Origin of the sequence: Phyllobacterium sp. 22229 (assembly GCF_052056495.1) — a bacterium.
Taxonomy (GTDB): Bacteria; Pseudomonadota; Alphaproteobacteria; order Rhizobiales; family Rhizobiaceae; genus Phyllobacterium; species Phyllobacterium myrsinacearum.
Map to the genome: position 1 here is coordinate 1 of NZ_JBQEPA010000028.1, position 54,341 is coordinate 54,341.

At 60.4% G+C, this 54,341-nt stretch carries 62 protein-coding genes and 1 pseudogene (1 of these 63 running past the window's edge); 30 read left to right on the top strand and 33 right to left on the bottom strand.

All coding sequences use genetic code 11. The annotated features are described in order from the left end of the window. From ACTJJ7_RS24905 to topA, 6 genes are all read right to left on the bottom strand, one after another. Window positions 1–2,142: hypothetical protein (locus tag ACTJJ7_RS24905; protein ID WP_440969167.1), on the bottom strand; the 2,142-nt coding region annotated here is incomplete at its 3' end. A gap of 729 nt (window positions 2,143–2,871) precedes the next feature. Next, window positions 2,872–4,050: an MFS transporter gene (locus ACTJJ7_RS24910; RefSeq protein ID WP_105733029.1), complete on the bottom strand. Its 1,179-nt coding sequence runs from the start codon at window positions 4,048–4,050 to the stop codon at window positions 2,872–2,874. 3 nt (window positions 4,051–4,053) lie between these two features. Further along, window positions 4,054–4,788: an NUDIX hydrolase gene (locus ACTJJ7_RS24915; RefSeq protein ID WP_440969168.1), complete on the bottom strand. Its 735-nt coding sequence runs from the start codon at window positions 4,786–4,788 to the stop codon at window positions 4,054–4,056. Between the two features lie 4 nt (window positions 4,789–4,792). Further along, complete coding sequence (locus tag ACTJJ7_RS24920; protein WP_105733028.1) at window positions 4,793–5,224, bottom strand: DUF983 domain-containing protein; 432 nt, start codon at window positions 5,222–5,224, stop codon at window positions 4,793–4,795. After that, the gene (rnr, locus tag ACTJJ7_RS24925) at window positions 5,221–7,545 is read right to left on the bottom strand and encodes a ribonuclease R (RefSeq protein WP_440969169.1); all 2,325 of its coding nucleotides are present in this window, start codon (window positions 7,543–7,545) and stop codon (window positions 5,221–5,223) included. The genes ACTJJ7_RS24920 and rnr overlap by 4 nt, the downstream gene beginning before the upstream one ends. Before the next feature lie 11 nt (window positions 7,546–7,556). Further along, window positions 7,557–10,163: a type I DNA topoisomerase gene (gene topA / locus ACTJJ7_RS24930; protein WP_130269194.1), complete on the bottom strand. Its 2,607-nt coding sequence runs from the start codon at window positions 10,161–10,163 to the stop codon at window positions 7,557–7,559. Between the two features lie 350 nt (window positions 10,164–10,513). Here topA and ACTJJ7_RS24935 point away from each other — a divergent pair, with 350 nt between their 5' ends. Further along, complete coding sequence (locus ACTJJ7_RS24935) at window positions 10,514–10,714, top strand: hypothetical protein (RefSeq protein ID WP_105733026.1); 201 nt, start codon at window positions 10,514–10,516, stop codon at window positions 10,712–10,714. On the opposite strand, the gene dprA is transcribed toward ACTJJ7_RS24935, so the two are convergent. From dprA to ACTJJ7_RS24970, 7 genes are all read right to left on the bottom strand, one after another. Then, complete coding sequence (gene dprA, locus ACTJJ7_RS24940) at window positions 10,688–11,815, bottom strand: DNA-processing protein DprA (protein WP_105733025.1); 1,128 nt, start codon at window positions 11,813–11,815, stop codon at window positions 10,688–10,690. The two genes, ACTJJ7_RS24935 and dprA, sit on opposite strands and share 27 nt — an antisense overlap. Next, entirely contained in the window at window positions 11,812–12,420 is a 609-nt protein-coding gene (gene plsY, locus ACTJJ7_RS24945) for a glycerol-3-phosphate 1-O-acyltransferase PlsY (RefSeq protein WP_440969170.1), read from the bottom strand. The genes dprA and plsY overlap by 4 nt, the downstream gene beginning before the upstream one ends. A gap of 22 nt (window positions 12,421–12,442) precedes the next feature. Beyond that, entirely contained in the window at window positions 12,443–13,729 is a 1,287-nt protein-coding gene (locus ACTJJ7_RS24950; RefSeq protein ID WP_440969171.1) for a dihydroorotase, read from the bottom strand. Beyond that, on the bottom strand, window positions 13,726–14,691 hold the full coding sequence (locus ACTJJ7_RS24955; RefSeq protein WP_105733022.1) for an aspartate carbamoyltransferase catalytic subunit: 966 nt from the start codon (window positions 14,689–14,691) through the stop codon (window positions 13,726–13,728). Before ACTJJ7_RS24955 ends, ACTJJ7_RS24950 begins: the two co-directional genes overlap by 4 nt. An 85-nt stretch (window positions 14,692–14,776) precedes the next feature. Beyond that, window positions 14,777–15,562 carry an ABC transporter ATP-binding protein gene (locus ACTJJ7_RS24960; protein WP_105733021.1) on the bottom strand — a complete coding sequence of 262 codons (786 nt, stop codon included), beginning with the start codon at window positions 15,560–15,562 and terminating at the stop codon, window positions 14,777–14,779. Next, the gene (locus ACTJJ7_RS24965) at window positions 15,559–16,335 is read right to left on the bottom strand and encodes an ABC transporter permease (protein WP_105733020.1); all 777 of its coding nucleotides are present in this window, start codon (window positions 16,333–16,335) and stop codon (window positions 15,559–15,561) included. The genes ACTJJ7_RS24960 and ACTJJ7_RS24965 overlap by 4 nt, the downstream gene beginning before the upstream one ends. 65 nt (window positions 16,336–16,400) lie before the next feature. Then, window positions 16,401–17,348: an ABC transporter substrate-binding protein gene (locus ACTJJ7_RS24970; protein ID WP_165401812.1), complete on the bottom strand. Its 948-nt coding sequence runs from the start codon at window positions 17,346–17,348 to the stop codon at window positions 16,401–16,403. Window positions 17,349–17,628: 280 nt separating this feature from the next. Between ACTJJ7_RS24970 and ACTJJ7_RS24975 the strand changes: the two genes are divergently transcribed. Together ACTJJ7_RS24975 and ACTJJ7_RS24980 are read left to right on the top strand one after the other, a co-directional pair. Beyond that, complete coding sequence (locus tag ACTJJ7_RS24975; RefSeq protein ID WP_440969172.1) at window positions 17,629–19,260, top strand: acyl-CoA dehydrogenase family protein; 1,632 nt, start codon at window positions 17,629–17,631, stop codon at window positions 19,258–19,260. Window positions 19,261–19,551: 291 nt separating this feature from the next. Beyond that, window positions 19,552–19,899, top strand: coding sequence for a DUF6105 family protein (locus ACTJJ7_RS24980; protein WP_130269200.1), 348 nt, complete (start codon window positions 19,552–19,554; stop codon window positions 19,897–19,899). Here ACTJJ7_RS24980 and ruvX read toward each other — a convergent pair. After that, window positions 19,869–20,363 carry a Holliday junction resolvase RuvX gene (gene ruvX / locus ACTJJ7_RS24985; protein WP_440969173.1) on the bottom strand — a complete coding sequence of 165 codons (495 nt, stop codon included), beginning with the start codon at window positions 20,361–20,363 and terminating at the stop codon, window positions 19,869–19,871. The two genes, ACTJJ7_RS24980 and ruvX, sit on opposite strands and share 31 nt — an antisense overlap. A gap of 129 nt (window positions 20,364–20,492) precedes the next feature. Here ruvX and ACTJJ7_RS24990 point away from each other — a divergent pair, with 129 nt between their 5' ends. From ACTJJ7_RS24990 to ACTJJ7_RS25035, 10 genes are all read left to right on the top strand, one after another. Further along, complete coding sequence (locus ACTJJ7_RS24990) at window positions 20,493–21,197, top strand: metal-dependent hydrolase (protein WP_105733016.1); 705 nt, start codon at window positions 20,493–20,495, stop codon at window positions 21,195–21,197. Between the two features lie 69 nt (window positions 21,198–21,266). Continuing rightward, a complete protein-coding gene (locus ACTJJ7_RS24995; protein WP_440969174.1) occupies window positions 21,267–22,874 on the top strand; it encodes a hypothetical protein in 1,608 nt (535 codons plus the stop codon). 89 nt (window positions 22,875–22,963) lie between these two features. After that, a complete protein-coding gene (gatC, locus tag ACTJJ7_RS25000; RefSeq protein WP_105733014.1) occupies window positions 22,964–23,251 on the top strand; it encodes an Asp-tRNA(Asn)/Glu-tRNA(Gln) amidotransferase subunit GatC in 288 nt (95 codons plus the stop codon). Between the two features lie 8 nt (window positions 23,252–23,259). Further along, the gene (locus ACTJJ7_RS25005) at window positions 23,260–23,742 is read left to right on the top strand and encodes a GNAT family N-acetyltransferase (RefSeq protein ID WP_105733013.1); all 483 of its coding nucleotides are present in this window, start codon (window positions 23,260–23,262) and stop codon (window positions 23,740–23,742) included. Between the two features lie 12 nt (window positions 23,743–23,754). Further along, window positions 23,755–25,236: an Asp-tRNA(Asn)/Glu-tRNA(Gln) amidotransferase subunit GatA gene (gene gatA, locus ACTJJ7_RS25010; RefSeq protein WP_440969175.1), complete on the top strand. Its 1,482-nt coding sequence runs from the start codon at window positions 23,755–23,757 to the stop codon at window positions 25,234–25,236. After that, the gene (locus ACTJJ7_RS25015; protein WP_440969176.1) at window positions 25,227–25,706 is read left to right on the top strand and encodes a GNAT family N-acetyltransferase; all 480 of its coding nucleotides are present in this window, start codon (window positions 25,227–25,229) and stop codon (window positions 25,704–25,706) included. Before gatA ends, ACTJJ7_RS25015 begins: the two co-directional genes overlap by 10 nt. 9 nt (window positions 25,707–25,715) lie before the next feature. Continuing rightward, on the top strand, window positions 25,716–26,510 hold the full coding sequence (locus ACTJJ7_RS25020; RefSeq protein WP_440969177.1) for a YdcF family protein: 795 nt from the start codon (window positions 25,716–25,718) through the stop codon (window positions 26,508–26,510). Next, window positions 26,510–27,688, top strand: a complete 1,179-nt coding sequence (locus ACTJJ7_RS25025; RefSeq protein WP_440969202.1) for an NAD(P)/FAD-dependent oxidoreductase — start codon at window positions 26,510–26,512, stop codon at window positions 27,686–27,688. Before ACTJJ7_RS25020 ends, ACTJJ7_RS25025 begins: the two co-directional genes overlap by 1 nt. A gap of 9 nt (window positions 27,689–27,697) precedes the next feature. After that, entirely contained in the window at window positions 27,698–28,441 is a 744-nt protein-coding gene (locus ACTJJ7_RS25030) for a GNAT family N-acetyltransferase (RefSeq protein WP_245420995.1), read from the top strand. 123 nt (window positions 28,442–28,564) lie between these two features. Beyond that, window positions 28,565–28,744, top strand: coding sequence for a hypothetical protein (locus ACTJJ7_RS25035; protein ID WP_105733009.1), 180 nt, complete (start codon window positions 28,565–28,567; stop codon window positions 28,742–28,744). A 324-nt stretch (window positions 28,745–29,068) separates the two neighbouring features. Here ACTJJ7_RS25035 and ACTJJ7_RS25040 read toward each other — a convergent pair whose 3' ends face one another. Further along, the gene (locus tag ACTJJ7_RS25040) at window positions 29,069–29,224 is read right to left on the bottom strand and encodes a hypothetical protein (protein WP_440969178.1); all 156 of its coding nucleotides are present in this window, start codon (window positions 29,222–29,224) and stop codon (window positions 29,069–29,071) included. A gap of 101 nt (window positions 29,225–29,325) precedes the next feature. Then, window positions 29,326–30,858 carry an acyl-CoA carboxylase subunit beta gene (locus ACTJJ7_RS25045; protein ID WP_105733008.1) on the bottom strand — a complete coding sequence of 511 codons (1,533 nt, stop codon included), beginning with the start codon at window positions 30,856–30,858 and terminating at the stop codon, window positions 29,326–29,328. A gap of 177 nt (window positions 30,859–31,035) precedes the next feature. Between ACTJJ7_RS25045 and ACTJJ7_RS25050 the strand changes: the two genes are divergently transcribed. Together ACTJJ7_RS25050 and ACTJJ7_RS25055 are read left to right on the top strand one after the other, a co-directional pair. Next, window positions 31,036–32,130 carry a YjgN family protein gene (locus ACTJJ7_RS25050; protein WP_440969179.1) on the top strand — a complete coding sequence of 365 codons (1,095 nt, stop codon included), beginning with the start codon at window positions 31,036–31,038 and terminating at the stop codon, window positions 32,128–32,130. 1 nt (window position 32,131) lies between these two features. Next, on the top strand, window positions 32,132–33,190 hold the full coding sequence (locus tag ACTJJ7_RS25055) for a M48 family metallopeptidase (RefSeq protein WP_440969180.1): 1,059 nt from the start codon (window positions 32,132–32,134) through the stop codon (window positions 33,188–33,190). A gap of 1 nt (window position 33,191) precedes the next feature. Here ACTJJ7_RS25055 and ACTJJ7_RS25060 read toward each other — a convergent pair whose 3' ends face one another. The 8 genes and pseudogenes from ACTJJ7_RS25060 to ACTJJ7_RS25095 form a co-directional block, all read right to left on the bottom strand. Beyond that, entirely contained in the window at window positions 33,192–33,662 is a 471-nt protein-coding gene (locus tag ACTJJ7_RS25060; protein ID WP_440969181.1) for an SRPBCC family protein, read from the bottom strand. Further along, window positions 33,652–34,002, bottom strand: coding sequence for an ArsR/SmtB family transcription factor (locus ACTJJ7_RS25065; protein ID WP_105733004.1), 351 nt, complete (start codon window positions 34,000–34,002; stop codon window positions 33,652–33,654). The genes ACTJJ7_RS25060 and ACTJJ7_RS25065 overlap by 11 nt, the downstream gene beginning before the upstream one ends. Before the next feature lie 70 nt (window positions 34,003–34,072). Then, a pseudogene (locus ACTJJ7_RS25070) lies at window positions 34,073–34,306 on the bottom strand (helix-turn-helix domain-containing protein); the annotation flags it as partial. A 1-nt stretch (window position 34,307) separates the two neighbouring features. After that, window positions 34,308–34,550, bottom strand: coding sequence for a helix-turn-helix domain-containing protein (locus ACTJJ7_RS25075; protein ID WP_440969182.1), 243 nt, complete (start codon window positions 34,548–34,550; stop codon window positions 34,308–34,310). Window positions 34,551–34,563: 13 nt separating this feature from the next. Beyond that, entirely contained in the window at window positions 34,564–34,752 is a 189-nt protein-coding gene (locus ACTJJ7_RS25080; protein ID WP_440969183.1) for a hypothetical protein, read from the bottom strand. Window positions 34,753–34,880: 128 nt separating this feature from the next. Continuing rightward, window positions 34,881–35,120, bottom strand: a complete 240-nt coding sequence (locus tag ACTJJ7_RS25085; protein WP_440969184.1) for a helix-turn-helix domain-containing protein — start codon at window positions 35,118–35,120, stop codon at window positions 34,881–34,883. Continuing rightward, window positions 35,117–35,323 (bottom strand): hypothetical protein, encoded by a 207-nt coding sequence (locus tag ACTJJ7_RS25090; protein ID WP_440969185.1) that lies wholly within the window; start codon window positions 35,321–35,323, stop codon window positions 35,117–35,119. Before ACTJJ7_RS25090 ends, ACTJJ7_RS25085 begins: the two co-directional genes overlap by 4 nt. 239 nt (window positions 35,324–35,562) lie before the next feature. After that, a complete protein-coding gene (locus ACTJJ7_RS25095) occupies window positions 35,563–36,003 on the bottom strand; it encodes a VOC family protein (RefSeq protein WP_105732999.1) in 441 nt (146 codons plus the stop codon). A 312-nt stretch (window positions 36,004–36,315) separates the two neighbouring features. Here ACTJJ7_RS25095 and ACTJJ7_RS25100 point away from each other — a divergent pair, with 312 nt between their 5' ends. From ACTJJ7_RS25100 to ACTJJ7_RS25120, 5 genes are all read left to right on the top strand, one after another. Then, window positions 36,316–36,897 (top strand): cold-shock protein, encoded by a 582-nt coding sequence (locus ACTJJ7_RS25100; protein WP_105732998.1) that lies wholly within the window; start codon window positions 36,316–36,318, stop codon window positions 36,895–36,897. Between the two features lie 8 nt (window positions 36,898–36,905). Next, window positions 36,906–37,418, top strand: coding sequence for a DUF192 domain-containing protein (locus tag ACTJJ7_RS25105; RefSeq protein ID WP_440969186.1), 513 nt, complete (start codon window positions 36,906–36,908; stop codon window positions 37,416–37,418). Window positions 37,419–37,425: 7 nt separating this feature from the next. Continuing rightward, a complete protein-coding gene (locus ACTJJ7_RS25110) occupies window positions 37,426–38,181 on the top strand; it encodes an alpha/beta fold hydrolase (protein WP_105732996.1) in 756 nt (251 codons plus the stop codon). 118 nt (window positions 38,182–38,299) lie between these two features. Further along, entirely contained in the window at window positions 38,300–39,124 is an 825-nt protein-coding gene (gene cysE / locus ACTJJ7_RS25115) for a serine O-acetyltransferase (protein WP_105732995.1), read from the top strand. 106 nt (window positions 39,125–39,230) lie between these two features. Continuing rightward, window positions 39,231–39,437, top strand: a complete 207-nt coding sequence (locus ACTJJ7_RS25120; protein ID WP_105733161.1) for a DUF3126 family protein — start codon at window positions 39,231–39,233, stop codon at window positions 39,435–39,437. Between the two features lie 28 nt (window positions 39,438–39,465). Here the strand turns inward: ACTJJ7_RS25120 and ACTJJ7_RS25125 are convergent, their stop codons facing one another. Beyond that, a complete protein-coding gene (locus tag ACTJJ7_RS25125; RefSeq protein WP_105732994.1) occupies window positions 39,466–40,191 on the bottom strand; it encodes a hypothetical protein in 726 nt (241 codons plus the stop codon). Window positions 40,192–40,342: 151 nt separating this feature from the next. Here ACTJJ7_RS25125 and ACTJJ7_RS25130 point away from each other — a divergent pair, with 151 nt between their 5' ends. Then, window positions 40,343–40,870, top strand: coding sequence for a gamma carbonic anhydrase family protein (locus tag ACTJJ7_RS25130; protein WP_105732993.1), 528 nt, complete (start codon window positions 40,343–40,345; stop codon window positions 40,868–40,870). 12 nt (window positions 40,871–40,882) lie between these two features. Here the strand turns inward: ACTJJ7_RS25130 and ACTJJ7_RS25135 are convergent, their stop codons facing one another. From ACTJJ7_RS25135 to ACTJJ7_RS25145, 3 genes are all read right to left on the bottom strand, one after another. Beyond that, on the bottom strand, window positions 40,883–41,491 hold the full coding sequence (locus ACTJJ7_RS25135; protein ID WP_440969187.1) for a transglutaminase-like cysteine peptidase: 609 nt from the start codon (window positions 41,489–41,491) through the stop codon (window positions 40,883–40,885). A 285-nt stretch (window positions 41,492–41,776) separates the two neighbouring features. Further along, the gene (locus tag ACTJJ7_RS25140; protein ID WP_130269217.1) at window positions 41,777–42,385 is read right to left on the bottom strand and encodes a PilZ domain-containing protein; all 609 of its coding nucleotides are present in this window, start codon (window positions 42,383–42,385) and stop codon (window positions 41,777–41,779) included. Window positions 42,386–42,487: 102 nt separating this feature from the next. Then, the gene (locus ACTJJ7_RS25145) at window positions 42,488–43,117 is read right to left on the bottom strand and encodes a PAS domain-containing protein (RefSeq protein WP_440969188.1); all 630 of its coding nucleotides are present in this window, start codon (window positions 43,115–43,117) and stop codon (window positions 42,488–42,490) included. A gap of 337 nt (window positions 43,118–43,454) precedes the next feature. On the opposite strand from ACTJJ7_RS25145, the gene ACTJJ7_RS25150 reads away from it, so the two are divergent. Both ACTJJ7_RS25150 and ACTJJ7_RS25155 read left to right on the top strand, forming a co-directional pair. Beyond that, on the top strand, window positions 43,455–44,153 hold the full coding sequence (locus tag ACTJJ7_RS25150) for a rhomboid family intramembrane serine protease (RefSeq protein WP_440969189.1): 699 nt from the start codon (window positions 43,455–43,457) through the stop codon (window positions 44,151–44,153). A gap of 125 nt (window positions 44,154–44,278) precedes the next feature. Further along, the gene (locus ACTJJ7_RS25155) at window positions 44,279–44,710 is read left to right on the top strand and encodes a CBS domain-containing protein (protein WP_130269220.1); all 432 of its coding nucleotides are present in this window, start codon (window positions 44,279–44,281) and stop codon (window positions 44,708–44,710) included. Between the two features lie 23 nt (window positions 44,711–44,733). Here the strand turns inward: ACTJJ7_RS25155 and ACTJJ7_RS25160 are convergent, their stop codons facing one another. From ACTJJ7_RS25160 to folE, 3 genes are all read right to left on the bottom strand, one after another. After that, window positions 44,734–45,708, bottom strand: coding sequence for a patatin family protein (locus ACTJJ7_RS25160; RefSeq protein WP_165401815.1), 975 nt, complete (start codon window positions 45,706–45,708; stop codon window positions 44,734–44,736). 141 nt (window positions 45,709–45,849) lie between these two features. Further along, a complete protein-coding gene (hisI, locus tag ACTJJ7_RS25165) occupies window positions 45,850–46,269 on the bottom strand; it encodes a phosphoribosyl-AMP cyclohydrolase (protein WP_105733160.1) in 420 nt (139 codons plus the stop codon). A gap of 98 nt (window positions 46,270–46,367) precedes the next feature. Continuing rightward, complete coding sequence (gene folE / locus ACTJJ7_RS25170) at window positions 46,368–46,994, bottom strand: GTP cyclohydrolase I FolE (protein ID WP_440969190.1); 627 nt, start codon at window positions 46,992–46,994, stop codon at window positions 46,368–46,370. A gap of 279 nt (window positions 46,995–47,273) precedes the next feature. Here folE and ACTJJ7_RS25175 point away from each other — a divergent pair, with 279 nt between their 5' ends. Together ACTJJ7_RS25175 and yidD are read left to right on the top strand one after the other, a co-directional pair. After that, window positions 47,274–47,720 carry an iron-sulfur cluster assembly scaffold protein gene (locus ACTJJ7_RS25175; RefSeq protein WP_105732985.1) on the top strand — a complete coding sequence of 149 codons (447 nt, stop codon included), beginning with the start codon at window positions 47,274–47,276 and terminating at the stop codon, window positions 47,718–47,720. A gap of 7 nt (window positions 47,721–47,727) precedes the next feature. After that, window positions 47,728–48,090, top strand: coding sequence for a membrane protein insertion efficiency factor YidD (gene yidD, locus ACTJJ7_RS25180; RefSeq protein WP_440969191.1), 363 nt, complete (start codon window positions 47,728–47,730; stop codon window positions 48,088–48,090). A gap of 41 nt (window positions 48,091–48,131) precedes the next feature. On the opposite strand, the gene ACTJJ7_RS25185 is transcribed toward yidD, so the two are convergent. Both ACTJJ7_RS25185 and ACTJJ7_RS25190 read right to left on the bottom strand, forming a co-directional pair. Beyond that, a complete protein-coding gene (locus ACTJJ7_RS25185; RefSeq protein ID WP_440969192.1) occupies window positions 48,132–48,551 on the bottom strand; it encodes a hypothetical protein in 420 nt (139 codons plus the stop codon). Then, window positions 48,548–49,213, bottom strand: a complete 666-nt coding sequence (locus tag ACTJJ7_RS25190) for a nucleotidyltransferase domain-containing protein (protein ID WP_440969193.1) — start codon at window positions 49,211–49,213, stop codon at window positions 48,548–48,550. Before ACTJJ7_RS25190 ends, ACTJJ7_RS25185 begins: the two co-directional genes overlap by 4 nt. Before the next feature lie 175 nt (window positions 49,214–49,388). On the opposite strand from ACTJJ7_RS25190, the gene ACTJJ7_RS25195 reads away from it, so the two are divergent. The 5 genes from ACTJJ7_RS25195 to ACTJJ7_RS25215 all read left to right on the top strand — a co-directional run. Then, the gene (locus ACTJJ7_RS25195) at window positions 49,389–49,640 is read left to right on the top strand and encodes a hypothetical protein (protein ID WP_440969194.1); all 252 of its coding nucleotides are present in this window, start codon (window positions 49,389–49,391) and stop codon (window positions 49,638–49,640) included. 147 nt (window positions 49,641–49,787) lie between these two features. Further along, the gene (gene thrS / locus ACTJJ7_RS25200) at window positions 49,788–51,770 is read left to right on the top strand and encodes a threonine--tRNA ligase (protein WP_440969195.1); all 1,983 of its coding nucleotides are present in this window, start codon (window positions 49,788–49,790) and stop codon (window positions 51,768–51,770) included. 399 nt (window positions 51,771–52,169) lie between these two features. Then, the gene (locus ACTJJ7_RS25205; RefSeq protein WP_440969196.1) at window positions 52,170–52,583 is read left to right on the top strand and encodes an MbcA/ParS/Xre antitoxin family protein; all 414 of its coding nucleotides are present in this window, start codon (window positions 52,170–52,172) and stop codon (window positions 52,581–52,583) included. Continuing rightward, window positions 52,577–53,275: an RES family NAD+ phosphorylase gene (locus ACTJJ7_RS25210; protein WP_440969197.1), complete on the top strand. Its 699-nt coding sequence runs from the start codon at window positions 52,577–52,579 to the stop codon at window positions 53,273–53,275. Before ACTJJ7_RS25205 ends, ACTJJ7_RS25210 begins: the two co-directional genes overlap by 7 nt. A 336-nt stretch (window positions 53,276–53,611) precedes the next feature. Further along, window positions 53,612–54,341, top strand: partial view of a lysophospholipid acyltransferase family protein gene (locus ACTJJ7_RS25215; RefSeq protein WP_105732978.1) — the 5' portion only. It continues 119 nt past the right edge of the window; the window shows 730 of its 849 coding nt (coding positions 1–730); it begins with the start codon at window positions 53,612–53,614; its stop codon lies off the right edge, out of view.

The following is a 54,341-nucleotide window of genomic DNA, read 5'->3' on the forward strand; positions in this document are numbered from 1 at the left end:
GACCGCATCGACAAGAACGATGTTCTTGATCTGCTCCTCATGCAGCTGCCTGTTCAGGCGGTCGGCCTCGGCCTGCGCCTTGGCCTCATCGGCGGCGAGCTGCTGCGCTTTCGCCTCTGCGGCAGTCGTATCAGCGGCCACCTTTGCCTGCTCGGCCTTCAGGCGATCAACCTCTGCCTGCATCTGCTGCAGTCCGGCGGCAAGCTGCTGAGCCTTTTCGCCGGAGGCCCTGGCACCGGCTGTCACCTTTGCATACTCGACCTTCAGGCTGTCAAATGCTGCCTGCGTCTGCTTCAACGTGTCGGCAAGCTGCTGAGCCTTTTCGTCGGAGGCCCTGGCACTGGCTGTCACCTTTGCCTGCTCGGCCTTCAGGCGGTCAACCTCTGCCTGCTTCTGCTGCTGCAGTTCAGTGGCAAGTTTCTGTTTCTTTTCTTTCTGTTCGGTCTTGGCCGTTTCAGTCAAATCAAAACCGAGGCTGACGGTCTTGTCGGTATAGGCAAGCGTCGGCGTGATGTAGTTGTAATCGGGCTTAATCTCATCGAACCGCCCGATGACGCCTTTTTCGGCCGTCAGGATGATAAAGTGCTTCGAGAGCAAGCCTTCGCTCTGCTCTTTGCTCAGGGGCTGTGGGGTAGCCGCGCCCTGGCTGTCCTTTCCGGCAAAGTCTTCCGCCTGCACCTTGACGGTACCGCCGTGGAGATTTGCCTGTCCCTGCACCTCCAGCCTGTTGGCGCGCAAACCGTCATTGGCGATCTGCACGGAATAGATGCTGCCCTTGTCGAAAGTGACATCGCCTGTTGTGGTGAGCGCGGCAAACTTGTACTGAGCTGTGCCGGGAGCGACCCCGCCGCCCGCATGCACCCACACATTGTCGACAGTGCCGAAACCGTTGAGAGTGCTGTTTGCACCGAGCGTGATGTCCCCCGCGATTCCGTTGACAACTGCATAGCTGTCATGGCCGGCTGAATCACCGCCGGTCAGCGTGATATCACCCGCCCGGCCGCCGATATTGACAACCAATTCACCGCCATCGCTGACCGTGCTCTTGCCGGTGATTTCGCCTCTGTCATAGACGTCGGCAAAGCCGCCATCCAGATTGACAGTGCCTGCCTTGCCGCCAGCCTTGACATCCAGCTTGCCATCCTTGCCGATGGTGGCGGTGCCGATATCGCCCGCGGTGGACGCATAACCTCCATGCACCAGGACGTTGTCGGCGCGGCCTTTCGCCAAGACCTCCAGCTTGCCGCCCTTGTTGACGGTGACCGTGCCTGCCGAGGCATCGTCATGGACAATCATCCTGCCGCCCAGATTGATGGTGCCCTTATCGATTCGGCTTCCCACGCCGAAGACCTCAGCGAAGCTGCCGACGCCGCCTTTCCCGCTTGCGTCCCATGCCTTTTCGCCGTTGAGTGTAACCTCCTTCGCCGTGCCTCTATCGTAGACAGCCAGCCAGCCGCCATTATTGAGGGTGATTGTGCCTACCGTTGCTTGATCCCTGACCTTCATGTAGCCGCCCAGATTGACCGTGCCCTTATCAATCTTGCTTCCCGCGCCGTAGACATCAGCGAAGCCGCCGATGCCGTCAAAGTCCATCTCCTTTTCGCCATTGAGGGTGACCTCTTCGGCCGTGCCACCGTCCTTGACATCCAGCCAGCCACCCGAGTTGACGGTGATGGTGCCTGCCGTTGCTTGATCCCTGACCTTCATCCAGCCGCCCAGATTGACCGTGCCCTTATCAATCTTGCTTCCCGCGCCGTAGACATCAGCGAAGCCGCCGATGCCGCCTAAACCGGTTAATGAATTCCACGCCTTTTCGCCATTGACGGTGACCTCCTCCACCTTGCTCTTGGCCTTGACCTCCAGCTTGCCGCGCGAGTTGACGGTGACCGTGCCTGCTGTGGCCTGATCGTAGACCATCATCAAGCCGCCCAGGTTAACGGTGCTCTTGTCGATTCGGCTTCCCACACCGAGGACGTTTGCCCTGCCACCCCTGCGCTCCTGGTCGCCGGTCTTCGACTGCGTGCCGTTCACGATGACTTCATTGACCGTTGCACCGAAATCAACAGCTAAAACTGCCTGATCGGCGGGACCAACAACAATCGTTCCGGTTGCCTTGGCACGGCTACCTGAGAGATTTAACATCCCAGCGGGCGCACCGTTTCCCTCACTGTCAACAGTACCGTTCCTCATCTGCCCTCTGACTATCACCGCACCGTTCACCGTGATATCGCCTAAGATCTTGTCTGCCCCGAATTCCTTTTCTTCATCATTTTTGACAGTTATAGCCTTCGCCTCGGCGGGCGGCGCTGGGTCCTCGGCCTGCGCCACGGCGCCGGAACCCATCACCAGCAAGGCGGCGCAGACGCTGCACAGAAGGTGGTTACGGAAGGTGGAAAGGGTGTTAGGACGCGCGGAAAAACCCGCAGCTGTGGCGTGAAAAGACATGAAATATGGTTCCCAATATCACTATCAGTCAAAATCAAAAATGCCGTCAAAAAGACGAATCGAAATCATAGGCAATATCGGTCAATAGAGTCACAGAACGGCACAGCGTTCAAGACAAACATGGCAAAAAGCGCGTCGTTTTGGCCTTGCTGTGGCAGAAAATCCATAGAATTACATGTTCAGGGTTGTGCCCGGTATATAAATTCTATCGCAGATAGCAGGCATCGGCGGCCACAATGCGCGGCTGAACCGGCTGCGATTGAGGGTTGTGCTGGAAAGAGAGGCGCAGGCGGTGTGTGCAGCGCGGAAAAAGCCGCGGCTGTGGAAAATCCGGCGATTTTTCGCGCATCGATAAAAGCAACAGGAGGGTTTTATCTTGGGGTGTCTCTCCGGACCATTCCCTGCGCAGAGGCCGGGATTCGCCCGCTAATTCCTGCGCCGTATCAGCCGGGAACCGACCAGAAGCGCGTAACCGGCGAAGAATACCGCCAATGACACGGCAAATCCGCCGGGGCCCATCGCATCCATGCCAAGCCCGAGTGCCTGCGGGCCGACCAGCATGCCGACGGCATAGCAGAACACGAATGCCGCATTGGCCGAGGCGAGTTCGCGCCCCGTGAGCTGCGAGCCGAGATGCGCAAGGCCCACCGTGTAGAGCCCGGCCACCACGCCGCCCCAGATGAAGAACAGGCCCGCCACCAGATACCAGTTGGCGGTGATGAAGGGCAGGATGCACATGCCGGCAAGCCCGACCAGCGCGCAGGTGAGCAGGATCTTGCGGCGGTCGCGCACATGGTCGCTGAGCAGGCCGATCGGGATCTGCATCAGCACATTGCCGAGGCCGATCGTGGTCAGGAGCAGGGCGGCATCGGCCTCGCTGTAGCCGATGCGCGAACCATAGACCGGAAACAGCGCGAAGCCGCCGGTTTCCACCGCGCCGAACACGAAGACGGCGGCCGTTGCCGTCGGCACCGCCCAGATGAAGGGCGCGAAGGGCACATGTTCTTCCTCGTGAAAGTCGGGGCTTTCCTTCCAGGCAAGAAGGACCGGCAGCATGGCGAAGATGATGATGCCGAAGCCGACGGCAAACGGCGTGATGCCGGTGCTGCCGATGCGCGAAAACAGCCAGGGTCCGAGCGCAAAGCCCATGGACAGCACCGTGGCATAGACGCCGAGCACCAGCCCGCGCTTTTCCGGCGGCGCGGCGGTGTTGATCCAGTATTCCGACAGGATGAACAGCATGGTCAGGGCGAAATGCAGGAAGACGCGCAGCACCACCCACACCCAGAAATCGCTGAAGACATAGAAGCCGAAGAAGGAGCAGGCGCCGATCAAAAGCATCAGCAGCAGGGTCGGCACCACGCCGAGCCGGGCGGCGATGGAGGCGGCGAAGGGCGCGGCAACGATGGAGGCAATGCCGGCCACCGCCGCATTGAGGCCGATCATCGTGGCGGAATGGCCGCGATTTTCCAGGATGACGCTCAGAAGCGGAATGCCGAGGCCGATGGCGACACCGACGGCGCTGATCGTTGCGATGGCCGCAACGAGGGCGCGCCAGGATGACCGGACCACGATCTGGTCGGACGTCTTCTGCATTGCATCCATGAGCTAGAAGACCTCTCGGACGAAACGCCCGTATGTCATGCGGTATTGAACAACGCTGTGGCCGGGCGACAGCTCGGGATTGGCGCCGAGGACCAGCTGCGCCTCCTGGATGATGGCGCGGGTGATCGTCGGAATATCGAGCTTCAGGGCGTCATGGAAGGGCAGCCAGCACAGCTCCTCGAGTTCGAGCGACGGTCCGGTGCCTTCCGGCAGGCTGTCGGCCACCGCCTCGCGGAAGGCCATGAAGAAGCGCGTGTCGAAGCGGCGCGAGCCGCCGGGGGGCGTGGTGGCGCGGGCGAAATAGCGCATGGCCGAAAGGTCGGGCAGGATGCCGCGCTGGTCAAAGGCCGCCCAGTCGGGATGGCCGATGGCGGCGGGTGCGCGCCGGCCGAGGAACAGCCCGGCTTCTTCATAGGTTTCGCGAATGGCGGAAAGGGCGAGGGCGCGGCAGCGCTGGGCGCTGGGGCGCGTGCCCATGCCCTTCAAAAGATTGTTTTCGTCGGAGGGCGTCAGCTCGCCAAAGGCGGCAATGCGGCCATCGGCGCGTTCGGTGCGCCCGCCCGGAAACACGAATTTCCCCGGCATGAAGACATGGCGCATGTGGCGCCGGCCCATGAGAATGCGCAGTTCCTTGCCGGTGCGGTCAACGAGCAGCAGCGATGCGGCGTCGCGCGGCCGCAGGCGGGCATTGGCGGCGGCTTTGGCAGGCGCGGATTTGTCGAGGTCGCTCAATGGCATCGTATCACCGTTCCGGCGGTTCCAGCTCATCGGTTTCGCCGCCGAAACCATGCATGTAATTGGCCCATTGCAATCCAATGATCGCGCCCTTTATCGGTTGGAGCAGGGCGATGGACATGGCAACCGTGAGGGGTGCCCAGATTGCCAGATGCACCCAGCTTGAAAGCAGGACGAGCGTTTCCACCGCGAGGAATCCGCCCAGCACAATATGGCCTACAATTGTGATGGTTATATAAGCAGGAAAATCATCGGCTTGCTGGTGGGTATAGTCCTCGCCGCAGACCGCGCAGCGGTCGACCGATTTGACGAAGGCGCGGAACAGTTTGCCTTCGCCGCAATGCGGGCAGCGGCTGCGAAAGCCGCGCCACATGGCCTGACCGACCGGGCGGACGGGTCTTGCCGGGGCCGTATCCGCACCAAAAATCTGTTCCGTCATCCCTTACCTCTTCGCCCGCCGCGGGAGAACCCGCCCGGACGCTTCTGACTTCCGCGCGCAAAGCGCTTGGCCTTGTGATGCGAGCGCACGCCGCTTGGAACGGCATGCGGTTCGGTCAGCATTTCGAACCGCAGTGCACCCGCCACCGGCAGGGCCTCGATCAGGCGCACATCGACGATATCGCCCAGCCGAAAACCCTTGCCGCTTCTTTCGCCCGACAGGGCATGGTTGGTTTCGTCATAAAGATAGTAATCATCGCCGAGGGTTGAAATGGGAATAAAGCCATCGGCACCATATGTCGCAAGGGCAACGAACAGCCCGGCCTTGGTCACGCCGGAAATCCGCCCCTGGAAACTGCTGCCGACCTGTCCGGCGAGGTGATGGGCGATCAGCCGGTCGACCGTGTCGCGTTCGGCCGCCATGGCGCGCCGTTCCGACGTGGAAATCAGCGCGGCGATCTCCGGCAGGTCTTCCTCTTCCTTGTGGGTGATGCCATCGGGCCCGAGTGCCAGCGCTGCGATCAGCGCCCGGTGCACGATCAAATCGGCATAGCGGCGGATCGGCGAGGTGAAATGCGCATATTTCTGCAGGTTGAGGCCGAAATGGCCAATATTCTCCGGGTTGTATTCCGCCTGCGACTGCGAGCGCAGGACGACCTGGTTGACCAGCTCCTGTTGTTCGCTGCCTTCGACGCGCTTGAGAATGTGGTTGAACTGGTTCGGACGCAGTTCGGCGCCGCGCGCCAGCGAAATATCCAGCGTGCGCAGAAACTCGCGCAAAACTTCCTGCTTGGCCAGCGAGGGCGCATCATGAATGCGGAAGATCAGCGGCTGGCGCTTGCGCTCCAGTGTTTCGGCGGCGGCGACATTGGCCTGGATCATGAATTCTTCGATGAGCTTGTGCGCATCGAGCCGCGGCGGAATCACCACCTTGTCGACCTTGCCTTCCGGCGTCAGCAGGATTTTCTTCTCCGGCAGGTCGAGTTCCAGCGGTTCGCGCGAATCGCGCCCGCGCTTGAGCACGGCATAGGCCGCCCAGAGCGGCTTCAGGATGCTGTCGAGAATGGGCGCCGTCTTCTCGTCGGTCGCGCCGTCAATGGCGGCCTGCGCCTGCGGATAGGACAGGCGCGCATGCGAGCGCATCATGATGCGGTGGAATGTGTGCGAAATCTTGCGCCCGTCCGCGCCGAAAACCATGCGCACGGCAAGGGCGGGGCGGTCGACCAGTTCCTTCAGCGAGCACAGATCGTTGGAAATGCGCTCGGGCAGCATGGGAACGACGCGGTCGGGAAAATAGACCGAATTGCCGCGCTTCAATGCTTCCCGGTCCAGCGCCGAACCCGGCGTGATGTAGGCGGCGACATCGGCGATGGCGACGGTGGCGATGAAGCCGCCGGGATTCTTTTCGTCCGTGTCCGCTTCGGCGTAAACGGCGTCGTCGTGATCCTTGGCGTCGGCGGGATCGATGGTGACAAGCGGCACCTGCCGCCAGTCTTCCCGGTGCGCGATGGTGGCGGGCTTGGCCTTTTCCGCTTCGGCAATGACGCTGTCGGGAAACACGTGCGGGATTTCATGCTCGTGGATGGCGATCATCGATAGCGCCCGCTCACTGGCGACGGAGCCGATGATCTGGCTGATCCGGGCAAGCGCCAGCCCGTAGCGGCCGATCTTGGTCACTTCGACTTCGACGAGGTCGTTCGCCTTGGCATTGTTCAGCTGGGCGGGATCGACGGAAAGCTCGGCCTGCCGCCGCTCCACCGGCTCGATCCGCCATTCGCCATTGTCGAGATGGCGCAAAACGCCCAGCACCGCATCCTTGCGGTGTTCGATGCGCTTGATGACGCGGGCCGTATAGGCCGGACCGCTCGGGTCAGCGCCCTGAAAAATGCGGGCGAGAACGCGGTCGCCGACGCCGGGCGTCGGGCCCTTCTGGTTGCGCGAAGCGCGGATGAAAACCGTGGGTGGCCGGTCCTCGTGATCGGCGGGCCATTCGGCCGGCTTGGCAATCAGGCCGCCATCGCCGTCGCGTCCGGTGATATCGAGGACGGCAACGCTCGGCAGGCTGCCGGGAACGGCAAGGCGCTTTGCCCGCTTTTCCACGAGGCCGTCATCGGCCAGATCGCGCAGAATGTCTTTCAGGCCGATGCGGGCATCGCCCTTGAGGTTGAAGGCTTTGGCGATATCGCGCTTGCCCGCACGGTCCGGATTCTCCTTGATGAACTGGAGAATTTCCTCGCGGCCCGGCAGATAGGGCTCGCGACCGCTGTCTGCGGAACTGGCAGGCCGCTTTTTTCCTTTGGGTGGAGAGATACGGCGTGCCAATTCTTGGGTCCTTAACTTGCTTTTTTCGCTGCCGCCTTTTTGGCGGCTGGTTTCTTGGCGGCGGGCTTTTTCGCCGCAGCCTTGCGGGCAGGGGCTTTCTTGGTGCCCTTGGCCCCGGCCTTCTCGGTGATCAGGAGCAGGGCTTCCTCAACCGTGACGCTTGCCGGGTCCTTGCCCTTCGGCAGGGTCGCGTTGACCTTGCCCCAATTGACATAGGGACCATATTTGCCGTCACGCACGGTGATCGGCCCGCCATCGGGGTGCTCGCCCAGCTCTTTCAGCGCCGCCGGTGTGCCGCGTCCGCGGCCCGGGCCCTTGGCCAGTTTTTCCGCCAGTACGGTGACAGCGCGGTTGAGGCCGATGGAGAACACGTCCTCCGCGCTTTCCAGATTGGCATAGGTGCCGTCATGCGAGAGGTAGGGACCGTAACGGCCGATACCGGCTGAGATCATCTTGGCGGATTCAGGATGCTGGCCCACATCCCGTGGCAGGGACAACAGCGCCAGCGCCTTTTCATGGTCCATGGCGTCGATGGTCCAGCCCTTCGGCAGGCTGGCGCGCTTGGCTTCCTTGCCGTCGCCGCGCTGCACATAGGGGCCGTAGCGGCCGTTGCGCACGCTGACGTCTTCGTCCGTATAGGGATCCTTGCCGAGCAGTTTCGGCTCGTCGCCATTGCCGTTTTCGCCGGAGCCTTCACTGCCGCCGAGCTGGCGGGTGAACTTGCATTCCGGATAGTTCGAACAGCCGACGAACGCGCCGTACTTACCGAGCTTCAGCGAGAGATTGCCGGTTCCGCAGACCTGGCAGATACGCGGATCGCTGCCATCTTCGCGCGGCGGGAAGACGAGCGGGCCGAGCTGGTCGTTCAGCGCATCGAGAACATTGGTGACGCGCAGTTCCTTGATGCCGTCGACCGAACCGAAGAAATCGGTCCAGAAGTCGCGCAGGACATCCTTCCAGCGCAGCTTGCCGTCGGAAATCTCGTCGAGCTTTTCTTCGAGGTCCGCGGTGAAATCATACTCGACATAGCGCTGGAAAAAGCTCTCAAGGAACGCAATGACCAGACGGCCCTTGGCTTCGGGAATGAGCTTGCGCTTTTCGATGGTGATATATTCGCGATCGCGCAGGGTGGCGAGGGTCGCCGCATAGGTCGAGGGGCGGCCGATGCCGAGCTCTTCCATCCGCTTGATCAGCGTGGCTTCGGAATAGCGCGGCGGCGGTTCGGTCGAATGCTGCGTCGCGTTGATCTTTTCGCGGGCGAGGGCCTCGCCGGCACGGATTTCGGGCAGGCGGGCGCCGTCCTCATCGACATCCTCTTCCTCGCGGTGATCCACATAGGCACCGAGGAAGCCATCGAATTTCACCACGGAACCATTGGCGCGCAGCTGCGCGAAACTGGAGCCGTTCTGTGCGTCAATGTCCACGACAGTCCGTTCGATATCGGCCGACTGCATCTGGCTGGCGATGGCGCGCTTCCAGATCAGCTCATAGAGCCGTGCCTGGTCGGCATCGAGGAACTGGCGCACATCCTTCGGGTGGCGGTTGAAATCGGTCGGGCGGATGGCCTCGTGCGCTTCCTGGGCGTTTTTCGCCTTGGTCGAATAGAAGCGCGGCTTCTCCGGCACATATTTTTCGCCGAACACCTTGCCGATGGTCTGGCGCGCGGCCTGAACCGCTTCGGGCGCCATCTGCACGCCGTCCGTACGCATATAGGTGATCAGACCGGCGGTTTCGCCGCCAAGGTCCATGCCTTCATACAGGCGCTGGGCGATCTGCATGGTGCGCGAGGCCGAGAAGCCAAGCTGGCCGGATGCCGCCTGCTGCAGGGTGGAGGTGGTGAAGGGCGGTCCGGGGTTGCGCTTGGTCGGCTTGGCTTCGACGGATGCCGCCTTGAAGCTCGCGCCCTCCAGCATGGTGCGCAGCGCACCGGCCTGTTCGGCGTTCTTGATATCGAGCTTGGCGAGCTTCTTGCCCTCGACGGAGATCAGCCGGGCTTCGAAGCCGTCATTGCGCGGCGTCTTCAAGAGCGCGGCAATGTTCCAGTATTCCTCGCGCACAAAGCGTTCGATTTCCGCTTCGCGGTCGGCGACCAGCCGCAGGGCGACCGATTGCACGCGGCCGGCCGAGCGGGCGCCGGGCAGTTTGCGCCAGAGCACCGGCGACAGGGTGAAGCCGAAGAGATAGTCGAGCGCACGCCGGGCGAGATAGGCATCCACCAGCGGCATGTCGATGTCGCGCGGATTGGCCATGGCGTCGAGCACCGCGCCCTTGGTGATCGCATTGAACACCACGCGCTTGACCGGCTTGGTGCCGATGGCTTTCTTCTGCCGCAGCACTTCCAGGACGTGCCAGGAGATTGCTTCACCCTCGCGATCCGGATCAGTTGCCAGAATGAGGCCGTCACTGTCCTTCAGGGCCTTGACGATGTCGCCGAGACGTTTGGCCGATGCCCCGTCGACTTCCCACGACATGGCAAAATCTTCGTCCGGGCGAACGGACCCATCCTTGGCAGGCAGATCACGGACATGGCCGAACGAGGCCAGAACCGTATAGCCTGAACCCAGATATTTGTTGATTGTTTTAGCCTTGGCGGGCGATTCGACGACGACAACGTTCATTATTGACTTGGGCTTTCCTGCTCTTGTCACATTACAAAAGCACAGTTTTCACTTCGAAACAGGTCTGTGAAATGAACAGGCTTGGTCGGAACGTCAAGGCCTGTGCGTGAAAAATCGTTAAATGCAACTTAAAGTTGCTATTTGAAATATTGCAATTAATGATATTATCCATACGTCTCAAGTGCTTTATTGAGAAAGGCAGCGAGTCCTGCCTTTTTTAAGAAAGCGAATCACTATTTGATTGTTTTTGTGGAGGTTCGGACTGGCAAACTGTGAAATCCACCGGATTAAAGACCTGTATAATATAACTTTATTTATTTCTGTATAAATGCGTATTTAAGGACGAAGTCATGGGTGAGAACAAGTTCAGTCGAACAGAAAACATAAGATATATTCAGCAAATGCTGGGAGAATTGCGGAGCATGGCCAAGTTGAATGACCTGGACATGCTGGCCTATCTCATCGAGATTGCTTATATCGAGAGCAATGATCTTCTTGCAAAAGAGACAAACACTGTCTCTCCTCTAAAGAAGCGAAACACTTCCACCTGAGTGACGCTGCAGCCGGCCGGCCAGATCCAATTCGAGCAGAATAAGCGATATGGCCGCCGGATGAATTCCGCTCATCCTGATCAGTTCATCGATATCGGCCGGGGTTGGACCCAAAAGGGTGATGACCCGGTCGCGGTCTGTCTCATTGGGCGGCGGAATCGGCGGAAATGCGGAGTCCGGTGCGAAAAACGCCGTATCGTCAGGGGGAGGCCGGTCGAGGAGCGGCCCGATGGCCGCGAGGATATCGGCGGTTTCGGTGACGAGGATGGCGCCGGTCTTCAAAAGAGCATTGGTGCCCTTGGCGCGCGGATCGAGCGGCGAACCGGGGACGGCGAAAACCAGGCGGCCGAGTTCCCCGGCAAAGCGCGCGCTGATCAGCGAGCCGGAGCGCTCAGCTGCCTCGACCACCAGCAGGCCGAGGGAAAGCGCTGCGATGATCCTGTTGCGGCGTGGAAAATCCCGGGCACGCGGCTCCCAGCCGAACGGCATTTCGCTGATCACGGCGCCGCCGCTCGCGGGGATGGCGGCAAAGAGGTCGAGATTGTCGGGCGGATAGGGCTTGTCGAGGCCGCCGGCCATGACGGCAACGGTGCCGCTGTCGAGGCTTGCCTCATGTGCCGCCTTGTCGATGCCGCGGGCAAGCCCGGAAATGACCGCATAACCCGCCTGTCCCAACTCCCGCGCCATGATGCGCGTCAGCTTGATCCCGATCAGCGAGGCATTGCGCGCGCCGACGATGGCGACTGCCGGAAGACGGAACACTGCCGGGTCGCCCTTGATCGCCACGAGCGGGGGCGGATTATCGGCGTGGCGCAGATAGCGGGGATAGTCGGGTTCGCCGATGCCGGTGAAGACCGCCCCCATGCGCGCGGCCATGGCCATTTCGCGCCGAGCCTCATCGAGGCTGGCAATCCGGATGGGACGGCGGCCGCCGCCGCGGCGCACCAGTTCGGGCAGCATCTCCAAGGCAGCCGATGCCGAGCCGTAGCGGGCGATCAGGTGGCGGAAGGTGACCGGGCCGACATTTTCACTGCGGATCAGCCGGAGCCAGCTCAGTCGCTGGCTGTCAGAAAGGCGGATGCCTTTCTGATCCTCCGTCACCCCTTGGACCCGATCTTGCCTTCGGTTCCGGCAAGAAGGCGCTCGATATTGGCGCGATGCTTGATGAAGACGATGACGGTCAGGACGAGGAAGAGCAGGGCGATGGCGTGGTAGCCCATGACATAAAGAATGACCGGGGTGGCAACCGCCGCAATCAGCGCCGACAGGGAGGAATAGCGGGTGGTGTAGGCAATGATCAGCCAGATGGCGGCGAAGATCAGGGCAACCTGCCAGACAAGGCCAAGCAGGACGCCGAGATAGGTGGCAACGCCCTTGCCGCCCTTGAATTGGAGCCAGACCGGAAAAATATGCCCGAGAAAGGCGCCGAGACCGGCGATAATGGCCGCCTGCGGGCTGATGGCGCCGGCGATGAGCACGGCAGCGGTTCCCTTGAACATGTCGAGCAGTAGCGTTGCCGCGGCCAGCTTCTTGCTGCCGGTGCGCAGCACGTTGGTCGCGCCGATATTGCCGGAGCCGATGCTGCGCACGTCGCCGAGGCCCGCCAGCCGTGTCAGGATCAGCCCGAACGGAATGGAGCCGAGCAGATAGCCCAGAACCAGTGCGGCGAAAAGATATCCTGCCTGCCCATTGATGAAATCCGACATGCTCTTTTCCCCGGTTCTATTTTCAGATCGTGAAAACCGACTTGCCTGCCACAAATGTCTGCAGAACGCGGCCCTGGAAACGGGCGCTTTCAAAGCAGCTGTTCTTGGAGCGCGACCGCAGCTGTTCTTCCTTCACAATCCATGGCTCGTCAAGATCGACTATGGTCATATCCGCCCGCGCGCCCGGCTTGAGCGTGCCCGCGTCGAGGCCGAAAATTTTGGCGGGGCCGCTGGAAAGCGCTTCGACCACCCGCATCAGCGGCACGTCGCCATTGTGATAGAGCCGCAGGGCGGCGCCGAGCAGGGTTTCCAGGCCGATGGCTCCGGCCGCCGCATCGGCGAAGGGCAGGCGCTTGGTGTCGACGTCCTGCGGATCGTGCGACGAGACGATGATGTCGATGGTGCCGTTGCGCAGCGCTTCCACCATGGCCAGCCGGTCTTCCTCAAGCCGCAGCGGCGGCTGCAGGCGGAAGAAGGTGCGGAATTCGCCGATGTCATTCTCGTTGAGCGAAAGATGATTGATGGAGACGGCGGCGGTGGCATCGACGCCGTTCTGCTTGGCCCGCGCCACCACCTCGGCGGACATGGCCGTCGAGATTTGCGCGGCGTGATAGGTGCCCTTGGTCAGTGCGGCAAGGCGCAGGTCGCGTTCAAGCGGAATGACTTCCGCTTCGCGCGGCGTGCCGGAAAGGCCGAGCCAGCTGGCATAGAGGCCTTCATTCATCACGCCCGATATGCCGAGATAGGGGTCCTGCGTCTCATGCGCCAGGACAACGCCGAAATCCCTGGCATAGGTGAGGGCGCGGCGTAAGAGCTGCGTGTCGGCGATGGAATGGCGCCCTTCCGTGATCGCCACGGCGCCTGCCGCGCGCAGCAGGCCGATCTCGGTCATTTCCTCGCCCTGCAGGCCCTTGGTGACCGCTGCCGCCGGATAGACATTGACCACGGCCGTGTCGCGCGCCGTGCGCCGGACGAATTCGACCAGCGCCACATTGTCGATCACCGGATCGGTATCCGGCATCATGATGAGGGAGGTCACGCCGCCGGCCGCAGCCGCATGGCTGGCCGAGGCGATGGTTTCGCGGTGTTCGGCGCCAGGTTCGCCGATGAAGACGCGGGCATCGACGAGGCCCGGCAGCACGGTTTTTCCCGTGCAGTCGATAACCGTCGCGCCTTCGGGCGTACCCTGGTTGCGGGCATCGGCACCGCTGGCAGCGATGATGCCGTCCTTGACGATAATCGTTCCGGTCTCGTCGAGACCGCGGGATGGATCGACGATCCGGGCATTGTGCAGAACGGTCGTGCTCATCCCGCTACTCCTTCCGCGTTGCGGCGCGGGTCAAGCAGCGCTTCCATCACCGCCATGCGCACGGCAACGCCCATTTCAACCTGTTCCTGAATGACGCTCTGCGAGCCGTCGGCCACATCCGAGGCGATTTCGACGCCGCGGTTCATCGGGCCGGGGTGCATGACCAGCGCGTCGGGCTTGGCATGCCTGAGCTTTTCGCGATCAAGCCCGTGATAGTGGAAATATTCGCGCACCGACGGCACGAAGGCACCCGCCATGCGCTCACGCTGCAGGCGCAGCATCATCACCACGTCGGCGTCCTTCAGGCCTTCTTCCATCGAGTTGAAGACCTCGACTCCCATCTGGCTGATCCCGGCGGGCAGGAGCGTGGACGGGGCGATCACCCGCACCCGTGCCCCGAGGGCATTGAGCAGGAGAATGTTGGAACGGGCCACGCGTGAATGCAGCACGTCGCCGCAGATCGCCACGATCAGCCGCGCAACCTTGCCCTTGGCGCGCCGGATCGTCAGCGCATCGAGCAGGGCCTGCGTGGGGTGTTCATGCGCACCGTCGCCGGCATTGACCACCGAGCAGCCCACCTTCTGCGCCAGCAGCGCGGCGGCACCGGCGGAGCCGTGCCGGATGATCAGGATGTCCGGCCGCATCGCATTCAGCGTCATGGCGGTATCGATCAGCGTTTCGCCCTTTTTCACCGAGGAGTTGCCGACCGACATGTTCATCACGTCGGCGCCAAGCCGTTTTCCGGCCAGCTCGAAGGATGACTGTGTCCGGGTCGACGCCTCGAAGAACAGATTGATCTGCGTGCGCCCCCGCAGGACACTCTTTTTCTTCTCCGACTGGCGCGAAACCGCGATCTCGCTGTCGGCAAGGTCGAGAAGAATATTGATGTCCTCGGGGGAAAGGTTCTTGATGCCAAGCAAATGGCGGTGGGGAAACAGGAGGGGGAGCGTTTTTGATGTCATATCAAGTCCCCCCTATAGGCTCGATGCCGTCGCCCCGCAAGCGTTTGGCAGCATATCCCGCCCTGTTCCCCCTAAAAAATCCCGCTCAATGCGCCTCGGCTGCCAGAATGGCCTCGCTGCGGATTTCCTCCGTCAGCTTCAGCCGCATGCCGGTGAACTCGGGGCTGGCCTTCACCGTATAATGCCGGGGATGGCCGAGCGGCACGGGCATGATGGATTTGATCCGGCCCGGCCGCGCCGACATGGTCACCACCCGCGAAGCCATGAAGATTGCTTCCTCGATATCGTGGGTGACGAAGATGACGGTTTTCTGCTCGTGCTCCCAGATGCCGAGCAGAAGCTCCTGCATCAGCCCGCGCGTCTGGTTGTCGAGCGCGCCGAAGGGTTCGTCGAGCAGCAGGATTTTGGGATTGTTGGCGAGCGCCCGGGCAATCGCCGTGCGCTGCTGCATGCCGCCAGACAGCTGTTTCGGCCAGTGGTTCTCGAACCCGCGCAGGCCCACCTTGTCGATATAGGAAGCGACGATCTCGCGCCTTTCCTTCTCGCCGATGCCGCGTTCGCGCAGGCCAAAACCGATATTCTGCTCGATGGTCAGCCACGGAAACAGCGTATAGGACTGGAACACCACGCCGCGATCCGCGCCTGGGCCTGTCACCGCCTGTCCGTCAAGCGTCACGGTGCCGCTGGTCGGCCGGTCGAGCCCGGCGACGATGCGCAGGAGCGTGGACTTGCCGCAGCCGGACGGACCGAGGATCGAAACGAAGTCGTTATGGGCAACGGTGAGGTCGGTTGGCTGCAGCGCCTCGGTCGGCTTGCCGCCGTGCACGCCCGGAAAAATGCGGCTGACGCCTTTGATGACGAGCGTGCTCATGCGAGCCTCCAGGCGAAAAGCCAGCGATTGACCGATTTGAACAGGAAGTCGGAAATCAGGCCGATGATGCCGATGACGATGATGCCGAAAATGATCTGCCCGGTGGCGAGCAGCGCCTGGCTGTTGATGATCATGTAACCGATGCCGGAGGATGCGCCGATCATTTCAGCGACGATGACATAGGTCCAGGCCCAGCCCAGCACCAGCCGCAGGGTTTCGGCGATATCCGGCGCATTGGCGGGAATGAGCACGCGCTTGACGATGCCGCTGTCATTGGCGCCGAGCGTATAGGCGGCTTCCACCAGATCGCGGCGCGTATTGGCGACGGCCACGGCCACCATCAGGATGATCTGGAACACCGCGCCGATAAAGATCACCAGCAGCTTTTGCATCTCGCCGATACCGGCCCACAGGATCAAAAGCGGAATGAAGGCCGAAGCGGGGAGATAGCGGGCAAAGGAGACGAACGGCTCCAGCATGGCCTCGATCGGCTTGTAGGCGCCCATGGCAATGCCGAGGGGAACGGCGATGACGGCAGCGATGACAAAACCGCCGACAACCCGCCAGATGGTCATGCCGATATCATGGAGAAAATTCTGCTGGGACAACAGGAACCAGCCGTCATGCAGCATGGTCAGGGGATCGGCGAGGAATGTGCTCGACACAAAGCCGCCGAAGGTGGCAGCGGACCAGGCCGCTATGAACAGGATAAAGAAGAGAACGCCAAGCAGGATGCGTGACGACGCCCCGATCGGCTGGAGAGGTTGAACCATGACTGTCCCGATACAAAGAGAAGGGGAAACGCGGTGCTGCCCGCGTTCCCCTGAATAAAGGCGGATTACTTGATGAAGCTGGTGTCGACGATGGTGCTGATATCCGGCTTCTTCTTGATGATGCCGATTTCAAGCAGGAGGTCGGCGGCTTCATCGGAGAATTTGGCAAAATCCTTCTCGAAGAAGGCCTGGTTGGCGGCCTTGTCCTGCCAGCGCAGATACTGGGCGGAATTGCCGAACACCTCCGCCGACTGCTTCACGTCTGCGCCCATGATGCCGTAGGCCTTGTCCTTGTCGGCGGCGATGAGTTCCAGCGCGTCGAAATAGCTCTTGGCGAAGGCTTTGGCCGCTTCCGGGTTCTTGTCGAGGAATGCATTGGTGCAGCCGAACGTGTCCATCACGACGGGATAATCCAGCGTGGTGGCGATGATCTTGCCCTTGTCCGGGGCGGCGCGCACGGTGGAGAGATAGGGCTCATAGGTCATCGCCGCATCGTTCTGCCCGGCAACGAAGGCCTGGGCCGCCGGTCCCGGCTCGAGATTGACGACCTTCACATCTTTCAGCGACAGGCCATTGTGCTTCAGCATCCATGCCAGGACGAAATAGGGCGATGTGCCGGGCGCAGAGGCGGCGATGGCCTTGCCTTTGAGGTCGGCAATCTTGGTGACGTCGCTGCGCACGACCATGCCGTCGGCGCCGAACGACTTGTCCATCTGGAAAATCTGCTTGGTGGCGACGCCATTGGCGTTCCAGGCGATCCAGGTTTCCACCGTGGTCGCGGCGCACTGCACGTCGCCCGATGCCAGCGCCAGATGGCGGCTTGCCTGCGGAATCTTGGTCAGCGTGACGTCGAGACCGTTCTTCTTGAAAATGCCGGCTTCCTTGGCCAGCGTCAGCGGGGCAAAGCCGGTCCAGCCGGAAATGCCGACGGAAACCGCCGTGTCCGCCTGTGACGGGGCGGCGGAGGCCAGAAGCGCTGCGCATGCGGCGCCGAGATACCATTTGATTTTCATGTGATGACCCCTTTGTTCATTTTTTTGGCACGATGAATATACAGGCATGATAGGCGGGCAGGATTTCTTTTGTCTAGACATAAGCTTGCGCCCGGATACAGAAAAAGCTGCCTGAGACATTTTGCATCGGCGCGGCCATTAAGCTAGAAGAAGGTGGATCGGTTAACCGCTTGTCAGAACCTTCATTCCATAAATGCGCGACTCATGATTGCGGCGCTGACGTGTTCGGATGAAACGGGCCATGCCGTAAAGACAGCTCATATTGGATCAGGACATTTTCTTGAAAACCCACGACGTTCTCAACCAGACACCCTCCATGATCGGCCTCAACGCCTATCTCGGCGATCCGTTGCTGATGCAGATCACCAAGCGGTTTCCGCAGGCGACCCGGACGGAACTGGAACAAAGCGGCCGGTTTGTCCTGTCCGGTGATGCACAGGATCTGGCGCGGCTCGCCAACACGGAAACGCCGAAGCTGCGCACCCATGACCGCCAGGGCTTTCGCGTCGATGTCGTGGATTACCATCCCGCCTATCATGCGCTGATGCGCCGTTCCGTGGCGCAGGGCCTGCATTCGTCCATCTGGGAAGACGGCCCGACGGAAAACGGCCTGCGCCATCAGGCACGCACGGCGCGCTTCTATACGGCAGCGCAGCTGGAATGCGGGCATCTCTGCCCGATCACCATGACCAGCGCGTCGCTGGCGGCTTTGATGTCGTCGCCAAGCCTGTACCGCGAATGGTCGCCGCTGGTCCTGCCGCGCAAATATGATTCCAGCAACAAATCCCCGGCCAAGAAGGCAAGCCTGACGCTCGGCATGGGCATGACGGAGAAGCAGGGCGGCACGGATGTGCGCACCAATACGACGCGCGCGGAACCCGCCGGCAGCGGCTTCTACCGGATTACCGGCCACAAATGGTTCATGTCGGCACCGATGTCCGATGCGTTTCTGGTGCTGGCGCAGGCGCGGGAAGGCTTGTCCTGCTTCCTCGTGCCGCGCATCCTGCCGGACGGATCATCCAACGGTTTCCGTTTCCAGCGGCTGAAGGACAAGCTCGGCAACCGCTCCAATGCCTCGTCCGAGGTCGAATTCGACAATGCGCTGGGCCAGATGGTCGGCGGTCCTGGCGACGGCGTCAAAACCATCATCGACATGGTGACGCTGACGCGGCTGGACTGCGCCATCGCCTCGGCCGGGATGATGCGCGCCGGTCTTGCCGAGGCGGTGCATCATGCGCGCCATCGCGTCGTGTTTGACGGGCCGCTGATCGACAAGCCGCTGATGCTGCGGGTCATGGCCGACATGGCGCTGGATGTGGCCGGCGCGACGGCGCTGACCTTCCGGCTGGCGCGTGCCTTCGACAATGCGGCGCAGAATCGCGGCGAGGCGGCCTTTGCCCGGGTGATGACCCCGGTGGTCAAATACTGGGTCGCCAAGATTGCTTCGGCCCTGCTGTATGAGGCGATGGAATGCCTTGGCGGCAATGGTTACATCGAGGAGGGCAATCTGGCCCGCCATTACCGCGAAGCCCCGGTCAATGCCATCTGGGAAGGTTCGGGCAATGTCATGGCGCTGGATGTGCTGCGCGTGCTCAAGCGCGGGCCGCAGCTGTTCGACGAGGTGCTGAACTGGATCGGCGCACAGCTCGGACGCGGCGGGCAGGGTACGGTCGAGGTGCTGCGCGCGGCCATGCGCGTGGCGGAAAACGACGAGGGCGCTGCGCGCATCCTGACCGAACAGCTGGCACTGGCCGCAGCGGGTGCGGAACTGCGGCACCTGCATTCGGAAGATATTGCCGATGCCTTCATTGAAACCCGCCTTGGCGGGCAGTGGCGCACGACCTACGGCATGCTCGATGCCCGTCACAATGCCAAGAGCATCGTCAACTCGCTCTATCCCCCGGCCAACTGAAGACCGTTTCCGCCGGCGTGGCGGTCGAACCACGCACAGTGCCCGCTGCGTTTCAGCAGCGCGCACACCACTTTTGTCAAATACGTGTATCGGCCGTTGATCGGTCCTCTCGCAGGGCCAAAAACCGCCCCGGCTAATACCTTCAATTTTAATAAAATTTTTTTAAATTAACCTTAACAAACGGTTTACGTTGCGCCTAAACTCTTAGCAGATATCAATGTGATTCGAAAATACCTCGTGATTTCACGGGGTTACACAACCCGCCACCGTCTTCCCCGCTAGGAGAAATGAATGCGCAGCTTCCTGATATTCTGGGCAGGCCCGTTAAGCTTTCTGTGGGGTTGGTATTTTCTGTCGTACTACGATCTGAGCATGGGGATGTACTTCTTCAGCCGTGAAATGCACGATCTGGTCTTCACCATTTACGGCAATATTCTGGGGATCGCGCCGGACAGCATTCCGCCGCTGGTCGCCCGTGCCTGCATCGTCGATACGGGGCTGGTTTTCTGCCTGATTGCCTTCCGCCGCCGCAAGCAGATCATCGCCTGGGTCAAGGTGTGGCGGGCAAACCGCGCCGCCGCCGCGGCATCGGCCAATACGGCGCTGGCCTATTCGAAGGAATTGCCGTCGGCGTTCTGACGCAGGCTCTGCAGGCGGTCCAATGCGCCTTGCAGGATGAATGCCGCCGCAGCGGAATCGATCCGCTCGGCGCGTTTTTGCCGTGATACATCCATGCCGATCAGCGCGCGCTCAGCCGCAACCGTCGATAGACGCTCGTCCCAGTAGACGAAGGGCAGGTCGGTCAGCTTTTCCATGTTGCGGACAAAGGCGCGGGTGGCCTGCACGCGCGGGCCTTCGCTGCCGTCCATATTGACCGGCAGGCCGATGACGATGGCGCCGACATTGTCGCTTTTCAGCGCCTTCAGCAGATCCTGCGCATCGTGGGTGAACTTGCTGCGCTTGAGCACCGGGCGCGGATTGGCAAAGGAAAAACCCCGGTCCGAAATGGCGATGCCGATGGTTTTCGTGCCGAGATCGAGCCCCGCGACGGTCTGGCCGCCGGCGACATGATCTTCGAGCTGTTCAATGGTCAGAACCGTCAAGGGTGTTTCCTGCACTTGAATTGGCCGGCGAAAGGCCGTTGTAATTCGCCGTTGTATTTCGAATGAATGTCACATAGCTGCAATAGACGGTTGTGGCGAGCAAAGACTGACAATGGAAGGGAAAACCCCATGAAGATTACCTGGCTTGGCCATTCGGCCTTTCGCATTGAAATCGCCCAGAGCACGATTCTGATTGATCCTTTCCTCAACGGCAATCCGGGCGCGCGCGGTGTCGATCCGAAGGAAGCGGCGCGCGGCGCCACCCACATCATCCTGACGCACGGTCATGGCGACCATGTCGGCGATACCGCCGCCATCGCCAAGGATACCGGCGCGGTGGTGATCGGCAACGCCGATCTGGTGACCTGGCTCAACAATCGCGGTGTCGCACGGGTCGATCCAACCAATACCGGCGGGACCGTGTCGCACAATGGCTTCACCGTGACCTATGTCAACGCACTGCATTCATCGGCACAGATCACCGAGGATGGCGTGTCGCATTCGCTGGGTTCGGCCAATGGCGTTGTCCTGCATTTCGACAATGAGCCGACGCTCTATCACATGGGCGATACGGACATCTTCTCCGACATGGCGCTGGTCAACGAACTGCACCAGCCGGAGATCGGCATCGTGCCGATCGGTGACCGCTTTACCATGGGCGGTGCCGTCGCCGCATTGGCAACACAGCGCTATTTCAAATTCGCCAGGGCAATTCCGTGCCATTACGGCTCGTTCCCGATCATCGACCAGACCGCCGACAAATTTGTCGCTGGCATGGAAGGCAGCAAGACGCAGGTCTTTGTCGCCGGGACAAATGATCAGTTTACGGTTTGAGTTTGGGTTGCTAAAGCCGTTGTGAATTTGGTCGTCACCACGACGATGGACTGAGCTATTGGAGGTATTGTGCGTAAACTATTCCTGATTTCCTGCGTCATGGCGCTGTCGACACCGGCTTTCGCCCAGACGATCGACGCCAAGGGCGCCGATGAACTTGCCAATACCCTGTCGAAATATGTCGGCAAGACCGCGCTCAAGAACGGCATTCTCAAGGTAGCGCCAGAGGCCGACGGCTACCGCATCACCTTCAGCACCGATGCTTTCCTCAAGGCCATGCCGAAGCAGGATCTGCTGAAGGGCAGCCTGGGTGAATACAGCATCCTGACCAAGCCGCTGGCCGACGGCACGTGGAACGTGACATCGGGCAACATGCCCTCGGCTGCGTTCGAAGTGAGCGGGCCGAAGGGGCCTGAGTCGTTCCAGTGGTCGGTCGATGGCGGCAGCTGGACCGGATTGTTCGACCCGAAGATCGGCACGTTCTCGACCTCGACCTTCGCCTATGATGCGTTCAAGCTGTCGCTGAAGTCGGCTGAACAGGATATCGATGCCAGTGCCAGCGCGGCAAAGGGGCAGATGCTTGCCGCAGCCGCCGCTTCGGGCGGTGTCGATCTCAACATGACGCAATCCTTTGCCAACTTCAACGAAACGATCGTCACCAAGCTCCCCAATCTCGACGCAGCCTCGGAAGAGGGCGAAGCGGCCAAGACCGAAACGCCCAAGACCGAAACGCCAGCCGCCGGTGAACCGGTAAAGGTGACACTGCGCAGCAGCGAACTCGGCAGCGTTGCCGAGGGCAAGGGCTTGCGCAACCGGGAGCTGATGGATTTGTGGGCGTTCGTCATCGCCCATATGGACGAGAAGAAGCTCAACAAGGCCGGACAGGACGAGCTCAAGCAGAAGCTGAAGGCCGCGCTGCCGCTTTGGGACAAGCTCAAGGGCGAGTATCATTTCAAGGACTTTGCCGTTGAAACGCCGCTGGGCAATTTCGCTGCCCAGAACATTTCGCAGGAAACCAACCTCGACGGCATCAGCAAGGATGGCGCCTATCACTACGCCATGCGCACCAACGGCCTGAAATATCCGGCCCTGCCGATCCCTGAATGGGGTGTACCCTTCCTTCCAACCGATGTGGAACTGGTGATCGGGACGGCCGGTGTCGATCTCGATACGGTCGTCAAGGGCGCCATCGACGATATGGACCTGAACCGCGAAAAGGTTCTCTCCGAGGAGTTTGAAGCTGCAACCGCAGCGCAATTCCTGGTTGCGCCGCCCAAGCTCGTGATTTCGAAGAGCCTGGTGCGCACCGCCGATGCGGAGCTGACGGTCGAAGGCGAGATGACCTTTACCGGGTTGAAGCCCGCCAGCCACACCACGTGGGAGATGGCCGGTTTCGACAAGGTGGTTGAACGCCTGAACAAGGCGGCGGAAACCGATGCCGAGATCAAGAACTACATCACCTTCGTCAAGCTGGCGAAGGATTTCGGCACGGAAGTGGACGGCGGACGGGTCCGGTGGGTCGTTGACCAGAAGGCCGACGGTTCCGTTGCCATCAACGGCAATCCTGTGAAGGGCCCGGACCCGGTTGTCGAGCCGGGCAGCGACGACACCATGGATGTACCTGCGCCCGAGGATGAAGAAGACAATCCGGATGCGCAGACGGACAAGGCGCAGTAATCGGCGCCTGCCGCGCCGACTTGTCCGTTGCGCTTGCCCGCAACGGACACTATAGCTGCTTGATCAAGATTTGAATTTCGGGAATCCCAATGTCTGTCGATATTTCCACCGTCAAACGCGTCGCGCGTCTTGCCCGTATTGCCGTGAGTGAGGACGATGCGACCCGCATGACCGGCGAGCTGAATGCCATCCTCGGTTTCGTCGAACAATTGAACGAAGTGAATGTGGATGGCGTGGAGCCCATGACGTCGGTCACGCCCATGGCGATGAAGAAGCGCCGGGATGTCGTCAATGACGGCGGCAAGGCGGCCGATATCGTTGCCAATGCGCCGGTCACCGAGGAGAATTTCTTCGTCGTTCCGAAAGTGGTGGAGTAGGCGCAGCCATGCCGGTCACGGTCGCCATCGAAACGCCCCTGCAGGATGATGTCCGCGCTCTGGTCGATGCGCTGAATGCGCATCTTCTGCCGCTGTCGCCGGTCGAATTCCAGTTCAAGATGACGGTGGAGGAGATGGCGGGTGACGACACCACGGTTTTCATCGCCCGCGACGAAACCGGACAGGCGGTCGGCTGCGGCGCGCTGAAGCGGCATGATGCTGAAACCGGCGAGATCAAGCGCATGTTCACCCTGCCGTCCGTGCGCGGCAAACGTGTCGGTTCGATCCTGCTTGCGGCCATAACCGGGCTCGCCCGCGACAAGGGCATATCCCGGCTTGTGCTGGAGACGGGCGTCGGTCCCGGATTTGATGCGGCATGGCGGCTGTATGAGCGTTCCGGCTTCACCCGCTGCGGCGTACTCCTCGATTATCCGGATTCGGAACACAGTGCATTTTACGAAAAGCGGCTCGCCCTCGCGCCAGCCCAATAAACAGGACTTGATATGACCGATCTGACCGCTCTCACCATTGCCGAGGCGCGCGACCAGCTGAAAGCCGGGGCGATCACCGCCACCGAGCTGACCAGTGCCTATCTCAAGGCAATCGAGACTGCGAACGGGGCCCTCAACGCCTACATCGCCGTCACGCCTGACAAGGCGCTTGACATGGCCAAGGCATCCGATGCCCGTCTGGCTGCAGGCAAGGCCGGTGCGCTGGAAGGCATTCCGCTTGGGATCAAGGACCTGTTCGGTACCGAAGGCATTCACACCCAGGCCTGCTCGCATATTCTCGACGGCTTCAAGCCGCATTATGAATCCACCGTCACATCCAACCTGTGGGCCGATGGCGCCGTCATGCTCGGCAAGCTCAACATGGATGAGTTCGCCATGGGCTCCTCCAACGAAAGCTCCTATTACGGTCCGGTGAAAAACCCGTGGCGCGCCAACGGCTCCAATGCCGATCTGGTGCCCGGCGGTTCGTCCGGCGGTTCGGCCGCCGCGGTTGCCGCCCGCCTGTGCGCCGGTGCGACAGCCACCGATACCGGCGGCTCCATCCGCCAGCCCGCCGCCTTCACCGGTACTGTCGGCATCAAGCCGACCTATGGCCGCTGCTCGCGCTGGGGCATTGTTGCCTTTGCCTCGTCGCTGGATCAGGCGGGGCCGATCGCCCGCGACGTGCGCGATGCGGCGATCCTGCTCAAATCCATGGCCTCGGTCGATACCAAGGACACGACATCGGTCGATATCGCCATTCCCGACTACGAATCCATCATCGGCAAGCCGCTGACCGGCCTCAAGATCGGCATTCCCAAGGAATACCGTGTCGAAGGCATGCCGGAAGAGATCGAAAAGCTGTGGCAGCAGGGCATTGCCTGGCTGAAAGATGCCGGTGCATCCATCGTCGATATCTCGCTGCCGCACACGAAATACGCGCTTCCAGCCTATTACATCGTGGCCCCGGCGGAAGCCTCGTCGAACCTTGCCCGCTATGACGGCGTGCGTTTTGGCCTGCGCGTGCCGGGCAAGGACATTGTCGACATGTATGAAAAGACCCGCGCCAGCGGTTTTGGCGACGAGGTCAAGCGCCGCATCATGATCGGCACCTATGTGCTGTCAGCCGGCTACTACGACGCCTATTACCTGCAGGCGCAAAAGGTCCGCACCCTGATCAAGAAGGATTTCGAGGATGTCTTCCATGCGGGCGTCGATGCGATCCTGACACCGGCGACGCCTTCGGCTGCCTTCGGCATCGCCGATCAGGAGCTCGCCTCCGATCCGGTGAAAATGTACCTGAACGATATTTTCACGGTCACGGTCAACATGGCGGGGCTTCCCGGCATCGCCGTGCCTGCCGGACTGGACAGCCGGGGCCTGCCGCTTGGCCTGCAGCTGATCGGACGCCCGTTTGACGAGGAAACCCTGTTCCAGACCGCCTATGTCATCGAACAGGCCGCGGGCCGGTTCAACGCGCCGAAATGGTGGTAATCAGGCCTGCCGCGCAAGCCGACATCGCGGCCCTGGCCGCGGTCGGCTCACGGGCCTGGGCTTCGAATATCTTTTCCTTTGAGCCGGAGCTGCCCGGCATGCGTGCGCATGTCGAGCGTGCCTACCGGGTCTTTGCCGAGGAACACTTTGCCCGCGTGCTCGTGGCCGAGGCGGATGGCGTCATTCTCGGCTGGGGTGCGCGCGAAAAGAACGATGATTACATCTCGGATATGTGGGTCGATCCCGCGTATCAGGGGCGGGGCATCGGTTCGCTCCTGCTCAAGGCGCTGAAAGCCGACATTGCCGCTGCGGGATATGCAACCGCGCGGCTTGAATCCCATGCGCGCAATGCCGGTGCCATACGCCTGTACCAGCGCGAAGGCTTTGCAATCGTGCACCGGAGCCTCGAATGGTCCGAGAGCCTCGAGCGCAAGATCGAGAAGGTCAAAATGCTGGCGAAGCTGACGTAGGAATTTTCAATGTTTTTCTTTGTTTCCAAGCTGTTCTGGTTCGTTGCTCAACCTTTGAATTTTTCCATTCTGCTGATGGGCCTCGCATTTTTTGCCGTGTGGTTCTCCTGGCGGCGCATTGCGATGACCGCATCTGCCAGCGCATTTCTGATCCTGGGCCTCGCCGTCTGGAGTTCGCTGGGTGCGCTTCTCCTGCATCCGCTGGAAGACCGGTTCCAGCGCCCGTCGCCCGCACCCTCGCATGTCGATGGCATCATCGTCCTTGGCGGCGGTTTTGAAGGCGGGGTCAACCTCGTGCGCGGCGGCTATGAGCTGAACGCCAGCGGCGACCGTTTTGTCGAAACGGCGGTGCTGGCGCGGCGTTACCCCGAGGCAAGGGTCGTGGTGACAGGCGGTGGCGGTACGCTGGTGCTGGAGGGCGAGGGCGATGCCGCCACGGCGCCGCGCCTGCTGACGGCCCTCGGCGTGTCCGCCGACCGGCTGGTTCTCGAGAATGAATCGCGCAATACCTACGAGAATGCCCAGTTCACCAAAAAACTGCTTGATATCAAACCCGGCGAGACATGGCTGCTCGTCACGTCAGCCTTCCACATGCCCCGTTCGGTCGGGCTGTTCCGCAAGGCGGGCTTCGACGTGGTGCCGTGGCCTGCCGATTACCGTACCTCCGGCATCGAATATCCTGGATTTGCCCAGGACAACCCGATTGACTCCCTGCAGAACCTGACGATCGTCCTGAAGGAATGGGTCGGGCTTTTCGCCTATTGGGCGACCGGCCGCACCGATGAACTGCTGCCGTCGCCATGATGAAGCAGGTGGACGTTCTCATCATCGGCGCGGGCGCTGCGGGCATGATGTGCGCTGTCGAGGCGGGCAAGCGCGGCCGCTCGGTGCTCATTGTCGATCACGCCAGGGCGCCGGGCGACAAGATCCGCATTTCCGGCGGCGGGCGCTGCAATTTCACCAATCTCAACGCCGCCCCGCAGAACTACATCAGCAAAAACCCGCATTTCTGCATTTCCGCACTGCGCCGCTACACCCAGCGCCATTTCATCGCGCTGGTCGACCGCTATGGCATCGCCTGGCACGAGAAGACGCTGGGCCAGCTGTTCTGCGACGGTTCGGCCAAGCAGATCATCGATCTCTTGGTGACGGAGATGAAGCAGGCCAATGTCGATCTGCAGTTGCAGACGGTGGTGGAGTCCATTGAAGCAACGGCGGACGGCTATACCGTCGTGCTGTCCGGCGAGCGCGTGCGCTGTACCTCGCTGGTGGTGGCCTGCGGCGGCAAGTCCATCCCCAAAATGGGCGCAACCGGCTTTGGCTATGATGTTGCCAAGCAGTTCGGCCTGGCGCTGACCGACATCCGCCCGGCGCTGGTGCCGCTGACCTTCGACGACAACACGCTGGCGCCGCTGAAACCTCTGTCCGGTATTTCGGTCGACGCCGTCGTCAGCCACGGCAAGACAAAATTTGCCGAAGCCATGCTCTTCACCCATCGCGGCCTCAGCGGCCCGTCGATCCTGCAGATTTCGTCCTACTGGCGCGAGGGCGACACGATCAGCGTCGCCATGCTGCCGGGCGTCAACATTCTTGATGCGCTGCGTGCCGCCCGCGCGCGCAATGGGCGGCAGGCGCTGCAGACAGCCCTGTCAGAGCTTTTGCCGAAGCGGCTGGCGCAGCTGATCGCCGAAAACAGCGGCATCCACAGCCATCTCGCCGATGTCTCCGACAAGCAGTTGCTCGGCGTCGAAAAGGCCATCAATGAATGGCAGGTCAAACCGGCGGGGTCCGAGGGCTACCGCACGGCGGAAGTCACGCTGGGCGGTGTCGATACGGACGGGCTCGACCAGAAGACGATGGAAGCCAAATCCGTCAAAGGCCTCTACTTCATCGGTGAAGTGGTCGACGTGACGGGCTGGCTCGGCGGCTACAATTTTCAGTGGGCCTGGTCATCCGGCTGGGTGGCGGGACAGGCGGTCTAGGAGAGAAACGTGAGTGATGATCTGAACTGGCGTGCCGAGGAAGCCTGTTTCAATGCGTGGCCATCGCCGCGGCAGATTCTGCATGGCGGCTGGCTGATGCGGTTTGCTGGCGGCGGTGTTCGCCGCACCAACTCGGTCAACCCCTTGCGCGGACCGCGTGCCGCGCCTGCCGGCGTGATCGATGCGGCGGAAAAACTCTATGGCGCGCTTGGCCGCGACTATATTTTCCGGGTGCCGACCATCGCCGATGACATGGAAGCCATGCTGGTCGAGCGCGGCTACCGCTTCGAGGGCGGCAGCACGGTTCTGCACTGCGACCTCAGCCGCCATCGTATGGGCAGTGCAGCCGCTGCCGACCTGTCGCGCGAGATGACGCCGGGCTGGGCGCGTGACGGCAAGCGCATCTCCGGCTGGCCGGATGATGAGCAGGCGGTTTTTACCGATATGATCGCCTCCATCGTCGTGCCAAAGGCTTTTGCCTCCGTCACCATGGATGGCCGGATCGTCGCCAAGGCCTACGGCGCCATCAGCAACGGCCTGCTCGTGCTGGAATCCGTTGCCACCGATGCGGATTACCGCAAGCGCGGCTATGGCCAGCGGGCGGTCGGAACCTTGCTTGACTGGGCGCGGGACGAGGGGGCCGAGGGTGCCTGCCTGCAGGTTCTCACCGACAATCAGCCGGCACGGGCGCTCTATGCCTCGCTGGGTTTTGAGCGCGAACTCCACAGTTATCACTATCGCCGGAAACCATAGGCGGCAAGAATCTCCGCCAATGCCGTTAATCGAATTGCCTGATTGCGGGAATCCTGCTTCCTTGACGGCAGCAGCGTGTCTGTTCAAGCCGCTGCTGCAGTCAAACTGGGAGGTAAGACAGCCATGTGGATCAAACTGACCGACGTTAACGGCGATCTCATCACACTCAATTTCGCCCATGTCGTTTCGTTCAACCCTTACGGGACAGGAACACACATTGTTACGACAACCGCTGGTTTGACCTTCTTCGTCAAGGAAACCATTGACCAGATCCAGAGCAAGGTCGGCATCGAGTCCATTTAAGCCGCCACGCGCTCACCCCTGTTGCAATGCCTTGGTGCGTGGTTCCCTGAACCACGCGCTCGCCCCCGGCCACACCTCTTGCATTAACCATAAGGGTAGAGGAATCCCGCCCCAAAACGGTGTTTTACTGTTGTTTCATAATGTAATATTTGCGTGATATTTACGGACGGGGAACCTTTTTACGATTTATTGGTTTTATTCAAACGAGAGTCAAAATCGGATACAAATAGTGATTTGTTAAATCGTTTGAATTTTCTTAATGTCACAATGCATCCGAAATACAGACGCATGCTGAAACAGGATTATTCTCTTGGCGAGAATAGTTTAACTAGAGGTGTGAACAATGCTAACAATAAATAAAGAAACGTCGTCGCCGTCTGAAGCACGTGTCATCAAATTGCCGAAGGTCGGCGTGAAGTCGAGCGCAACAATGGTCAAGGCCGCCGCCAAAATGGCAGAGCCATGCGACAAGCGCACCATCTCGCAGATCCTTCGCGAATCCAGCGGCGGCTTCAGCTTCCGCCGTTAATTTCCAGGTTTCCAATTCCCGGCATTACTGTCTTGAATACCAATATCCCGCCTTAAAGCGGGATATTGTCATGTTTCTTCCAGGGATTTTCGAGATCCTTGTTGCGCAGCATGCGCAGTGCCCGTGAAACCCGCTTGCGCGTGGAATGGGGCATGATCACCTCATCGATATAGCCGCGCTCGGCCGCCACGAATGGCGACAGGAACCGGTCCTCGTAGCGTTTCGTGTGCGCCGCGATTTTCTCCGCATCGCCAATATCCTTGCGGTAGATGATTTCCACCGCGCCCTTGGCACCCATCACCGCGATCTGCGCCGACGGCCAGGCATAATTGATATCGCCGCGCAGATGCTTGGACGCCATCACGTCATAGGCGCCGCCATAGGCCTTGCGCGTGATGATGGTGATTTTTGGCACCGTGGCCTCCGCATAGGCGAACAGAAGCTTGGCGCCGTGCTTGATCAGGCCGCCATATTCCTGCGCCGTACCGGGGAGGAAGCCCGGCACATCGACGAAGGTGACGATGGGAATGTTGAAACAGTCGCAGAAGCGGACGAAGCGCGCCGCCTTGCGCGAGGCATCGCTGTCGAGCACCCCGGCAAGAACCATCGGCTGGTTGCCGACGATCCCGACGGTGCGGCCCTCGACGCGGCCGAAGCCGACGACGATGTTTTTGGCAAAGCTTTCCTGAATCTCGAAAAAATCCGCCTCATCCACGGTTTTGCGGATCAGTTCCTTGATGTCATAGGGCTTGTTGGCATTGTCCGGCACCAGCCGGTCGAGCGAATAGTCCGGTTCATCCGTATCCTGGAAACATTCGATCTCGGGAATATCGGCGGTGTTGGATGCCGGGAGAAAATCAATGAGGCGGCGCATCTGCAGGAGGGCTGCCACGTCATTATCATAGGCGCCGTCGGCAATCGACGATTTGGTGGTGTGGATCGACGCGCCGCCCAGCTGTTCGGCCGTCACCGTTTCATTGGTCACGGTCTTCACCACATCAGGCCCGGTGACGAACATGTAGGAGGTGTCGCGCACCATGAAGATGAAATCGGTCATGGCGGGGGAATAGACATCGCCGCCCGCACAGGGGCCCATGATGACGGAGATCTGCGGGATAACGCCTGATGCAAGCACATTGCGCTGAAAGATTTCCGCATAGCCGCCGAGCGCCGCCACGCCCTCCTGGATGCGCGCGCCGCCCGCATCGTAAAGCCCGATCACCGGCGCGCGGTTGCGCAGGGCCATGTCCTGGATTTTCTGCACCTTTTCCGCATGCGCTTCGGACAGCGAGCCGCCGAACACGGTAAAATCCTTGGCGAAGACGAACACCGTGCGCCCGTTGATGGTGCCCCAGCCGGTCACGACGCCATCGCCGGCAAATTTTGTCTCTTCCATGCCGAAATCGGTCGAACGGTGTTCGACGAACATGTCGAACTCCTCAAAGGAGCCTTCATCGAGAAAAATGTCGATGCGCTCGCGCGCCGTCAGCTTGCCGCGCTTGTGCTGGGCCTCGATCCGCGCCTTGCCGCCGCCCTCCCGCGCAATGGTCCTGCGGCGCTCCAGCTCGATCAGCACATCCTTCATGGCATCCTCCTCATTGTGACATTTCTGATATCAGGACAAACCGGCCTGTGAAAGCGGTTTGTCGGCGATATCAAACGGCTGTTGAAGCGAAATTCCGGCCGCGCGATTGCTATCCCGCCCCAAGTCGGGCTAAGCAAGTCGCAGTGTCCAGTTCGACAATTCTGTTTCGGGGGAAACATGGAAGGCTCGCCACACGTACAGTTCGGCCGTCCGGCTGAATATACCGGTCACCGGTTTGCCTTTTCCGGCACCGGCAAAGAATATTTCGGCATCTGGATCGTCAATATATTGCTGACGATTGTGACGCTCGGCATCTATTCCGCCTGGGCAAAGGTGCGGCGCAATCGCTATTTCTATGGTAATACCAAGCTGGCCGATGGCTGGTTCGATTATCACGCCCGGCCGAAACAGATTCTGATCGGACGCATCCTCGTCGTCGGCTATCTCATCCTCTACAATCTGCTCCTGCGGTTTTCGCCGCTCCTTGGCGGGCTGCTCGGCCTGGTGTTCATCGTCGCGATCCCCTGGCTGATCGCGCGCGGTTTGCGTTTCAGCGCGCGCGTCACCAGCTACCGCAATGTGCGCTTCGATTTCACCGGCGGTTACTGGGGTGCTGTCCGGGCCTTTTTCCTCAGCAGCCTGGTGGCTGGGCTCAGCTTCGGCCTGCTTGCGCCCATCGCCAGCCGGTGGACGCTGCGCTACACCCTCGGCAACCTGCGCTATGGCGGAAAGGTGTTTTCACCCGATCCGACCCTCGGTGCGCTCTACCGCGCCTGGGTGCTGCCCGCAGTGCTGACGGTCGGCGGCCTTATCCTGCTCGTCATCATCATCGGCGGTTCGGCCGCCGGCCTGCAGGCGCTGAAGGCCAATGACTTTGCCAATGATCCCGCCCGCGGCGTCGCCTTCATCGTCACGCTCTATCTCATGCTCCTGCCGGTCCTGCTGCTCTACGCGGTTGTCGGGCTGCTGTATTCGGCGGGTGTGCGCAATGCCGGTTTTAGCGCCACCACATTCGACGGGCGCCATTACCTCTTCTCCGACATGCCGCGCTGGACCTATGCCTGGGTGATGGTCTCCAATCTGGTTGTCACCATCCTCACGCTCGGCCTGATGCGGCCCTGGGCCGCCGTCCGGCTGGCGCGCTTTCACGCGGACTATACGGCTATTGTCTTTGACGGCGATGTCGGCGAGATTTTCTCGGATATCAAGGACAGCGGTTCGGCTGTCGGTTCGGAATTCATGGATATCGAAGGTATCGATTTTGGTTTCTGACATGGGGAAACTGACGACAGGCCTCTGGTACCGCGAAGGATCGAGCGCGGGACGGGGAGCCAGTCTGGTTTTCGCCGACGATGCCGTATCCGTCGTTGCCGTGGACGGAACCGTCCTGTCCGCCGCCGCCTTCGGCCAGATCGGCATCAGCGACCGCGTCGGATCGATACCGCGGCGCCTGACCTATCCGGACAGGACCAGTTTCGAGACGATGGACAATGACGCCATCGATGCGCTGGTGGCGGCGCAAAAGGGGCGCAGCGCCGGGTGGATACACCGGCTGGAGCGGTTCCACCCCCGGCTGCTGGTGCTTGTCCTCCTGACCTTCGCCTTTGCCTTCTCGATCTACCGCTTTGCCGTGCCCGCTCTGGTCGAAGTTGCCGTTCTGGTCACGCCGCCGGTTGTCCCTGCACTCATGTCGAAGGGAACGCTGCAAACGCTCGACACCACGGTTTTCTCGCAAAGCACCCTGACAGATGCCGACAAGGCCGCGCTGAAGGACGGTTTTAAGAAACTCGCGGCCAAATCCGGCCTCGGCGCTGGCGGCTTCAACCTGAATTTTCGCGATGGCGGCATCATCGGCCCCAATGCCTTTGCCTTGCCGGATGGCACGGTTGTCATCACCGACCAGCTGGTCAAGCTGGCGGATGGCGACACGGAAATGCTGCTCGGCGTGCTTGCCCATGAAATCGGCCATGTGGAGCTGAAACACAGCCTGCGCCAGCTCTACCGTGCCGCCGGGGTTGCCGGGCTGATCATGCTGATCGGCGGCGATATCGGCGGCAGCACCCATGATGTGCTGGTGCAGGGCGGCGGTTTACTGGCCTTGTCCTATTCACGCGCCGATGAAAGCGCCGCCGACCGGCACAGCGTCGAATTGATGCAGAAGGCCGGGTTTGATCCCGCCGCCATTGCCCGCTTCTTCGCGCTGGTGGAGGACAAGCTCAACGACCACAGTCCCACCAGCATGCTGGAAACCCATCCCGGCACGCCCGAGCGGCGCAAAATGGTGCTCGATTATGCCGGGGAGCTGAAGGCGAGGGCCGGGACGGGCAACTAGCTCAGGCCAGTTGCTGGACGAAGGCTGCCAGCTGGCCCATGGCGGTGCCCCAGCCCTCCTCAAATCCCATCTCTTCATGCTTGCGGGCGTCGGCGGCGTCCTTGTGCAGAACGCGCGAGGCGTAGCGGGTGCCGCTGCCCTCCGCCTCGAAGGTGATGATCGCGGTCAGGGCCAGCCAGGGTTCGGCCGGTTTCCAGCCGCCGGTCATGACGGTGGTGAAGACGAGTTTTGCTTCCGGCACGATCTCCAGGAAACAGCCATCGACATGCGGTTGGAAATCGCCGCCGTCCTCGCGCATGCGCGTCTCGAACGCGCCGCCGGGGTGAAGATCGAGCTTGACCACCTTGCATTCGATGGGGGCGGGGATCCACCATTTCGCCAGATGTTCCGGCGTGCTCCAGGCTTTCCACACGAGGGCGGGCGGCGCCTTGATGAAACGCGCAATGGTCAGTTCGGATGGGTCAGCCGGCATCGTCAACACTCCCGTTCATCTGGGTTTCCACATAATCGGCCAGCCGGTCCGCCCGGCCCTGCCACAGGGCCCGCTGCTCGGCGAGCCAGGTTTCAGCGGCCGCGAGCCTTTCGGTATCCACCCAGCAGGTGCGCACGCGGCCGGTCTTTCTGGAATGGATCAGCCCGTCGGCCTCAAGCACCCGCAGGTGCTTCATGAAGGACGGCAATCCCATGGCAAAGGGTTCCGCCAGTTCCTTGACCGGGGCGGGGCCGCGGGTCAGGCGGCTGACCACCGCCCGGCGGGTGGGGTCGGCGAGGGCGTGAAAGGCGGCATCCAGCGAAGTCTGATAGTTTTCCATATGGAGAACTGTAGACAAAAGTTTTCCATTTGGCAAACTGTTTTTAGTGCAGACGTGAAATGTGCTAATCCGCCAGCCGCACCCCTGCGCCGCCAGCGCGCTCAGCGCCCTTGTCGAGAAAGACCACACCGGCCGCCGTCAAAGCGTCCTTGAGATCGTCAAGCGTCCGGTCGTAGGGGATGCGTTTGCCGGTTTCGAAGGTTGCAATGGTCGCCGGTGCAACCTTTGCAACCTCCGCAAGCCTGGATTGCGACCAGCCAATCAGGGCGCGTGCAGCGCGGCACTGCGCGGGGGAGAGCGTCATGCTATTTCAGCCTGACGCCCGGCCCGCCATCGACGGTCTGGCCATCGGCGAGGAAGGAAACCTTTGCCTCCAGCACCCGCATGATCGCTTGCAGATTGTTGGTCACAGGCGTGGATCTGCCGGTTTCGAAATTGCGGACGGTGGACAGGCCCACCCGCGCAGCCTTGGCCAGATCCTCTTGAGACATGTTGGCAAATGCGCGAGCCGCTCTGCATTGATCGGCGGTTATGGGTTTTTTCTCCACGCGCTGTTGACCCTCAGTCCTTCCGGAGCCGCACGCCCGGCTGGCCATGATTGAGAAATTCGACGCCCGCTTCCTCAAGCACGCGCATGACAGTCCGTATCTTGTCGAGGCCGCTCGTCAGCACGGCAGGCCCCCGCTTCTCCATGGCGCTTATCGTATTGATGTTGAGGCCCGCGCGCATTGCGAGGGTAGTTTGATCCATATCCACAAGCGCTCGTGCCGCGCGAAGCTGGTTTCCCGTTGTCAGCAACGCGCGCTCCCGATCCGGTCCGCTTGCGATTGTTTCATAGCTGCGGACTGGCAGCAATATAGACGATGGTATGAGAAACCTTACTCTCGCCGCAGCCGGATACCCGGGCCGCCATCGGCACTTTGCCCATCACCCAGAAAAATCACGGACTTGGCTTCGAGCGCCGTTTGAATAGCCCGCAAAGTGGACGCCTTGGGGTCGGCCAGACCGCGCTCGATATTGTTGAGGCCGGTTGTCGACAGACCAGCCAGGGCAGCCAGTTCCGCCTGGGTCAGACCCAGCATCGCCCGTGCACCGCGTATTTGCTCAGGAGTAATCACGTTCTTCGTGTCGGGCGGCCACGCGCGGCGATTTCCTTGTCGATTTCACGCGCAAGTTCGGGAAACACCTCCCTGAACGGCCGCATCTGCCGCATTTCCTCATCGGTCAGTTCGGGGTTGTCCGCATCTTCGGCAATGCCCCGCTGTATACGGAGTTCCTCCTCATCGCTTAAAGGGAGCAGGTTTTTGAGTTTGCCGTTCATCACAGGCTCCCTTTCCTTCCAGTCGCCATTTGCAAGGCGTGCGGTGCGTGGTTCGCGCTTCGGCACGCTCAGGAAGCTCACCATGAGGGACGACGAGGGTTGCAAGAAACTCTATTCTGCAACATTTCCGATCAGCTTGGCAGCTATCATTTTGGCTAACTTTGCAGCCCGCGACCTTGCATCAAACAATCATCCGTCACCGCCGCCCCGTTGAGGACGGCGGTGGCGTCGGCATAAAATTACCAGCTGCCGGTGTTCGGCATTGACAGCCAGGGTTCCTGCGGCGGCAGCGGTGCGCCCTTCTGCAGGATTTCGATGGAAATGCCGTCGGGCGAGCGGACGAAGGCCATGTTGCCGTCGCGGGGCGGGCGGTTGATGATGACGCCGCTGTCCTGCAACTTCTGGCAGGTGGCGTAGATATTCTCGACGACATAGGCGAGGTGGCCGAAATTGCGCCCGCCCGTATAGGTTTCCGGGTCCCAGTTATAGGTCAGTTCCAGTTCCGGCGCCCGTTCGGCCACGGCGCGGCCCTTATCGTCGGGAGCAGCCAGGAAAATCAGCGTGAAACGGCCTTTTTCGTTTTCCGTACGCCGAATTTCCTCAAGGCCGAATTTGTTGCAGTAGAAATCCAGCGATTCATCGATATCGCGGACGCGGACCATTGTGTGAAGATAGCGCATCGTTTTCCCTTGATGTGTGCGTCAGTGTATGAAAGGCGGCAGCAACCGTCCAATTGCCGGGTTCATCGTGCAATTGCCACCGGGTCCATCATGCGATCGCCCAGGCTGCGCACCTACATCTTTTTGGTAACATTATTTTCATGACGTCACAAATTGACAGGCATGCAACGGGTGGTTGAACCGGTGATCACAAGATTTGCACCTGTTTTTCAACAAAAACAGCCAGATGATACTTGCCCTCATCCATCGGACAGGTGTTATTCTGAATGAAGAGAATCAGTGGTTGCTTTCAGGAGAGGAGGGGCTCGCTTCATGTCAGACAGACCAGTATCAGCCCGGCATTCCCCCGATGATGAACAATTAGCCGATGGCCTCGACCTCATCGAGGTTGCGGGCGCTATCAAATGGTTCGACGTCGCCAAGGGATATGGCTTTGTAATCCCAGACAATGCTGATCTGCCTGATATTCTGCTGCATGTGACCTGCCTGCGCCGCGACGGTTTCCAGACCGCGCTCGAAGGCGCGCGCGTCGTCTGCGAAGTCAAGCAGGGCGAGCGCGGCATGCAGTGCTTCCGCGTGCTGTCCATGGACAGTTCCACCGCCGTTCACCCGACCGAACTGCCGCCGGTGCGCACCCATGTCTCCGTCACGCCGTCGAGCGGACTGGAGCGGGTTCTGGTCAAGTGGTTCAACCGCACCAAGGGCTTTGGGTTCCTTACCCGCGGCGAAGGCACCGAGGATATTTTCATCCATATGGAAACCCTGCGTCGCTTCGGCCTGACCGAACTGCGCCCGGGACAGGTGGTGCTGATCCGCTTCGGCAATGGCGACAAGGGCCTGATGGCTTCGGAAATTCACCCGGATATCGGCACGCAGCTGCCGGCATCCCACTAAGACATCCCATGAACAGGCTCTTGCGCGTGTGCCGGTCTTTGCTGATCGGCCTCCTTGCGCTGGTCTTTGCCGCAACGGCCGCGCCCGCCGCCGACCAGCAGCCGATGCATCTGCCCATCGATGCGGCACCGCTGGTGATCAACACCGCCAAAGGCGATGTTCCCTTCCAGGTCGAGGTGGCCGATACCGACGAGGCGCGCGAGCGCGGACTGATGTTCCGAACCGACCTCAAGGACAACAGCGCCATGCTGTTCGTGTTCGAGGACAGCCGTCTCGTCACCATGTGGATGGAGAATACCCCTTCGGCGCTCGACATGATTTTCCTTGATGAAAACGGCCGTGTGTCGGCGATTCGCGCCAATGCGATGCCGTTTTCCCGCACGACGATTTCCTCCGGCGGTCCAGCGCGGTTCGTCATCGAAGTCAAGGCGGGCACGGCCCGGCGGCTCGGTGTTGCGGTCGGCGACAAGGTCCGCCACCCCGCGATTGCGGCGGTCTGCGGTACCTGCAGCAAGAAATAGGTTTGATATGCAGTTTTTTGAAAATGACGGACTGAAGCTCGCCTATCTCGATGAGGGCGCGGGCGAACCGGTCCTGCTGATCCATGGCTTTGCCTCGTCGCACTTCTACAATTGGGTGCAGCCCGGCTGGGTGCCGGCCCTGACTGCTGCGGGCTACCGGACCATCGCCATCGACAATCGCGGCCATGGCCAGTCGGACAAGCCGCACGAAAAATCGCTGTATACGCCGACCCTGATGGCCGGGGATGCCGCGGCCCTGCTCAGGCATCTCGGCATCGCCAAAGCCCATGTGATGGGCTATTCCATGGGCGCGCGCATCACCGCTTTCCTGGCGCTGGAACATCCCGAACTGGTGCATGACGTGATTTTCGGCGGGCTTGGCATCGGCATGGTGGAAGGCGCGGGCGACTGGACCCCTATCGCCGAGGCGCTGCTGGCGCAAGACGCCGAAACCGTGACGCATCCGCGCGGAAAAATGTTCCGCATGTTCGCCGACAAGACCAGAAGCGACAAGATCGCCCTGGCTGCCTGCGTCATCACCTCCAAGGAGGAAATCAGCGAAGCCAATATGGCGCGCATCACCCAGCCCGCGCTGGTGGCGGTGGGAACCAGGGACGACATCGGCGGCAGCCCGCAGCGGCTGGCGGCGCTGATGCCGCAGGGCGAAGCCATCGATATCCCCAACCGCGATCACATGCTTGCCGTCGGCGACAAAGTGTTCAAGGAAGCCGTGCTCAGGTTTTTGAAAGCCCATCCGCTCTGAGGGCGGCGGTGTAAACCGCGACACTGTTTCAGTCCGCTGAATTTGAGGTGTCAACACATCGCTTTTGCCGTATGCTGGTGGCAACGCAAGACGATTGGCTGATTGCCTGGAGTAGGACATGTCCGCAAGCAACCCTATGAAAATGACCGGATCGGTCAAGCAGATGGATCCGATCTGGCTGTCCATCCGTGCCGAAGCCGAGGAAACCATCCGTCAGGAGCCGCTGCTGGCGACGTTCCTGTACACCACGATTCTCAACCACCAGTCGCTGGAGCAGGCGGTCATTCACCGCATTTCGCAGCGGCTCGATCATCCCGATGTGGAATCGGAGCTGCTGCGCCAGACCTTTACCGCGATGATGGACGCCACGCCGTCCTGGTCGCAGATCCTGCGCGTCGACATCCAGGCCGTCTATGACCGTGATCCCGCCTGCACCCGCTTCATCGAGCCGATCCTCTATTTCAAGGGGTTCCAGGCGATCCAGACGCACCGGCTGGCCAACTGGCTGTGGAATGAGGGCCGCAAGGACTTTGCCCTCTATCTGCAGAGCCGCTCATCCTCGGTGTTTCAGACCGATATCCATCCCGCCGTGCCGATGGGGCAGGGCGTGTTCTTCGACCATGCCACCGGCATCGTCGTCGGCATGACCGCCGTCATCGAGGACAATGTGTCGATCCTGCAGGGCGTCACCCTCGGCGGCACCGGCAAGGAAACCGGCGACCGTCATCCCAAAATTCGCCACGGCGTGCTGATCGGCGCCGGAGCCAACATTCTTGGCAACATCGAAATCGGCCATTGCTCGAAAGTTGCCTCCGGATCCGTGGTGCTCAAGCCCGTGCCGCACAATGTCACCGTCGCCGGGGTTCCCGCCCGCGTCGTTGGCGAAACCGGCTGCGCCGAACCGTCGCGCGCCATGGACCAGCTCATCACCAATTTCGACTGAAACCGGGCGCTTCAGCGATTGAAACGACTGCACCGGCCCTTTACAGGGCCGGTTGCTGCATGCCACAAGCCCGCTTCACTATTTTGCATTCGACAGGAGAAACCGCGTGAAACCCGAAGAACTGAAAAAACTCGACAGCTATTTCAAGCGTACATTCAGAAACACGGAACTCACGGTAAAGGCCCGTCCCCGCAAGGACGATTCGGCTGAACTCTATCTTGGCGATGAATTTCTCGGCCTGATCTACAAGGACGAAGATGAGGGCGAACTGTCCTACAACTTCTCCATGGCCATTCTCGACATGGATCTCTGACGGTAAACGCCGTTTGAAAATGGAGGTGTCACTTCGGTGTCTTGAGGTGACCCTCGGCAAAGGCCAGGACCTTTTGCTCCAATTCCTGCCAGTTGGCGAGAAATTCGCGCGGGAAACGGTAGGTCAGCTGCAAATCCTCACCGATGAAAACATCGCGCTGGCAGGAGGCGAGATTGCTTTTCGATGTTGCTTCATCGAGGCAGCGCGCCACAAAGAAGCTGCGGCCCTTGCTCTCCGGTGAGGAGATGAGCTGCTCGCTGACGAAACCGCTGGTGGCACGAAAATTCTGGATGGTGAGGCCCGCCGGACCTTTGATGCCGGGGCCGTCCGTCAGGGTGCTGTAGACCGGTCCATAACGGCCGGACATGTCGCGCGACGTCGCCCGCGGCTCGAACGTCAGGAAGAGCAGCGCTTTCTTGTCCCCTGCACCGTTGAAATCCCGGATGAATTCCGGCCGGTAACCCTGCATGTCGGGCCAGTGCAGATAAAGGTCAACCCGCTGCGCCACGCCGTCGCGCCGCTGCGCCCGGAAGCGGATGGTGTTGGCCGGCAGCGCCAGCACGCTGTTGCCGATGACGACCTCATGCACATCGGTGTCTTCCGTATGCCCGCCAAGGGAAATCGTGTGGCCGACATAATGTCCGGCAACGACCAGCACCACGGTCAGGAGCGCCAGCGCCGCCGCGCCATAGAAAAGGCGTTGCAGAAAGGGGCTGCCCGTTATCGATTCCACGCGCTGTGCGGAAGTCTGCATCAACCTTCGGGTCCTGTTGCCTTGGTTGACGGGGAGACTAACGTTAAAGTGCTGATTTATGGTTAACCACACGTGAAAGTTGTACTCGCATCGGCATCGCCAAGCGGGCGGCGGCTCGCTAAGCTTGCCGCACAGAATCTCAGGAGGAACGATGCCCCTATTCACGCTCGACGGCCACGCGCCCGAATTTGAACACCGGAAATCCAACTGGATCGCGCCCGACGCGACGCTGGTCGGCAAGGTCTTTCTCGGTGAAAATGCCGGCATCTGGTTCGGTGCCGTTCTGCGCGGCGACAATGAACGGATCCATGTCGGCCGCAACACCAATGTGCAGGAACATACGGTGATGCATACGGATATGGGCTATCCCCTTGATATCGGCGAGGGCTGCACCATCGGCCACCGCGCCATGCTGCATGGCTGCACCATCGGCGAGAACACGCTGATCGGCATCGGCGCCATCATTCTGAACGGCGCAAAAATCGGCAGGAATTCGCTGGTTGGTGCCGGGGCGCTGGTGACGGAGCGCAAGGAGTTCCCCGACAATGCGCTGATTGTCGGATCGCCGGCGCGGGTCATCCGCACGCTGGACGATGCTGCCATCGAGCAGCTCCGGCTTTCCGCCGCCCATTACGTCGAGAATGGCCGGCGCTTCATGCGCGGGCTTGAGGTCAGCTGACCTCGTCCGGCATTATTTCCCGATGCTGCCGACCAGAACCTGGCGGTCGTCGGTGATCGATACCCATGCGCCGGTATACTGTGTCGACTGGCGCTTCAGATAGTCATAGCTCGTTTCGTTCCACGGCTTGATCTGCGGTTCCAGATTGTCGAGGATATAGTCGCCCCGGTCGGTGCGCACGGTCAGAACCGCATGGCCTTCGCCATTCATCTGGCGCACGACGGTGATCAGCAGCGAACTGACGGGCAGGCCGCGCTGTATCAGCATCCGGCGCTTGAGCAGCACATAGTCTTCGCAGTCGCCAACTGTGGTCGGATAGGACCAGACCTCTTCCTTGCCCCAGATTTCCATATCGGTCGCCGGCTTGATGTCCGTGTTGACCTGGGTGTTGACCTGAACCAGCTGCGCCCAGAGCTTTGGCGTCAGGCTTACCGGCGTATCGCTGATGCTGCGGATGCGGCATTCGTCCTTGTAGATCTGGCAGAAGTCGTAATGGCCGATGGGCTGCGATGTGCGCCCGCCGGTCTGCATCACCGTCGCCGTGGACCGTGCCGGACCCGCCTGGGTGCCTATGCTCATCAACAGAAGGGCTGCGCCCGCAAGAATTATGCTTTTTATCATACCGTCGTCTCCCCGGTTGAGGTGACAATGACATGCAGACCTTGATCTGACGGAAATCTGAAGCAGTAAATCTGAACAATGCGGGTAGCAAAAAATAAACTATCGCGCGTTGCAATGTATTATTGAATGTTACTGTTTTATTTAAAGTAAGAATTGAATGAAGTATACAAGGTATATACCGGTTAAAGTTTGGTTTTTCTCATAAAATAATCATTTATGATTGCTTAAGCCGCGCCGATACACGGAGTGCGCGCTGAAGTCATTTGGTAACCAAGCGAGGGAGATTTAATTCTGCAGAGAGAGTTCGATGGCTTCGCGGCTCTGGACCGTGGCGAATTCGATGGCAATGCCTTCCTCGAAATGGCGCACGACGCGCCCGCGCATGGAGCCGAGAACGACCTGGCTGTGCAGGGCAGGGCGCATGCGGATTTCAACCGCCGCGCCGGAGATCGACAGGTCGATGATGCGGCAGGGATATTCGCGGCCATCCGCCATGCCGAGCTTGGCAATGGGATTGCGCGGCGCGATACGCTGGTGGCGCCGGTCTTCCGGCATGTCCAGCTCATGCTTGTTGGCAAGCCAGGTCAGCTGCGCCGCGATCTTGTTCTTCTTGCGCTCCGATGCGACGAGCGAAAGGTAAAAGCCGTTGCTGACGAGGCGCTCCACCGTGCCCTCGATGCGGCCGATGTGATCGACATAGGCAATGACGCGCTCGCCTGTGGCGGCCATGACCTCGGTGGTGAACAGGGCTTCGCCCGGCGACATTTCACTGATCTGGCCGACATGCTCGGTCCTGTCCTCCAGCATGAAACGGCCGTAAAGCTCGACCTTCACGCGATGGAATTTTCCCGTCGTGGCGATGGTCTGGGTTGAATCGTCACGGGTCAGATGCATGAAGTGTGTCCGAAAGCTTATAATGATCTTTATGTCTAAAGATTAGAACACAAGTCTTAACGGCGATGTAACAGATGCACGTCTTGCTTAGGTTTTACTAACCTAATCCAAGATTTTCCCGCCGTCGAAGACCATGAGATGCCTGACCCGGCGGCTGCCGCTGGGAGCAGGCAGGAGTGTATTGGATATCAGGGGTTTATGATCTTCAGCCCGGAGGCCACCGGCAGGCCTGTTGGCCGGATTGCGCGGATCGATCATCGAGATCGAGCGCAGGCTGTTTTCGATGATCGCGTCAGATTCCAGCCAGAACGGCTTGCCTGCCGGTGCGATCATGCCGAGGAGATGCCGTTCATGCACCTCGTTGGCGAGGGGCAGCAGGATGAGATTGAACAGCATTTTGCGCCCGCGGCTGCTCTTGCCCTCATAGGCCGACTGGACGACGGTCTTGCTGGTCAGGCTGCTGGCGACGATGCGCGCGATGACGGCCTTGTCCTTGGCCTGCCAGATGGAGCTGAAGCTCTGGCCTTTCAGTTCGCGGCCATAGATCGAACAGATACGGGTTCCCGCCAGCCGGAACCGCGCTTCGCCGGGACCGCTGGCACGCAGGATGAACGTGTCGGACAGGCGCGAGCGGATGAGGGCGGGTGAAATCTCACGCCGTTCCGGCGCTGCGCGGGTGCCGCGCAGATCATTCCAGTAGGCGAAGATCTCGCTGGTTCCGTCGTGCCGCATCTGCCGCTTCCTGTTGCCATGCCTGTTCGGGTGGTGAGCGCGTTGCATCGCACACCATCCAGTATCGCAGGCTTTGGTAATGCCGGCACTTTGGCACCGGCGGCCGGGAAGCGCCATTGGCGAAGCGGCGGCGTCCACCGCAGGGAGCGATTAAGGTTAACAAATGGTTTAGATTGAGCCTGTGCTGCCGGTATGCGATAAGGGGGGCGAGTAGAGTTCTATGTTCATGTATCCAGCTTGAGGCCGTTCAACATCATTGAACGGCCTTATTTTTGTTTGGAGAGTTTGCTGCTAAGCACAGTTTCCATGAATCGGCTGCGGGAAGAATGACTGACCTATGAGCACCCCTGATCAAGCACCGGCCCGCGAGCCGATCTTCAACATTCCCGGCGTGATCCTCGCCATATTCGCGATCTGCGCCGCGGTGTTTCTGGTTGAAAACTACGTGCTGACCGAGGCGCAGGACAATAATTTCCTGCTCGACTACGCCTTCATTCCCGCCCGGTTTTCCCAGTTCGGCGGATGGCATTCGCCCGCCGCCTGGCTGACCGCCATCACCTATTCCTTCATGCATGGCAGTTTTGCCCATATAGCGCTGAACATGGTCTGGCTTGCCGCCTTCGGCTCGCCGCTGGCGGCGCGCATCGGGCCGCTGCGCACCTCGCTGTTCTGGATCGTCACCGCGGTTGCCGCCGTCATGATGCATTTTGCCATTTACCCCGACAGTCAAATTCCCCTGGTCGGTGCTTCCGGCGCCATATCCGGCATGATGGGGGCGGCCGCGCGTTTCGGTTTCCGCCGTTCCACCCAGCGCAATTCCGCAGCCTTTACCGGGCCGATCCTGCCGATTGCCGTCGCGCTGCAAACCCGCACCGTTCTTGTTTTCGTCGCCGTCTGGTTCATCACCAATATCGGCACCGGCCTCTTCGCCGTGGTGCCGGGGGAGTCCGCCACCATTGCCTGGGAGGCGCACATTGGCGGCTTTCTCATTGGTTTTCTGGGCATTGCCCTGTTTGACCGCAGCGACCGGCGCTGAATTGCTGGTATGATTGCAAAGCTGTTGCATTGGCGGCAACATACGCGCACCATGGCGCATTGACCGGCGGGATAAAGGAGGATCGCGGCGGTCAGCGTTAGGACTTATGTGCAAGGAGGACGTACATGACAGTCAAAATGATACTGGAACGCAAAGGCTACGACGTTTTTAGTGCAGCACCGGAAACGACCCTTGGCGACGCGGTCGCCGCACTTGCAAAGCATAAGATCGGCGCCATTGTCATCGTCGATGACAAGAAGGCCATCAAGGGCATTCTCTCCGAGCGCGACGTCGTGCGCGCCATTGCTGCCGATGGCGCCGATGTGCTCTGGCGTCCCGTTTCCGAAATCATGACCATCAAGGTCAGCGTGTGCACGGAAAGGCATACGGTCAACCAGGTCATGGAAATGATGACCCGCGGCCGCTTCCGCCACCTGCCGGTCGAGAAGGATGGCCGGTTGCACGGCATCGTGTCCATCGGCGACGTGGTCAAGCTGCGCATCGAGGAAGTGGAGCGCGAGTCCCAGGAAATTCGCAGTTACATCGCAACCGCCTGAAGCGGTTGCGCTGACAGATCGGGTCAGAACACGACCTTCTGCATGCGCTCGAGCTCACCGAGCCGGGCCATGGTTTCCTCATAGCCGAGTTTGATCGCCTCGTCGGCGCGGTGAAACTCGGCAAGCCCCACATGGCCGATTTTCGGCAGCAGCGCGATGTCAGGCGGATCGCCGGCCATGCGGGCGCGGGAAATCCGGTCCTGAATGATGTTGAACGATTCCATCATCACGCCGGTAATGCCAAGCCGCGTGGCCCGCGCCGCACGGAAATGCGCCACCGCGCCCTCGCGTTCCGCATCGGCGGCAAGCGGTGCTCCAGCGGAATGCTTGATGACAGCGGCACGGCCGAACTGGTCGTAATGCAGGTTCACCGCCACCACCAGCGGTTGTTCGTAGGAACGGCAGACGGAAACCGGTACCGGATTGACCAGCGCACCGTCCACCAGGATGCGGCCGTTGCATTCAACCGGCTCGAACACGCCGGGCAGGGCATAGGATGCGCGCATGGCGGTGATCAGATTGCCGCGCGTCAGCCAGATTTCGTGGCCGGTATTGATTTCCGTGCACACCGCGATGAACGGCTTTGGCAGGTCTTCGATGGAAAGCTCGGAGAGATGATCGCGCAGGCGCTTGTCAAGCTTCATGCCGCCGAACAGGCCGCTGCCGCCAAACCGCAGGTCCAGCAGCGAGAAAATGCCGCGCTTGGTCAGGCTGCGTGCGAATTCCTCCAGCTGGTCGAGCTTGCCGCCGAGATAGCAGCCGCCGACGAGGGCGCCGATCGAGGTGCCCGCAATCATCGAAATCTCGATGCCAGCCTCGTCGAGCGCGCGCAGCACGCCGATATGCGCCCAGCCGCGCGCCGCGCCGCCGCCCAGGGCCAGCGCAATCGGGGCTCTCTTGTCACTGTGGGGGGACGGGTCCATGACAGGTGTTTCAGGACCGTTCGTAACGCCAATCGGTTCTGCCGCACGTAGCCGTCGCGATGCCCATTCGAGCATGGCATGCACTCCTAAAGTCGTATTCGCACATTATCCCCTCACTTTGGTATCCAAAGGATGAATATTGCGGAATTATGGCCGCTTAGCCAACCAATCAAAAATGAGACAGGGGAGTACAGGGCGCCGGAGAGCAGAAACGTGCTACGCCTCCGGTGTCATGACCAGGTGGGATGTGCCATTTTCGCTGATGACCTGACGGTAGAAACATGATCGGCGGCCAGTATGGCACGTCGGGCCGTTTCCAGCCACCGTTACCTCCAGCCAAAGCGCGTCCTGATCGCAATCGGTGCGCATTCTGACGACGGTCTGCAGATTTCCGGAGGTTTCGCCCTTCTTCCACAGCGACTGGCGCGACCGCGACCAGTAGTGCGCAATGCCGGTCTCCAGCGTCAGGCGCAATGCCTCCGCGTTCATGTGCGCGACCATCAGCAGATGGCCGTCACGCGCATCGGTGACGACGGTGGTGACGAGACCGGCGGCATCGAAGCGCGGTGCGAACACCGCGCCTTCCTCGTTTGCATGTTTGTCGGCGAGGGCCGGTGAAAAGGAACTGTTGGACATGACTGCCAATTCTGGAAAAGACTGGTTTAGTGGAACGAATTTGACATTCGCATCCCATTTCACATCACGCGCAACATGCGAATGTCAGAATCGGACCACTAGCGACCCTTGACGAGGGTCATGAAGCGGACCTGTTCGTTGACGTCACCCTTGAAGGCACCGGTAAAGGTGGTGGTGGTCGTCGTCGAACCGGACACGCGGATGCCGCGCATGGCCATGCACATATGCTCGGCCTCGATCATGATGGCCACGCCGCGCGGGCGCAGCGCTCCCTGGATCGCGTTGGCGATCTGGGCGGTCATGCTCTCCTGCGTCTGCAGGCGGCGGGCATAGATATGCACAACGCGGGCGATCTTTGACAGGCCGACCACTTTCTCGCCATCGGGCAGATAGGCGACATGCGCCTTGCCGATGATGGGCACCATGTGATGCTCGCAGTGCGAAAAGAACGGTATGTCCTTGATGAAGACGATGTCGTCATAGCCGGCAACTTCTTCAAAGGTGCGTCCGAGCACCTCTTCCGGGTCTTCATGATAACCCGAAAACAGTTCCTTATAGGCTTTTGCCACGCGCTGCGGCGTGTCGAGCAGGCCTTCGCGGTCCGGATTGTCGCCAGCCCAGAGCAGCAGCGTGCGAACGGCGGCTTCCGCTTCTTCCTGGGTCGGGCGCCGTAGATTATTCTGATTGCCAGTCGGTGACTGCAAACTTTTGATTACCGCATCCATCGCGATCTCCCGTAGTCGCCCTCGATGGAGCGACGAGTTAAACGGCAATACACGATAGTCGTTGCGAAACGAATACGTGGTGTATTGAAGCCGGCTTGGCCCTGAGGCTTGAACCTGGGCCATTACATCTACCACTGGCGCAGAATTTACGCCATGGCGCTTTGTGCTCGCCCGCTCACATACTATATAGAGAGTGAATTTGGGATTCATAGGGCCTAAGCGATAGACAATTGTCTGTTTGCGCTTCGCTTCGGGCCGTGCCACCAGTGGAAGCTCATTATGATCAATGATGTCTACAACACGCGCATTCTGGAGTTTGCCGGAAACATCCAGCGCCTCGGCCGTCTGGACAATCCCGATGCGACGGCAAAGGCCCATTCGAAGCTGTGCGGATCGACCGTGATCGTCGATCTCACGATGAAGGACGGCGTGGTGACGGATTTCGCCCACGACGTCAAAGCCTGCGCGCTCGGGCAGGCATCCTCGTCGATCATGGCGCGGCATGTGATCGGCGCCACCGGCGGGGAATTGCGCGCGGTGCGCGATGCCATGTTCAAAATGCTGAAAGAGAATGGCGCGCCGCCGGAAGGCCGTTTTGACGACCTGAAATTCCTCGAACCGGTGCGCGACTACAAGGCCCGGCACAATTCCACCATGCTGACCTTCGAGGCGGTGGTGGATTGCCTCGACCAGATCGAGAAGAAAAACGCCGAAGCGGCCGCCTGAACCGCCGATGTGCGCTGACCCGGCTCACCACCATCCGCCTGCGGCGGGCAAAAAATATTCCCGCAACTGGAGCGGGCCGTGGCGCAAGACGCCGGGGCGACTGTTCGGCACGGCGTTCGTCCGGCTGTACCAGCTGACGCTGTCGGGTTTCATCGGCAATTCCTGCCGCCACCTGCCCACCTGTTCCGAATATGCCTATGAATCCATCGCCCGCCATGGCCTGTGGACCGGCGGGTGGATGGGCCTGTTCCGGTTCGTGCGCTGCGGGCCGGGCGGCACCAGCGGCCTTGATCCGGTACCGGCAACGCTGGACAAGCGTTTCGTCTGGTACATGCCCTGGCGGTATTGGGGTGTGAGCAAAAATAGATAGAATGGGTTGTCAGCATTGGTCTAACGCCACCCGGGTGCCGATTAGGCGCGGGTCATCTCGGATTCGGCCCATGCGGCGTATTCTTCGAGTTGGGTCAGCAGTGACTGGGCGTCAGAGAGCAGCATGAAACGCCCGCCATATTGGGCCAAGTCCTTATTCCCGAGTATTCGGGCCAATCTCGTTTCTTGGGCCTTTGGTAGGCGATTACCCATAACCTGACGCAGGGTCTTCACCATAGCCGAATGGTCCTGCTGGTTTATCTTGCTTCCAAAGGTTGCAGTCAAGGCATCCGTATAGGCGATTGCCGCATTGACGATCGTCGCGGCGATCGGGTTTCCCAGGGTGCCGGATTGCGCTATGGCCACCTGATTTTGCGCAGATTCCAAAAATGCTCTAGCGATCGTCAGGCGATTCAAGCCGTGGCTGGCGTCAACTGCTTTCGTGGAGCCGCTTCTTGTCACGTTGGAATTGCCTTATCAGGAATTGCTTGAAAGATGGATGTGGGGCGCGGACCGCTGACCACCAAAGCATCGGCCGCAAGTGCTTGCCACAACGGATCATTGTTTCCCATTAATCGTCTAAGATCGGCGCGTGAAAGCGTATTGACCGATGGTGAGAACGATAGGTCCTCACCTCTAGCCAATAGAAAATCGACGCTCCCGCTTTGCACAGACGAAACATCGGCGTCTTGAGCGATAAGGACGATATCAAGATCGCTTTCCGCACGATCTTCTCCCCGGGCGACACTGCCATAAATCCATGCCGCTATCACTTTGTTGCCGAGTGAGGCTACGCACTCTCTTACAGCATCGATAACAGCATTGAAGCGTGCCTCTTCTGCGTCGAAGAGAGACAGAATGGACGTGTTGAGCGGCGATGTTCGGCTCATGCTGAAAAGCCGAGTGCGTCCACTGCCCACTTCGTCAAGTATGCCGAACGCGACGAGAATGGAAAGCGCATTGAGCACCGAAGGCAGCGTCAGTTTTGTTCTCTTGACGAGAGTGGATGCATCCAGTTGACCGCCATGGCGTGACAGTTCACGCACGACCCTGACGTTGGCTTCGGTTCCGAAAACCGAAGAGAGAGGAAAGCGAATAGCGCTCTGGGGCTTTGGGCGGGCCACGATAACTCCTGAAAGATATCTGCCTTTATATATGAATATCTTTATAAAACAATAGATATCTTTAGTTTACTATTGTTATCTATATAGTGGTGCGTTCGATCCCGATACGTAGGGTTGCCGATTTGTGCCAGCGCCACCACGCGGTAAAACCCAAATAAAAGTGTCTGGAGTGTGCATGTCGGTATCAGGAAACCAGATCAAAGCGGCGCGTGCCTTGGCGGGGATGGACCAGAAAGCCCTTGCCGATGCCGCCGGGGTTGGCATCAACACGATCCGTCATTTCGAGGGGGCAGGCCAAGAAACCGTTCGCGGCAGGATCGACACGCTGGAAGCCACACGCAGCGCGCTGTTCACCGCCGGTGTCGAACTGCTTGAGGACAGCCGGGCCTCCGCAAGTGGTCCGGGCGTGCGCATGCGCCGGGAATAGCCTCACTCATCCTTGACCGTAAAACCCGCTTTTCCGCAACGGCCACTTTACGCCGGGCAAAACTGCGCATAAAAGTCCGCTCGCCGGAGCCGTTCCGGTCATGAAACACCACCCGCGATTGTTGGCGGGACTGGATAGGAGCAACTGATGTCACAGACAGGTTCCAAAACTGTATCCATGCAATTCCCCGATGGCTCGAAGCGCGACTACGACGCGGCCCTGTCCGGTGCGGAACTTGCCGAATCCATTTCGAAATCCCTGGCCAAGAAGGCCGTGGCCTATGCGGTCGACGGCGTCGTGCGCGATCTGTCCGATCCGCTGCAGGACTCCGGCAAGATTGAAATCCTGACCCGCGACGATCCGCGTGCGCTCGAGCTGATCCGGCACGATTGCGCCCATGTCCTCGCCGAGGCCGTGCAGGAGCTGTTTCCGGGCACCCAGGTCACCATCGGCCCGGTGATCGAGAACGGGTTCTATTACGATTTTGCCAAGAATGAGCCGTTCACGCCCGATGACCTGCCGCTCATCGAGAAGAAGATGCGCGAGATCATTGCGCGCAACCGGCCGTTCACCAAGGAAATCTGGTCGCGCGAAAAAGCCCGCAAGGTTTTTGCCGACAAGGGCGAGGCCTACAAGGTCGAGCTGGTCGATGCCATTCCCGAAGGGCAGGACCTGAAGATTTACGCGCAGGGCGACTGGTATGATCTGTGCCGCGGCCCGCACATGGCCTCGACCGGCCAGATCGGCAATGCCTTCAAGCTGATGAAGGTGGCCGGCGCCTACTGGCGCGGCGACAGCAACAACCCGATGCTCAGCCGCATCTACGGCACCGCTTTTGCCACCGATGCCGAGCTGCAATCCTACCTGCATGTGCTGGAGGAGGCGGAAAAGCGCGATCACCGCAAGCTCGGCCGCGAAATGGATCTGTTCCATTTCCAGGAAGAGGGCCCCGGCGTCGTGTTCTGGCATGCCAAGGGCTGGCGCATGTTCCAGACGCTGGTCAGCTACATGCGCCGCCGTCTCGACGGTGTCTATCAGGAAGTCAATGCGCCGCAGGTGCTGGACAAATCCCTGTGGGAGACGTCGGGTCACTGGGGCTGGTATCGCGACAATATGTTCAAGGTCACGGTCGCCGGCGATGAAACCGATGACGAACGTGTTTTTGCGCTCAAGCCGATGAACTGTCCGGGCCACGTGCAAATCTTCAAGCATGGCTTGAAATCCTACCGCGATCTGCCGGTGCGGCTTGCGGAATTCGGCAATGTGCACCGCTATGAACCATCGGGCGCGCTGCACGGCCTGATGCGCGTGCGCGGGTTCACGCAGGACGATGCGCATGTGTTCTGCACGGACGAACAGATGGCGGCCGAATGCCTGCGCATCAATGACCTGATCCTGTCCGTCTACAAGGATTTCGGCTTTGACGAGATCACCATCAAGCTGTCGACGCGCCCGGAAAAGCGTGTCGGTTCCGATGCGCTGTGGGATCGGGCTGAAAGCGTGATGATGGGTGTGCTGGAGCAGATCCAGCAGCAGTCGAACGACATCAAGACCGGCATTCTGCCGGGCGAGGGAGCGTTCTACGGTCCCAAGTTCGAATACACGCTGAAGGACGCCATCGGCCGCGAATGGCAATGCGGCACGACGCAGGTCGATTTCAACCTGCCCGAGCGGTTCGGTGCCTTCTACATCGACTCCACGTCGGAAAAGAAGCAGCCGGTGATGATCCACCGCGCCATCTGCGGTTCGATGGAGCGCTTCCTCGGCATTCTCATCGAGAACTTTGCCGGTCATCTGCCGCTGTGGTTTGCGCCGGTGCAGGTGGTGGTGGCCACGATCACCACGGAAGCCGACGATTACGGCAGGCAGGTCGCCAAGGAGCTGAAGGCGGCGGGGCTGCAGGTCATCACCGATTTCCGCAATGAGAAGATCAACTACAAGGTGCGTGAGCATTCCCTGCAGAAGGTCCCGGTCATTCTCGTCTGCGGCATGCGCGAGGCGGAGGAGCGGACGGTGAACATGCGCCGTCTGGGTTCGCAGAACCAGACGTCGCTCAGCCTTGATGATGCGATCCGCCAGCTCGGCGAGGAAGCCACGCCGCCGGACCTGCTACGCGCCGCTGCGGAGTAGGTCCGCACATTGCTTTGTGACAGCGTGGTGACTTTCATCACGCTGTCATGGCGTTGCGTGCGCCGGGTTAATACAGCTGTTTGGCGAGCGCTGAGCAAGGCGGGCTTGTATGCCTCGGTAGCTCTGCGGATTCCTGGGATGCACATCGCCTGATAAACTGCCTCCACAAATGCAATGTGGATGGGCGCTGCATGATCAGGAAAAACGAAGCATAAATCGCATATGGCAGGTGTCGAAGCGTTTGAGCTGAATCTGACCGACGCTCTCACAAAACAATCCAATGGAAGTGCAACGAGATTGTCGTTTGCAAAAGCCGTCCGCTTGATCTGGTCGCATGAAAAGATGACTCTTGCCAATTGGCGATAATATGCTAATTTTATGCCAGAAAGAGAGAGTGCCATGCAACTCCAGCCTATTGCTTCAACCCCATTCAACAGATCATCTGCTGAAATCACCGATGTGGAAGCAGGGGCACTTGCCCGCACGACGGTGAACCTCTTCAACGCCTGGAAACTCACCGACGCACAAGCCTGCACCTTGCTCGGTGGTTTGTCGGCCCGCACCTGGGCGCGTTGGAAAGAAGGCAATGTGGGACGTGTCGATCGAGACCTGAAAATGCGGATGGCGCATCTGATGGGGATTCATAAGGGCGTCCGGCACCTGTTTAAGGACCCGGCAAGAGGATATGAGTGGATTAAAGCGCCCAATACGGCCTTTGGCGATAAGTCAGCGCTCGATGTGATGCTGCAAGGCGAGCTTTCTGATCTGGCGGTAATGCGTGAATGGCTCGATGCGGAGCGCAGTGCGTGGTAAGTGGCCTTGCTGTCCGAACCCAGGTACAGTGGCCCAAAACCTACCGCATTATCCGATCCATCTATCCGCCCATCGATTTGTTCGAGGACATCGCCGATCCGCGCGACTGGGAGGCGCTGGTCGCTGTCGAGGCGAAAACGAATCCGCGCATTCGATTTGAGGTGGGCGATCTTGGCAAGGTACCCGCGCACCGTCGCGTGTCGGGCATCGGCGCCAGTTATGTCATGGCCCCCTTTGTCCATTGCTCCACAGGGCGGCCGGGCCGCTTCACGGACGGAAGCTATGGTATCTATTATGCAGGCGACAGTGAAGAAGTCGCCGTCGCCGAAACCATACACCACCATCAGGAATTCATGCGTTCAACACCTCAGTCTCCGGGCTGGACCTCGGACTTCCGTGTCCTGGTGGGCAGCGTGGACCGGGCACTGGACGACGTGAACGCGGTGCCCGACGTTCTTCATCCACATGACTACACCGCTTCGCAGGTTGAGGGACGTGGGCTTCGAGCCGCGGGAAGCGATGGCCTCCTGTGGAACAGCGCTCGAATGCCCGGTCAACGGTGCATCGGTATCTTCTGGCCGGACGCGATACCCATTCCCGTCCAGGGACGGCACTATTGTTACCACTGGAACGGCACGCGGGTCGACTTTGTGCGTCAGTACGACACGGGAGCAGTTTTGGCGGTGACGTAACAGGCGGCATGTGGCCGCAAAGGAGTCATAAAATGTGTCCTCTGTTGCGCCAGTTCACAAAGTAATCTAGTGGTCCGATTCTGACATTTGCACCCCTTTGATACCAGCCATTCAGGCAAATGTCAGAATCGAAGGACCACTAGCAACGATATAATTCTAGTGGAACTTTGAATTTGACATTCGCCTGCCCCGCGTGATGTCAAATGGGATGCGAATGTCAAATTCGTTCCACTAGCAGATGCCACCCATTGCTTTGTGACAGCGTGGTGACTTTCATCACGTTGTCATGGAGTTGCGTGACTATTCAGCCGTTTCATTATTTGCCGGGATGCGATCGTGCAGTTCAGAGAACTCTCCTACGCCAATGACACCCAGTCGCGCATCACCCAATGGCTGATCCGGTCGATTGAAGGCCTGTCCGGCCGGGACCACTATGTCCGGCTCTACAATGCCTGGCGCACCGACATCGTCCCGGCGGGGATCGACGTGTTCTGCCGCATGATGGACCTCATCAACATCAGGCTCGACGTTGCGGACCAGTGGCCGCCGCAGCATGTACCCGATACGCCGCTGGTGATCGTCGCCAACCATCCCTTCGGCATCGGCGACGGCATCGCCGCGCTGGCGCTGGCCGAACAGCTCGGCCGGCCGTTCCGCGTGCTCATCAACAACGATCTGATGAAGGTGCCGGAAATCCGCCCCTATGCGCTGCCGGTCTGCTTCGACGAAACCAAGGAAGCGGTGGCGATGAACATGGCCACCCGCCATGAGGCGGTACGCCTGTTGAAGGAGGGCGTTACCATCGTCGTCTTCCCGGCGGGCGGGGTTGCCACGGCGCCCAAGGGCTTTGGCCGGGCGGAGGATCTGCCTTGGAAGATTTTTCCGGCCAAGCTGGTGCAGCAGGCCAAGGCGTCGGTCATTCCGGTCTATTTCGGCGGGCAGAATGGCCGGGTTTTTCATCTCGCCAGCAAGATTTCGATGACGCTGCGCATCTCGCTGCTCATCCGCGAATTCCGCAAACTGTCCGGCAAGGCCATCACCGTGCGCATCGGCCGGACGATGGACT

Excerpts from the sequence above, each read along its gene's own strand:
- ACTJJ7_RS24910 (WP_105733029.1), bottom strand. The coding sequence starts at position 4,050 with ATGGATGCAATGCAGAAGACGTCCGACCAGATCGTGGTCCGGTCATCC.
- ACTJJ7_RS24915 (WP_440969168.1), bottom strand. The coding sequence starts at position 4,788 with ATGCCATTGAGCGACCTCGACAAATCCGCGCCTGCCAAAGCCGCCGCC.
- ACTJJ7_RS24920 (WP_105733028.1), bottom strand. The coding sequence starts at position 5,224 with ATGACGGAACAGATTTTTGGTGCGGATACGGCCCCGGCAAGACCCGTC.
- topA (WP_130269194.1), bottom strand. The coding sequence starts at position 10,163 with ATGAACGTTGTCGTCGTCGAATCGCCCGCCAAGGCTAAAACAATCAAC.
- ACTJJ7_RS24935 (WP_105733026.1), top strand. The coding sequence starts at position 10,514 with ATGGGTGAGAACAAGTTCAGTCGAACAGAAAACATAAGATATATTCAG.
- plsY (WP_440969170.1), bottom strand. The coding sequence starts at position 12,420 with ATGTCGGATTTCATCAATGGGCAGGCAGGATATCTTTTCGCCGCACTG.
- ACTJJ7_RS24950 (WP_440969171.1), bottom strand. The coding sequence starts at position 13,729 with ATGAGCACGACCGTTCTGCACAATGCCCGGATCGTCGATCCATCCCGC.
- ACTJJ7_RS24955 (WP_105733022.1), bottom strand. The coding sequence starts at position 14,691 with ATGACATCAAAAACGCTCCCCCTCCTGTTTCCCCACCGCCATTTGCTT.
- ACTJJ7_RS24960 (WP_105733021.1), bottom strand. The coding sequence starts at position 15,562 with ATGAGCACGCTCGTCATCAAAGGCGTCAGCCGCATTTTTCCGGGCGTG.
- ACTJJ7_RS24965 (WP_105733020.1), bottom strand. The coding sequence starts at position 16,335 with ATGGTTCAACCTCTCCAGCCGATCGGGGCGTCGTCACGCATCCTGCTT.
- ACTJJ7_RS24970 (WP_165401812.1), bottom strand. The coding sequence starts at position 17,348 with ATGAAAATCAAATGGTATCTCGGCGCCGCATGCGCAGCGCTTCTGGCC.
- ACTJJ7_RS24980 (WP_130269200.1), top strand. The coding sequence starts at position 19,552 with ATGCGCAGCTTCCTGATATTCTGGGCAGGCCCGTTAAGCTTTCTGTGG.
- ACTJJ7_RS24990 (WP_105733016.1), top strand. The coding sequence starts at position 20,493 with ATGAAGATTACCTGGCTTGGCCATTCGGCCTTTCGCATTGAAATCGCC.
- gatC (WP_105733014.1), top strand. The coding sequence starts at position 22,964 with ATGTCTGTCGATATTTCCACCGTCAAACGCGTCGCGCGTCTTGCCCGT.
- ACTJJ7_RS25005 (WP_105733013.1), top strand. The coding sequence starts at position 23,260 with ATGCCGGTCACGGTCGCCATCGAAACGCCCCTGCAGGATGATGTCCGC.
- gatA (WP_440969175.1), top strand. The coding sequence starts at position 23,755 with ATGACCGATCTGACCGCTCTCACCATTGCCGAGGCGCGCGACCAGCTG.
- ACTJJ7_RS25015 (WP_440969176.1), top strand. The coding sequence starts at position 25,227 with ATGGTGGTAATCAGGCCTGCCGCGCAAGCCGACATCGCGGCCCTGGCC.
- ACTJJ7_RS25020 (WP_440969177.1), top strand. The coding sequence starts at position 25,716 with ATGTTTTTCTTTGTTTCCAAGCTGTTCTGGTTCGTTGCTCAACCTTTG.
- ACTJJ7_RS25025 (WP_440969202.1), top strand. The coding sequence starts at position 26,510 with ATGAAGCAGGTGGACGTTCTCATCATCGGCGCGGGCGCTGCGGGCATG.
- ACTJJ7_RS25035 (WP_105733009.1), top strand. The coding sequence starts at position 28,565 with ATGTGGATCAAACTGACCGACGTTAACGGCGATCTCATCACACTCAAT.
- ACTJJ7_RS25040 (WP_440969178.1), bottom strand. The coding sequence starts at position 29,224 with ATGGTGCGCTTGTCGCATGGCTCTGCCATTTTGGCGGCGGCCTTGACC.
- ACTJJ7_RS25045 (WP_105733008.1), bottom strand. The coding sequence starts at position 30,858 with ATGAAGGATGTGCTGATCGAGCTGGAGCGCCGCAGGACCATTGCGCGG.
- ACTJJ7_RS25050 (WP_440969179.1), top strand. The coding sequence starts at position 31,036 with ATGGAAGGCTCGCCACACGTACAGTTCGGCCGTCCGGCTGAATATACC.
- ACTJJ7_RS25055 (WP_440969180.1), top strand. The coding sequence starts at position 32,132 with ATGGGGAAACTGACGACAGGCCTCTGGTACCGCGAAGGATCGAGCGCG.
- ACTJJ7_RS25060 (WP_440969181.1), bottom strand. The coding sequence starts at position 33,662 with ATGCCGGCTGACCCATCCGAACTGACCATTGCGCGTTTCATCAAGGCG.
- ACTJJ7_RS25065 (WP_105733004.1), bottom strand. The coding sequence starts at position 34,002 with ATGGAAAACTATCAGACTTCGCTGGATGCCGCCTTTCACGCCCTCGCC.
- ACTJJ7_RS25080 (WP_440969183.1), bottom strand. The coding sequence starts at position 34,752 with ATGGATCAAACTACCCTCGCAATGCGCGCGGGCCTCAACATCAATACG.
- ACTJJ7_RS25090 (WP_440969185.1), bottom strand. The coding sequence starts at position 35,323 with ATGAACGGCAAACTCAAAAACCTGCTCCCTTTAAGCGATGAGGAGGAA.
- ACTJJ7_RS25095 (WP_105732999.1), bottom strand. The coding sequence starts at position 36,003 with ATGCGCTATCTTCACACAATGGTCCGCGTCCGCGATATCGATGAATCG.
- ACTJJ7_RS25100 (WP_105732998.1), top strand. The coding sequence starts at position 36,316 with ATGTCAGACAGACCAGTATCAGCCCGGCATTCCCCCGATGATGAACAA.
- ACTJJ7_RS25105 (WP_440969186.1), top strand. The coding sequence starts at position 36,906 with ATGAACAGGCTCTTGCGCGTGTGCCGGTCTTTGCTGATCGGCCTCCTT.
- ACTJJ7_RS25110 (WP_105732996.1), top strand. The coding sequence starts at position 37,426 with ATGCAGTTTTTTGAAAATGACGGACTGAAGCTCGCCTATCTCGATGAG.
- cysE (WP_105732995.1), top strand. The coding sequence starts at position 38,300 with ATGTCCGCAAGCAACCCTATGAAAATGACCGGATCGGTCAAGCAGATG.
- ACTJJ7_RS25125 (WP_105732994.1), bottom strand. The coding sequence starts at position 40,191 with ATGCAGACTTCCGCACAGCGCGTGGAATCGATAACGGGCAGCCCCTTT.
- ACTJJ7_RS25130 (WP_105732993.1), top strand. The coding sequence starts at position 40,343 with ATGCCCCTATTCACGCTCGACGGCCACGCGCCCGAATTTGAACACCGG.
- ACTJJ7_RS25135 (WP_440969187.1), bottom strand. The coding sequence starts at position 41,491 with ATGATAAAAAGCATAATTCTTGCGGGCGCAGCCCTTCTGTTGATGAGC.
- ACTJJ7_RS25140 (WP_130269217.1), bottom strand. The coding sequence starts at position 42,385 with ATGCATCTGACCCGTGACGATTCAACCCAGACCATCGCCACGACGGGA.
- ACTJJ7_RS25145 (WP_440969188.1), bottom strand. The coding sequence starts at position 43,117 with ATGCGGCACGACGGAACCAGCGAGATCTTCGCCTACTGGAATGATCTG.
- ACTJJ7_RS25150 (WP_440969189.1), top strand. The coding sequence starts at position 43,455 with ATGAGCACCCCTGATCAAGCACCGGCCCGCGAGCCGATCTTCAACATT.
- ACTJJ7_RS25155 (WP_130269220.1), top strand. The coding sequence starts at position 44,279 with ATGACAGTCAAAATGATACTGGAACGCAAAGGCTACGACGTTTTTAGT.
- ACTJJ7_RS25160 (WP_165401815.1), bottom strand. The coding sequence starts at position 45,708 with ATGCTCGAATGGGCATCGCGACGGCTACGTGCGGCAGAACCGATTGGC.
- hisI (WP_105733160.1), bottom strand. The coding sequence starts at position 46,269 with ATGTCCAACAGTTCCTTTTCACCGGCCCTCGCCGACAAACATGCAAAC.
- folE (WP_440969190.1), bottom strand. The coding sequence starts at position 46,994 with ATGGATGCGGTAATCAAAAGTTTGCAGTCACCGACTGGCAATCAGAAT.
- ACTJJ7_RS25175 (WP_105732985.1), top strand. The coding sequence starts at position 47,274 with ATGATCAATGATGTCTACAACACGCGCATTCTGGAGTTTGCCGGAAAC.
- yidD (WP_440969191.1), top strand. The coding sequence starts at position 47,728 with ATGTGCGCTGACCCGGCTCACCACCATCCGCCTGCGGCGGGCAAAAAA.
- ACTJJ7_RS25195 (WP_440969194.1), top strand. The coding sequence starts at position 49,389 with ATGTCGGTATCAGGAAACCAGATCAAAGCGGCGCGTGCCTTGGCGGGG.
- thrS (WP_440969195.1), top strand. The coding sequence starts at position 49,788 with ATGTCACAGACAGGTTCCAAAACTGTATCCATGCAATTCCCCGATGGC.
- ACTJJ7_RS25205 (WP_440969196.1), top strand. The coding sequence starts at position 52,170 with ATGCAACTCCAGCCTATTGCTTCAACCCCATTCAACAGATCATCTGCT.